This window comes from Pontiella sulfatireligans (assembly GCF_900890705.1).
GTDB classification, from domain to species: Bacteria; Verrucomicrobiota; Kiritimatiellia; order Kiritimatiellales; family Pontiellaceae; genus Pontiella; species Pontiella sulfatireligans.
The window spans coordinates 1,784,321-1,841,991 of sequence record NZ_CAAHFH010000002.1 but is presented as its reverse complement, the minus strand read 5'-3'; the positions used below and the strand labels follow the sequence as shown (position 1 = coordinate 1,841,991).

41 protein-coding genes and 1 pseudogene (2 of these 42 running past the window's edge) are annotated in these 57,671 nt (G+C 55.0%); 33 read left to right on the top strand and 9 right to left on the bottom strand.

Annotated features, from left to right (window positions below; genetic code table 11):
- The 15 genes and pseudogenes from SCARR_RS20600 to SCARR_RS20525 all read left to right on the top strand — a co-directional run.
- Positions 1-551 carry the final stretch of a glycoside hydrolase family 88 protein gene (locus SCARR_RS20600; RefSeq protein WP_136063530.1) on the top strand. The gene continues 2,053 nt to the left of window position 1, outside the view, so only the last 551 of its 2,604 coding nucleotides appear in the window; its start codon lies beyond the left edge, outside the window; the stop codon is at positions 549-551.
- Between the two features lie 139 nt (positions 552-690).
- On the top strand, positions 691-3,312 hold the full coding sequence (locus tag SCARR_RS20595; RefSeq protein ID WP_136064699.1) for a glycosyl hydrolase 115 family protein: 2,622 nt from the start codon (positions 691-693) through the stop codon (positions 3,310-3,312).
- 30 nt (positions 3,313-3,342) lie between these two features.
- Positions 3,343-4,929, top strand: coding sequence for an arylsulfatase (locus tag SCARR_RS20590; RefSeq protein ID WP_136063529.1), 1,587 nt, complete (start codon positions 3,343-3,345; stop codon positions 4,927-4,929).
- Positions 4,926-6,422, top strand: a complete 1,497-nt coding sequence (locus SCARR_RS20585) for an alkaline phosphatase D family protein (RefSeq protein WP_136063528.1) — start codon at positions 4,926-4,928, stop codon at positions 6,420-6,422. The genes SCARR_RS20590 and SCARR_RS20585 overlap by 4 nt, the downstream gene beginning before the upstream one ends.
- Positions 6,423-6,444: 22 nt before the next feature.
- Complete coding sequence (locus tag SCARR_RS20580; RefSeq protein WP_136063527.1) at positions 6,445-7,911, top strand: sulfatase family protein; 1,467 nt, start codon at positions 6,445-6,447, stop codon at positions 7,909-7,911.
- Between the two features lie 43 nt (positions 7,912-7,954).
- Positions 7,955-9,079, top strand: a complete 1,125-nt coding sequence (locus SCARR_RS20575; RefSeq protein ID WP_136063526.1) for a hypothetical protein — start codon at positions 7,955-7,957, stop codon at positions 9,077-9,079.
- Positions 9,080-9,132: 53 nt separating this feature from the next.
- Entirely contained in the window at positions 9,133-13,341 is a 4,209-nt protein-coding gene (locus SCARR_RS20570; RefSeq protein ID WP_168433490.1) for a sulfatase-like hydrolase/transferase, read from the top strand.
- A 154-nt stretch (positions 13,342-13,495) separates the two neighbouring features.
- Positions 13,496-14,281, top strand: coding sequence for a PEP-CTERM sorting domain-containing protein (locus tag SCARR_RS20565; protein WP_168433489.1), 786 nt, complete (start codon positions 13,496-13,498; stop codon positions 14,279-14,281).
- Between the two features lie 209 nt (positions 14,282-14,490).
- Entirely contained in the window at positions 14,491-14,820 is a 330-nt protein-coding gene (tnpA, locus tag SCARR_RS20560; protein WP_136059628.1) for an IS66 family insertion sequence element accessory protein TnpA, read from the top strand.
- On the top strand, positions 14,808-15,155 hold the full coding sequence (gene tnpB / locus SCARR_RS20555) for an IS66 family insertion sequence element accessory protein TnpB (protein WP_136059629.1): 348 nt from the start codon (positions 14,808-14,810) through the stop codon (positions 15,153-15,155). The genes tnpA and tnpB overlap by 13 nt, the downstream gene beginning before the upstream one ends.
- Positions 15,156-15,210: 55 nt before the next feature.
- Positions 15,211-16,743, top strand: a pseudogene (gene tnpC / locus SCARR_RS28955) (IS66 family transposase).
- 67 nt (positions 16,744-16,810) lie between these two features.
- Entirely contained in the window at positions 16,811-18,169 is a 1,359-nt protein-coding gene (locus SCARR_RS20540; protein ID WP_136063521.1) for a sulfatase family protein, read from the top strand.
- Positions 18,170-18,284: 115 nt separating this feature from the next.
- Complete coding sequence (locus SCARR_RS20535; RefSeq protein ID WP_222846375.1) at positions 18,285-19,985, top strand: sulfatase-like hydrolase/transferase; 1,701 nt, start codon at positions 18,285-18,287, stop codon at positions 19,983-19,985.
- Between the two features lie 25 nt (positions 19,986-20,010).
- Positions 20,011-22,689 (top strand): endo-1,4-beta-xylanase, encoded by a 2,679-nt coding sequence (locus SCARR_RS20530; RefSeq protein WP_136063520.1) that lies wholly within the window; start codon positions 20,011-20,013, stop codon positions 22,687-22,689.
- Between the two features lie 157 nt (positions 22,690-22,846).
- On the top strand, positions 22,847-24,190 hold the full coding sequence (locus SCARR_RS20525) for an SGNH/GDSL hydrolase family protein (protein WP_136063519.1): 1,344 nt from the start codon (positions 22,847-22,849) through the stop codon (positions 24,188-24,190).
- A gap of 63 nt (positions 24,191-24,253) precedes the next feature.
- On the opposite strand, the gene SCARR_RS20520 is transcribed toward SCARR_RS20525, so the two are convergent.
- Positions 24,254-25,846 carry a sulfatase family protein gene (locus SCARR_RS20520; protein WP_136063518.1) on the bottom strand — a complete coding sequence of 531 codons (1,593 nt, stop codon included), beginning with the start codon at positions 25,844-25,846 and terminating at the stop codon, positions 24,254-24,256.
- 86 nt (positions 25,847-25,932) lie between these two features.
- Here SCARR_RS20520 and SCARR_RS20515 point away from each other — a divergent pair, with 86 nt between their 5' ends.
- On the top strand, positions 25,933-27,231 hold the full coding sequence (locus tag SCARR_RS20515; RefSeq protein ID WP_168433487.1) for an outer membrane protein assembly factor BamB family protein: 1,299 nt from the start codon (positions 25,933-25,935) through the stop codon (positions 27,229-27,231).
- A gap of 74 nt (positions 27,232-27,305) precedes the next feature.
- Positions 27,306-28,301 carry an AEC family transporter gene (locus SCARR_RS20510; RefSeq protein WP_136063516.1) on the top strand — a complete coding sequence of 332 codons (996 nt, stop codon included), beginning with the start codon at positions 27,306-27,308 and terminating at the stop codon, positions 28,299-28,301.
- On the opposite strand, the gene SCARR_RS20505 is transcribed toward SCARR_RS20510, so the two are convergent.
- A complete protein-coding gene (locus SCARR_RS20505) occupies positions 28,298-28,762 on the bottom strand; it encodes a PAS domain-containing protein (protein ID WP_136063515.1) in 465 nt (154 codons plus the stop codon). The genes SCARR_RS20510 and SCARR_RS20505 overlap by 4 nt on opposite strands.
- A 184-nt stretch (positions 28,763-28,946) precedes the next feature.
- Between SCARR_RS20505 and SCARR_RS20500 the strand changes: the two genes are divergently transcribed.
- Positions 28,947-29,930 (top strand): Gfo/Idh/MocA family protein, encoded by a 984-nt coding sequence (locus SCARR_RS20500; RefSeq protein ID WP_136063514.1) that lies wholly within the window; start codon positions 28,947-28,949, stop codon positions 29,928-29,930.
- Between the two features lie 61 nt (positions 29,931-29,991).
- Here SCARR_RS20500 and SCARR_RS20495 read toward each other — a convergent pair whose 3' ends face one another.
- Positions 29,992-30,873 carry a 3-keto-disaccharide hydrolase gene (locus SCARR_RS20495; protein ID WP_136063513.1) on the bottom strand — a complete coding sequence of 294 codons (882 nt, stop codon included), beginning with the start codon at positions 30,871-30,873 and terminating at the stop codon, positions 29,992-29,994.
- A 111-nt stretch (positions 30,874-30,984) separates the two neighbouring features.
- Positions 30,985-31,161, bottom strand: a complete 177-nt coding sequence (locus SCARR_RS28355) for a hypothetical protein (protein ID WP_168433486.1) — start codon at positions 31,159-31,161, stop codon at positions 30,985-30,987.
- A gap of 755 nt (positions 31,162-31,916) precedes the next feature.
- Here SCARR_RS28355 and SCARR_RS20490 point away from each other — a divergent pair.
- The 15 genes from SCARR_RS20490 to SCARR_RS20425 all read left to right on the top strand — a co-directional run bounded on the left by SCARR_RS20490 (position 31,917) and on the right by SCARR_RS20425 (position 48,351).
- Positions 31,917-32,765 carry a TIGR01777 family oxidoreductase gene (locus SCARR_RS20490; RefSeq protein WP_136063512.1) on the top strand — a complete coding sequence of 283 codons (849 nt, stop codon included), beginning with the start codon at positions 31,917-31,919 and terminating at the stop codon, positions 32,763-32,765.
- The gene (locus SCARR_RS20485; RefSeq protein ID WP_136063511.1) at positions 32,762-33,124 is read left to right on the top strand and encodes a YajD family HNH nuclease; all 363 of its coding nucleotides are present in this window, start codon (positions 32,762-32,764) and stop codon (positions 33,122-33,124) included. Before SCARR_RS20490 ends, SCARR_RS20485 begins: the two co-directional genes overlap by 4 nt.
- Positions 33,108-34,085, top strand: coding sequence for an AmmeMemoRadiSam system radical SAM enzyme (gene amrS / locus SCARR_RS20480; protein ID WP_136063510.1), 978 nt, complete (start codon positions 33,108-33,110; stop codon positions 34,083-34,085). The genes SCARR_RS20485 and amrS overlap by 17 nt, the downstream gene beginning before the upstream one ends.
- 64 nt (positions 34,086-34,149) lie before the next feature.
- Complete coding sequence (locus SCARR_RS20475) at positions 34,150-34,944, top strand: TPM domain-containing protein (RefSeq protein WP_136063509.1); 795 nt, start codon at positions 34,150-34,152, stop codon at positions 34,942-34,944.
- 50 nt (positions 34,945-34,994) lie between these two features.
- Positions 34,995-35,753, top strand: a complete 759-nt coding sequence (locus tag SCARR_RS20470) for a TPM domain-containing protein (protein ID WP_168433485.1) — start codon at positions 34,995-34,997, stop codon at positions 35,751-35,753.
- A 93-nt stretch (positions 35,754-35,846) separates the two neighbouring features.
- Positions 35,847-36,560, top strand: a complete 714-nt coding sequence (locus SCARR_RS20465) for a nucleotidyltransferase domain-containing protein (protein ID WP_136063507.1) — start codon at positions 35,847-35,849, stop codon at positions 36,558-36,560.
- A gap of 3 nt (positions 36,561-36,563) precedes the next feature.
- Entirely contained in the window at positions 36,564-37,136 is a 573-nt protein-coding gene (locus tag SCARR_RS20460; protein ID WP_136063506.1) for a LemA family protein, read from the top strand.
- 136 nt (positions 37,137-37,272) lie between these two features.
- The gene (locus SCARR_RS20455; RefSeq protein WP_136063505.1) at positions 37,273-38,712 is read left to right on the top strand and encodes an NAD-dependent malic enzyme; all 1,440 of its coding nucleotides are present in this window, start codon (positions 37,273-37,275) and stop codon (positions 38,710-38,712) included.
- 9 nt (positions 38,713-38,721) lie between these two features.
- On the top strand, positions 38,722-39,261 hold the full coding sequence (locus SCARR_RS20450) for a hypothetical protein (RefSeq protein WP_136063504.1): 540 nt from the start codon (positions 38,722-38,724) through the stop codon (positions 39,259-39,261).
- Between the two features lie 69 nt (positions 39,262-39,330).
- The gene (locus SCARR_RS20445; protein WP_168433484.1) at positions 39,331-40,131 is read left to right on the top strand and encodes an HD domain-containing protein; all 801 of its coding nucleotides are present in this window, start codon (positions 39,331-39,333) and stop codon (positions 40,129-40,131) included.
- 916 nt (positions 40,132-41,047) lie between these two features.
- Complete coding sequence (locus tag SCARR_RS20440; RefSeq protein ID WP_136063502.1) at positions 41,048-42,541, top strand: hypothetical protein; 1,494 nt, start codon at positions 41,048-41,050, stop codon at positions 42,539-42,541.
- A 68-nt stretch (positions 42,542-42,609) separates the two neighbouring features.
- Positions 42,610-43,569, top strand: coding sequence for a transposase (locus SCARR_RS20435; protein WP_136063501.1), 960 nt, complete (start codon positions 42,610-42,612; stop codon positions 43,567-43,569).
- On the top strand, positions 43,566-45,812 hold the full coding sequence (locus tag SCARR_RS20430) for a DUF2357 domain-containing protein (protein ID WP_136063500.1): 2,247 nt from the start codon (positions 43,566-43,568) through the stop codon (positions 45,810-45,812). Before SCARR_RS20435 ends, SCARR_RS20430 begins: the two co-directional genes overlap by 4 nt.
- A 710-nt stretch (positions 45,813-46,522) precedes the next feature.
- Positions 46,523-46,690, top strand: a complete 168-nt coding sequence (locus tag SCARR_RS28350; RefSeq protein ID WP_168433483.1) for a hypothetical protein — start codon at positions 46,523-46,525, stop codon at positions 46,688-46,690.
- A gap of 680 nt (positions 46,691-47,370) precedes the next feature.
- A complete protein-coding gene (locus SCARR_RS20425; protein ID WP_136063499.1) occupies positions 47,371-48,351 on the top strand; it encodes a transposase in 981 nt (326 codons plus the stop codon).
- 298 nt (positions 48,352-48,649) lie between these two features.
- Here SCARR_RS20425 and SCARR_RS20420 read toward each other — a convergent pair whose 3' ends face one another.
- The 5 genes from SCARR_RS20420 to SCARR_RS20405 all read right to left on the bottom strand — a co-directional run.
- Complete coding sequence (locus SCARR_RS20420) at positions 48,650-49,345, bottom strand: hypothetical protein (protein WP_136063498.1); 696 nt, start codon at positions 49,343-49,345, stop codon at positions 48,650-48,652.
- Between the two features lie 247 nt (positions 49,346-49,592).
- The gene (locus tag SCARR_RS28345) at positions 49,593-49,745 is read right to left on the bottom strand and encodes a hypothetical protein (protein WP_168433482.1); all 153 of its coding nucleotides are present in this window, start codon (positions 49,743-49,745) and stop codon (positions 49,593-49,595) included.
- Positions 49,746-49,785: 40 nt separating this feature from the next.
- A complete protein-coding gene (locus SCARR_RS20415) occupies positions 49,786-53,361 on the bottom strand; it encodes a sulfatase-like hydrolase/transferase (protein ID WP_136063497.1) in 3,576 nt (1,191 codons plus the stop codon).
- Between the two features lie 242 nt (positions 53,362-53,603).
- Positions 53,604-56,396 (bottom strand): hypothetical protein, encoded by a 2,793-nt coding sequence (locus SCARR_RS20410; RefSeq protein WP_136063496.1) that lies wholly within the window; start codon positions 56,394-56,396, stop codon positions 53,604-53,606.
- A 25-nt stretch (positions 56,397-56,421) separates the two neighbouring features.
- Positions 56,422-57,671: the 3' portion of a sialidase family protein gene (locus SCARR_RS20405; protein ID WP_136063495.1), read on the bottom strand. The gene runs 340 nt beyond the window's last position; the window shows 1,250 of its 1,590 coding nt (coding positions 341-1,590); the start codon falls outside the window, past its right edge; it ends in the stop codon at positions 56,422-56,424.

Here is a 57,671-nt window from a genome sequence, read left to right as displayed (position 1 = left end):
AAGACAGTCCGTATGCAGAGAACACGCTGGTGATCTTTACGAGCGACCATGGGTATCATATGGGCGAAAAGGATTTTCTCTTTAAGTATTCCCCGTGGGAAGAGAGCGTCAGAATCCCGCTGGTTATTAGCGGGCCGGGCGTGGCGAAAAACCGTCAATGCACAACGCCGGTCTCACTGATTGACCTCTATCCGACCTGCGTCGATTATTCCGGCCTATCGGCTCCCGGGCACACGCTCGACGGGGTTTCATTGAGACCGTTGCTTGAAAACCCCGCGGACGGAAAATGGTCCGGTCCGTCGGTTTCCATTTCTGCTTGCGCTTCCAAGGTTCCCGCGGAGCGGAATGTGCCGGCCAAAGCAGACAATCAGCACTTCAGTGTGCGGTCGGAGCGCCATCGTTACATTCGTTGCCGAAATGGCGAGGAAGAACTGTATGACCACCGGAATGACCCTCATGAATGGACGAATCTAGTGTCCAGCCCGGAACACCAGGAGATCCTGAAGCAAATGCGAAAACAGCTCTATAAACAGGTTCCTCTCGCGGAGTAACTTTAATCAATTAACGTATCAGTGAACGAACCCACTCTCAGAGTTAGTATTCTGCGGGGATAAAACGGATAAGGACGGCCTCATGACAATTAAGAAATACACTACAGAACAGATCATCGGAATGCTGCGGGAGGCAGAGATGTTGTTGACTGCTCGGCAGGTCATCGCAACGGCTAGCCGAAAACTCACCCTGCGGGCAATCATACAAACTGCATTGTTTGTGTGTGTGATCTCATCATCTGGCGTATTTGCCAGTGAACCACCCGCGTCGGTTTGCTTTGAAGGTAAGAGCGGCATGCCTCTTATCAACAATGGCCAACCGCTGCCCATCGTCATTTCTGAGAGCGCTGATCCGGCTGTAAAACGGGGCGCAACAGCTTTCGCCGAAGATTTATATAAAATAGGCGGTTCTGCGACCCGCATTATTGAAGCCGGCGATACCCTTAAACACCCAGCCGTTTTAATGGGTGTTCTGGGCAACCACCCGCTCATTGACGATCTTGTTTCACAAGGAAAGGTAGACATCTCCACCATTAAAGGTGAATGGGAAGCTTTTCAAGTAGCCGTTGTTGAAAAGCCATGGCCAGATGTTGAGCATGTGTTGGTGATTGTGGGCGCTGATCGTCGCGGTGCAATTTATGGCGCCTTTGATCTTTCCGAACAAATGGGTGTGTCCCCTTGGTATTGGTTTGCTGATGTCCCTACTGTGCAGCATAAAAATGTATTTGTTACTGCAGGCAGCGTGACGGATCAACCCAAAGTGCGCTATCGCGGCATTTTCATTAATGACGAAGATCCGGCATTAAAGGGCTGGGCTGAGAAGAAGTTCGGTGGTGTTAATTCGGGGATGTATGAACGGGTGTTCGATTTGATACTGCGCTTGAAAGGGAACTACATTTGGCCTGCTATGTGGGGCAAGTCGTTTCATTTGGATGATCCAAAGAATACTGCGTTAGCCGATAACATGGGGATTGTTATGGGCACGTCCCATCACGAGCCAATGGCGCGAGCCCACGCAGAGTGGCGTCGAAAAACACGCAATCCATGCATTGGGGTTGGTGAGTGGGATTACGAAACGAATAGCGAAAATATTAAAACGTTTTGGCGTGCCGGCATCGAGCGCATGATGTCTAAAGGCAATGGATCGTCCTATGAATCACTCGTCACGGTTGGGATGAGAGGGGATGGCGACGAGCCGATGTCAGAAGGTACTGCGATCGATTTATTGGAAAAAATCGTCAGCGATCAAAGAGACATTATTGCGGATGTGACGGACGCTCCGGCTGATGCTACGCCCCAGGTATGGGCGCTGTACAAAGAAGTATTAGACTACTACGAAAAAGGCATGACGGTGCCTGATGACGTTACCTTGTTGTTCGCCGACGATAACTGGGGGCTGGTACGCCGATTGCCCACAAAAGAGTTGGATCGAGAAGGGGGCTTTGGCGTTTACTATCACTTTGATTACGTAGGAGTACCTCGAAATTACAAATGGAACAACACCATTCAAATTGGCAAGGTCTGGCAGCAAATGGACTTGTCCTATCAACGTGGCGCGAGAGATTTGTGGGTGGTTAACGTAGGTGATCTCAAGCCCATTGAGTACCCTATCGACTTCTTTCTTACCATGGCATGGGATCCTGAAGCGATGGATACTCAGGCGTTGGCACAATACGCGACCGGTTTTGCGGAACAAACGTTTGGCCGTGAACTGGCCCTTGAGATCGCCGGGTTAATTCAACGTTATGGTACCTACGCAGCAACGCGTAAACCTGAGCTGCTGAACCAGAATACCTTCGCCATCGGGAGCATCGGTCTACCAAGCCTTAAAGGGGGTCCGTTCTACCAACATGTAAAAAAATGGCGACAGCTACAACGTGACATGATACGCGTGAAAGCGAAGATAGGTGAAGAGCACTACGCTGCATTTTTCCAACTCGTCGAATGGCCGATTTCCGCGATGAGTAACCTGTACGAAATGTATTTCGCAGCGGCCTGGAATAAAGTACTGGCCGAAGAAGGGGACGCCCGCGCTAATCACTTTCAACAGATCGTAACGCGCAACTTTCAGCGCGATGCGGAGCTGACGGATCAGTATCATCAGATTAACGATGGCAAATGGGATGGCATGATTAATCAGATACATATGAGCTACGTCACGTGGAGGCATCCCGAACAGCAGATTATGCCCCCGGTATCTAAAGTAGATGGCGTAAAAAATGACATCGCAGTGAGCTTTGTGGAGATGCCCCAACCAGTCCATATTCAAATAATCAATGCAGGCGAGTTCAGCAACGCGCACAATAACAATGGATTAACTTGGACCCGAGTAGAGCATTTGGGGCAATCCAGCGCCGCCGTGGTGGCCCTGCCACAGGGCAAAGCAGCAACCCGTGTCAGCGACAACGTTGCTCTGACGTATAAAATAGAGCAACCCTTTTACGGTAGTGCAAACGTCACCCTAGAGCTGAGCCCGACACTGGACACAATAGGCCAGGGCGGTATGCGTTTGGCTGTGACGATAGACGATGAGCCCGTGCAAATCCTCAACTTTGATTTACATGCAACGGGGGCTGGTCAGCATACAGCAGAGGAAAAAGCCTGGGCTAAAGCAGTGGTTAACAACAAGCATACGATCGATGTCAGATTTGTAGGCATCAGCCCGGGAGAACACGTGCTGAAGATTTTCCGAATAGACGACAATGTTGTTTTGGAAAAAATGATTATTGAATCAATTCAAACAGAAACGCCTGCGTCTTAAAGGACAACCCTGATTAAAAGGTAGATTAACATGAAACAGTATAAGTTCATTTTGGTGGCGGGACTCCTCGCGTTATTTACGGTGCATGCGACGCGGGGCGACCCGCGCCCTAATATTATTTTCATTCTGGTCGACGATATGGGTTATTCCGATATCGGGTGTTACGGCGGAGAGATCAATACGCCGAACCTCGACCATTTGGCGGAGCGGGGGATGCGTTTTTCCCAGATGCACAATACCTCAAAATGTTATCCATCGCGTGCTTGTCTGCTGACCGGGGTGTATGCCCAGCAGTGCGGCATGCACACTAAATTCAGCGGCATCCGCGATGCGGTTACGCTGGGCGATGTCCTGCGTTCGGCGGGCTATCGAACATTGGCCGCAGGAAAACATCATAGCGAGCAGAGTCTCTATGAGAAGGGTTTCGAACGCTGGTTCGGTTTGCGGGACGGCGCCAGTAATCATTTTAATCCCGGCCATCCGCGCCCCGGTGAGCCACAGCCCGCGCAGAAAAATCCCGGCCAGCGTGCGTGGTGTATTGATGATCAAACCTTCACTCCGTACACCCCGCCGGAAAAGGATTTTTACTCGACCGACTACTTTACGAAATACGCGATCTCCTATCTCGAAGAATACAAGAGAGAGGAGAAACCCTTCTTCCTCTACCTTGCCTACACCGCACCGCACGATCCGCTGCAGGCCTGGCCGCGGGACATCGCGAAATACCGCGGAAAATACAGCGCCGGTTATGAGGCCATTCGAACCGCTCGCTATGAAAAGATGGTGGAACTGGGGCTGGCTGATCCGGCGATGAAACTCTCCGACCCGACCTTCAGTGGCTGGGATTCTCTTTCGAATGATGAGCGGAAAAAGGAAGAGGAACGTATGGAGGTCTATGCGGCGATGATTGATTGCGTGGATCAGAATATTGGCAAACTGCTCGTCCAGCTCGAAGCACTGGGAGAACTCGACAATACCTTGATTCTTTTCGCGTCCGACAATGGAAGTTCCCCGGTATTCGCCGAGAAAGGGGTCGGTGGAACCGGGCCAATCGGTTCCATGTCTTACTGGGCATCGCTGGGCAAAAACTGGGCAAACGTCAGCAATACGCCTTTCCGTTTCTATAAGAACGACAGCTATGAAGGCGGCATCTGCACTCCATTTATCGCCTATTGGCCGGGAAAAATTAAAAACCATGGCTCGATTGATCACCGTCCGCTCCATTTTATCGATGTCATGCCTACGCTGGCTGAATTAGCCGGTGCGACCTATCCCTCGGAATTCCGCGACCAGAAAATCACGCCCATGCAAGGCGAGAGCTTTCTGCCGGCCTTGCTGGGAGCGGAAGCTACGGATCGGGTGAAGCCCATTTTCTGGCAGTGGAAAGCGGGTAAGGCCGTTCGGCGCGGAAAATGGAAAGCGGTCGCTAAAGGTTCTGAATGGGCACTGTACAATATGGAAATCGATCGTAATGAAACCACCGACTTGAAAGCACAATTCCCCGAAACCTTTGCCGAGCTGCGCGGTCTTTATGATGCGTGGTCAACGTCTGTCGGCGTGAAACCTGCAAAGAATCAAAAAAAGAGCAAGTCGAAGAAAAAGGAAAAGAAATCATGAGACGACGTCACTTTATTCAATCAGCCGGATGGTTCGCACTGGCCGCTCCGGTCGGGTCGTTCGCTGCGAAAAAGAGTAAGAAAAAAGGACGGGCCGATCCGTACGGGCATATACGGATGAAAGCTGGCGGTCTGGCGACCAGTCTCGAGATTTTCAGCTTGTACCAAAAGCAGGCGCCTGTGCGTATTGAAATGTTGAAACAGGCCTACGCGGTGCTGGAAGCAGATCCGCAGGCTTCGTTTGCCGATTTGCTGTCCCATTCACCCTTCCAAGCATTATGTGCGGAGGCCGGACTGTCGCTGTTGGGCGGCCCGATGCTGGGCAATATTTCTGAAACAGGCGCGTCAGTTTGGGTGCGCACGTTGCGGCCCGCGCAGGTCAGCGTGCGGGTGGGCGGCCAAACATTGGGTCCGGTGGCCAGCTCGGCCACAACCGATTTGACGGCGGTGGTGGCGGTGAGCGGACTGAAGCCGGGAACGGAGAATCGGTATCAGATTCTGATCGATGGGAATCCGGTTGCATCGATTGGCGCGCAGTGCATTCGTACCGTGCCCGAACAGCACCCCAATTCGCGTATTGCATTCGGAAGCTGCTGGCATCGCTGGGGTCTCGGTCATGCGCATTTGGATACCATCCGCGCCCGCAAGCCGCTGGCGATGCTGATGATCGGCGATGTCGCGGTGCAGGATCGTCTGGGGCATGCCGGATTGCAGCGTCATGATGTTTTGCTGCGAGATCTCCGACCGCGTTGGCAAAACTTTGCCTCGGAAATGCCCGTGTATGTAACCTGGGATGATCACGATTATGCCGCCAACGATGTGTCGGGAGTGATGAAAAAGTTTTCGGCCGAAGATCGACAGCGGACGTTGCAGGTTTTCCGTGAATCTTGGGTGAACCCGGAATATGGCAACGGAAGCGAAGGACTGTTCCTGCACCGGCGGATTGGGCCAGCGGATGTGATTATGCTCGATAACCGCTATTTCCGTGATCATGCAAAAGGCCGGGATTCGTTTCTCGGGAAGGAACAGATGGCGTGGCTGAAGGAAAAGCTGCTGGCTTGTACGGCGCCCTTTATCATCCTTTCGTGTGGAACGATGTTCTCTGATTATGTCTCCGGGGGAAAAGATTCGTGGGGAAAATATGATCCCGAAGGTCGGGAAGAACTGTTCCGCTTTATCGAGGAACATAAGATCGCCGGCGTGCTGATGATTTCCGGCGATCGGCATGGCGCGCGCGGCTTCACCATTCCGCGCTCCGGCGGATTTAAGTTTTACGAGTTTGAAGGCGCCTGCTGCGGCGGGCGGGGCGGACTGGCGGCAACGGATCCAGCATGGGAAACCCAGCTCTACGGAATCTCCTATAAATACGCGTTCAGTGAGTTTGAGTTCAATACAACGGTTGCCGATCCGACGGTCACCTTCAGACTGCTGGATGAGAACGAGACGGAAATTTATACAACCAAACTCACCCGTTCGCAACTGACGCCGGGCTGAACGACTGAAGAGGAGCTGCCGAATGAACAAAAATATTTTCATCTCTAGTATGGGTTTGCTGTTAGCGTGGGGCGCGAGTGCCGCGGCTGAAGAACGGCCCAATATCGTATTTTTCATTGCTGACGATGTGTCGCAGGAGGATTTCGGTTGCTACGGCCATCCGACGCTTAAGACACCGAATGTGGATGCGTTGGCGGCGAGCGGTATGCGTTTTGACAACGCCTATCTGACAACCAGTAGCTGTAGTCCCAGCCGATGCAGCATTATCACGGGACGCTACCCCCATAACACCGGCGCGCCGGAACTCCATGTCAAGCTACCCGACGCGCAAATCCGATTTCCCGAGCTTCTGAGAGAGGCGGGCTACTACACGGTGCTGTCGGGCAAAAACCACATGTTTGGAAACACGGACCGCGCCTTTGATCAAATCACCAAGGGCGGAGGCCCGGGCAAGGAGGAGGATTGGGTGGGGCATCTGAAAAACCGTCCCAAGGACCAACCGTTTTTCTTCTGGTTTTCTTCCATCGACGCACACCGCGGTTGGCAGGAAAGTGAACAAGCCCCGGTATACAACCCGGAGGATGTGATCATCCCTCCCTATATGGTCGACACCCCGGTGACGCGCGAGGACCTGGCCAGCTACTACCACGAGGTAAGCCGCTACGATCACTATATCGGGCTGGTGACGGCTGAACTGGAACGGCAGGGAGTGCTGGACAATACGCTGATTGTGGTGGCGGCCGACAACGGCCGTCCTTTTCCGCGCTGCAAGTCGCGCCTGTATGACACCGGCATCAAAACGCCCTGGGTGGTTCATTACCCCCGCATTATAAAAACCCCGGCGATGACTGATAGCCTGATCAGTTCCATCGACCTGAGCGCCACCTGTCTGGAGTTGGCGGGTATTGAAAAGCCAGCCTGCATCCAGGGTCAGAGCTTTCTTCCCATTTTGAACAACCCGGCGACCGAAACGCGGCAGCTGGTGTTTTCGGAGCACAACTGGCATGTCTATAAAAACCATGAGCGCATGGTGCGCTTCGGCGACTTTGTCTATATCCGGAACAACTATCCGAACCAGCCCAACCTTACGTATGAATCCGACACCAAGTATCCTGCGGGAGAGGAGTTGTGGAAGGCGCATGCCGCGGGGAAGACAACGCCTGAGCAGCAGCAGATCTTCGCGAATCCCTGCCCAGAAGAGGAGTTGTTCAAACTAAGCAAGGATCCGAACCAGCTTACCAACTTGGCCGATAATCCGGAATACGCGGGAGCGTTGAAAAAGGCGCGCGGATTGATCGATCAGTGGACGGAGCAGACCGGCGACACGATTCCTAAAAATCCCACGCCCCATCGCCACAGCCCGCCGCGGATCGAGGATGGAAAAATCATCCCTGCGGGAAAATTCAAAAACAAAAACCCCCACGCCGAAATGCCCGGTGCCGCAGCAAACGCCACCGAGATCAACCATCCGGGGCCGGTAGAGTTATAGGAGAAGGAGATTTTCGATGTCGAAAATAATATGGAGTTGTATCATGTGTGCATGCCTAGCGTCTTCGATGGATGCACGCGGGGCCGGGCTGAAAGGGAACGCTGCAGGCCTATTCCATCTTGAAAAAAATAATGGCAGGGATTGCCTGATGGATCCGGCTGGCAAGCCGTTTCTTTCATTGGGCGTGAATCATGTTCAAAATATTTTCCCCCATTCCTTTTCCGGCGACCGGGAGAAGGAATGTGACGCGGTCTTCAAGAATCTTACATCATGGGGCTTCAATACAGCGGGCTACGGTTCTCCGGCACCGTTGACCCGGATGATGCCCTATCTGGCTCCGATGTACCTTACGAAGAATGCGAACTACATGCCCGACTCAGAATTTTACTACCCGGATATTTTCGATCCGGCGGTTCAGGAAGAGATAAGAAACGTGATTGGTTATGAAGTGGGCAAACAGCTGGGCAACCCCAACCTGATCGGCTACTACTGGACGGATACGCCGCAGTGGGATCTGGAGCGGGCGCGTAAAAAACGCGGAACCGACTGGGTGTCGACCCTGCGTGAAATGCCCGCCGATGCACCGGGAAAAATGCGGTACGAACAATTCCTGAAAGAGGGAGGAACCCTGGATGAAGACTTCCTGCGGCTGATCGCGCGTGAGCTCTACAAGGTGCTTGGCGAAGAGACGCGGCGGCGGCATCCCGATGCGCTCATCTTTGGCGAGCGTTATCTGATAAACGACCATCCCAATTGCGTGGTCGAGGAGGCGTTGCCCTATATCGATGTCCTGTCGATCCAGCCGGGCGGGGCGGAGTTCAACGGCGACTTTTTCGACCGATTGCATGCCAGGTTCAAAAAACCGATCCTGCTGTGCGACCATCAGTGCAGCTTCCCGACGCCGGAATATTCAAAGACCATGTGGCAGCAGATGGAAAACGAGGAGGCCGCTGGGCAGGCCTATGCCCGGTATTTAAGGGACGCATTCGATAAATCCTACATTATCGGTTATCAGCGGTGTCAATATATTGACCGCTTTGCGGAACATCGCGACGTGCTCAAACAAGGCATGCTGCGCGAGGACGGAACTCCGTACATGACGTTGGTTCGGCATATCAGCGAAGCCAATACGGAAGCGATTAATCGCTTTATGAAGCACCTAAAATGAAGCGAACCGCGAATTTGTTGAATACTGCAGTAACCCGCAAAAAGAGTGGTCTTATGAAACTGAAATCATGTTTTTACTTAATGAGCGTGTTTCTGGTTGGGGGAGCCTTTCCCGCTCAGGCTGTAAACCTGGTCGACTTTGATGCCGACACGATTTCAAGCGCCATCAATCAGACCAGCGACTTGCTCTTCAGCGAAAGCTCGACCACGTTGGATTCGATTTCCAGCCCCGGCTACACCGGTCAGTCTGTATATGGCGGGTTTGAAGAAGAAGGGGAGAGCATGTGGTCCGCGAACAACCGGGCGAATGCCGGCCTCAAAGTTCGGTGGAATGCAGGCGCTGGTATTGCGGGCGAGGCCTCGTCCGGCTTGTATCTTTTCGAGCAGGAGGATTTCCTGAACGGGCTGGATTCCGGCCTGATTCTGATGGATGCCGCCGGCGACACGGTGAGCGGCGAGGCGGGGTATATCAATCCCAACGGGGCGGTTTCATCCACCACGATACGGTTCGTGCTCAAGGACAGCTCGGGCTATCATATTTCCGCCCCGCAGCCTCTCGTTTCCTGCACTGTTTTTTCATTCGAAGCAACGACGTTGTCCTATTTCAGTTTCACCCCTACGGCCAACACCTCCACGGAGGCCGGCATCATTGGCGGTGTTTCAACTCCGACCTTCTCCGGCATCACATGGGTCGGCTTCCGCATCGACGCAGTCCGCGGAGCCACAGTCGCGAACGGCGTCAATATTGGAGTGGAACTCTTTTCGGTTCAGGGGGCTTCCGCTCCGACCGCCACGGTGGTGGACGGCGGATTGCGCCATCAGAAAATCGAGGGATTTGGTGCCTCCGGTGCGTTTTACATCAACCGGCTCATCAGCAACAACAATTCTACAGAACTCGCCAATCTGTTGTTCCGGGATCTGAGCCTCGATATTTTCCGAATCCAGAATGTGTATGACCATGATGGCTATGTGAACAAGGTGGACGATACGGTTGCTACGATCCAATTGGGTGAGGCGGCCTTGGGAAAGCCGTTGAAAATCCTGATGTCATCCTGGACACCGCCCGCATACCTGAAAAGCACGGGATCGCAGGCAGGATCAGATGATGCGACGCTAGACTCTGATGTCAATGGATACCGATATGGTGATTATGCAGCATGGTGGGCCGATAGTCTGGATTATTACAATTCTGAAGGCGTTGATGCCGATTATATCAGCATTCAGAACGAACCAAACTGGCATCCGGATTATAATAGCTGCGGATTTGAGCCGGTTGAGACGACCAACTTCGCTGGTTACAATAAGGTATTCGAAGCCGTCTGGCAGGAGCTGGCCCTTCGCAAAGGAACAGTGGCCATGCCGAAAATGCTCGGGCCGGAAACGATTTCATTCAACAAGCTGGATGCTTATATCGATAATCTGATCCATCCATTCCATGCGTATGGTTTTGCGCATCATTACTACCAAAATAACGTAGGCGAGAATCCCGATGTGCTTAATTCGAACATGGCCGAGTTTAATACCGACTATGGCTATAAGCCGCTGTTTCAGACGGAGTACTGTGTGCTCGATGCCAACACGAATTCTCCGCTCGTCAGAAAACTTAATCTGGCGAGGCTGATGCATAACGCGCTGACGATCGAGGAAGTGTCTTCTTACTTCTACTGGTCGCTCTATTGGAACGGCGAGCAGGGACTCATCGATATCCCGGATTCGTCGAGCTACATCATCACGCCGGAATATTATGCGTTTAAACATTTTTCCGCATTCATCAATGCCGATTGGCGACGTTTGGATGCCGTTTCTTCCGAGGATGCCATAGATATTTCAGCGTATATCAGTCCGGATGAAACGAAGGTAACGGTTGTCATCGTTAATGATGATACTAGCACCGCGCATCTGGATATCTCTTTTGTCGATATCTCAATTTCGGGAGGAGATATCTACCGATCTACCGATGCATTCAACTGCACGAACATCGGTGTGTTTAACCCGGCCGCCTCTGTTGCAATCCCTGCCGAATCCATCACCACGCTTGATCTTTCGGCTACACCTCCATCCGCGCCGGCCAACCCCAACATCCTAATGATCTGTGTCGACGACCTCCGTCCGGAAACCCGCGGCTATGGCGCGGCGCAAATGATCACGCCGAACATGGATCAGCTCGCATCAGACGGTTATCAGTTTAACCGCGCCTACGTGCAGCAGGCGGTTTGCTCGCCGTCGCGCACCAGCCTTATGACCGGCATGCGTCCGGACTCCACTCAGGTGTTCGACCTGACGACCAACTTCCGCGACACCATCCCATGGGTTGAAACCCTCCCGCAATACCTGCAGGATTATGGCTACTATTCCGTCGGGATCGGAAAAGTATACCACGGAAATCTGAACGATGATCTTTCATGGAGCGAGCCATGGTCCTCAGGTCCGGGAGTCTACGGTTCGCTGGGGCCGGGTAATCCTCCGACTGAATGCACCAACGTGACTGACAACGTCTATCGCGATGGCGCGGTGACCGACGAAGCCATTCTGAAGCTGGCCGATCTGAAAACAAAGCAGCCTTTCTTCTATGGCGTGGGTTATGTCCGCCCGCACCTTCCCTTTGTTGCTCCACAAACCTACTGGGATATGTACACCACCAACGACCTGGTGCTGCCGCATACGGACGATCATGCGGTTGATGCCTCCACCTTCGCCTACACCTCCTGGGGCGAGCTGCGCAACTATGACGGCATTCCTGCCACCGGCCCTGTTTCCGATGCGCAAGAGAAAGAACTCATTCACGGCTACTACGCGAGCGTCTCTTACATGGATGCGCAGCTTGGCCGGCTCATGGCAGGGCTCGAGGCCGAAGGATTGGCGGACAATACCATCGTTGTCGTCTGGGGCGACCACGGCTGGCATCTCGGCGATCACGGCCAATGGACGAAGCATACCAACTTTGAACGCGCCACGCGCATTCCCATGATCGTGAAAGTGCCGTGGATGCCCGGCGCCTCTCAGATCGACGCGCTCACCGAAGCCGTCGACCTCTATCCAACGCTGCTTGATCTATGCGGCATTCCGCACCCTGTGCAGCTGGAAGGCGACAGCCTGGTGCCGCTCCTGCAAAACCCGGATTCGACGGGCGACGATGATGCGCTCAGCCAATATCCGCGCAGCGGCAACATGGGCTACTCCATGCGCACCGACCGATACCGCTATACGGAGTGGCGCGTGCAGAATTCCAACATTTTCGTCGAGCGCGAACTCTACGACCACTTCCTGGATCCCCGCGAAGACACGAATGTGGTGGCTCACGCCGAATACGCCGACGACGTTGCTTCGCTCGAAGCGCAGCTTCAGGCGCGGCTGGATGAACTGAACCCTCCATCGAATGCTTCCGGCGATAACCTGGTTGTCAATGGAGAGTTTGAAGATGGTCTGAACAACTGGTCGGAAAATATCCATGCCGATGCAACAGTCTCTTTTGCCACCGTTGGAGCAGCGCCGGATTTGGAGTTGTATGTGGATATTACAGACGGGACTACTTCGCCTTATAAAATTGCGCTTGAGCAGATTGTGCCTGCACAGGCTGGCAAACTCTACACCTTCCGGTTCGAGGCCCGGGCCGCGGCGGATCGTGAGCTGCGTATTCTGTGGCGCAATAAGAATAACAACACCAATGCTTATCTCCAGCTGGACGTGCCGATTGATACGGTCAGTCGATCCTATGAATTTACCGGCATCCAGCTGGACTATCTTTCCGGCGTCGATCCCGACGCAGAAATCCGGTTGCAGTTTGGCGGCGACGATGCGGACGTCTGGATCGACTCCATTGAAATCTATGCAGAGACTTCCTTCGCGGCGACGTTGGTCGAGGCCGGGTTGTCCGGCGCGGATGCGCTGCTCGATGCGGATGCGGATAGCGACACCGTCATCAACCTGTTCGAGTATGCGTTTAATCTGGATATGACGACCAACGACTACCATGTGTTGCTTCCAGGCATTGGAACATCCGGACTGCCGACCTATCAAATTGCCGACACGAATAGTTTCCAGGCATTGGAACTCGAATACTTGCGCCGGTGCGGTGCTTACGATTTGGAATATATTCCAGAATTCACGAGCAACCTGGTTTCCAATGTCTGGATAAGTCCGGTCTTAACGGAGACGGTTGTGCCGATTGACTCCGACTGGGAGCGGGTGACTGTACGAGATCTCGAGACCACCGAAACCGCCACCAACCGATTCGGGCGCATCCGGATTCTCTTCAAGCCTTAGTGAAACGAAGGCGGGTTTTATTTTCCCGCATTCCGCATTCAGGACTGCCGATTGATATATTTAGTGTGCTCCATAAAATGGTCTTCCTAAATTGAGAAAGAATAGTGCGATCATGACATCGCATTTGGTTGTCAGGAAAGAAGGGGACATGAGAATGAAAAAACTATTAACGATGGTTGTTCTGTTTGCTGCAGGTGGTGTGTTTGCAGCACCGGTTGAATATTTCGGGTTCAATGAGGCTTCTGGTATCTCTATAGGTGCTTCCACCAATACGGGGACGATTGGAAGCGTTTGGAATTTCGGAGGGCCGGGTACGGTTGCGCAGGACGGTGGCGGTAACCTGGTTATCGACACGACTCATGCCGGCGCCATGTACCGAAAGCTCCCGGGCAAGGGCACTGCAAACGCAAATGCGACCTTGGATCAATATGCAACACCGATCACCACGGGTGCGTACCGTTTGGAAATTGATATCACCTCATGGGATCTCACCGCAAATGCGGTTGGCGCCGACATGACCTGGTTTGCCTCATCCCAGAGTTCCGGTGGTGTTAACCTTGCCGGAATTCGGCTTGAAAAAGATTCCGCCACAACGGCCCGCATTCGTCTGTTCACTGATTTAACCGGTACGGCAGGGGGATTCCGTAACTATGCCTACAGTCTTACAGAAGCGGGCGGAGCCAATGTGGCCATAGAATTCGATTTCGATAATAACACCGTCGAATACTTTATCGATGGTGATTCCAAACAGACCTTTTCGGATTTTGAAGCAACACAGCTCGGAACACTCGTGTTCAACACCGATGCCGCTTGGATTGCCGGGTCCACGGTCTCGATAAATGAAATGGGACTGGATGTGATCCCGGAACCGGCCACGTTGGGGCTGATTGTCGCATTTGGCGGGGGCATCCTGTTTATCCGCCGCCGCTTTATGATTTAGACTCAATAGGTTTACAGAACCGCCTGCATAAACGGGATACCGTTTGCTCGGCATCCCTTTTTCGTATACCGTGCTTTTCGTCCATACAGTATACGAAGCGGTAGTGGCGTGATCGTACACGCGAAGATATCATAGTTTGTTTTTTAAAAGTAAACGCCTCTTCTTTCACCCCGTAGTCAGCTCCGGCAAAGCCTGATAATTTGTCAGGCATGGATACGAATGAAAACAATGTGTCGGGGCGGGCTTCCTATACGGAGGAAGAACGCCGGGAACTGATCGAGGAGTTTAATTCAGCGGGGCTGACCCAGGCGGCGTTTTGCCGGGAATGGAGCATCAACCCGAAAACGCTGGCCCGTTGGCTGCGAATTGAACGTCAGGAATCTGAGGTTGCTTTTTGCGAGGTGGAAGTTCAGCCCGGACCTCCTGAGATAGATGAACTGAAGATCTTTCTGCCGAACGGGATTGAGGTTCAGCTTCCAATTCCGTCACTGAATGAACTCGGTATGGTTCTGCGGGAGGCTGCCGGATGTTTGGATTAAGTAATTCAATCCGGGTATTTCTGGCGGTTGAGCCGGTGGATCTGCGTAAGAGCTTCAACGGATTGCACTGTGTAGTGCAGGATAGGTTAAATGAAGATCCGTGTTCGGGCACATTGTTTGTGTTTACGAACCGACGGAAAAACCGGATCAAGACGCTGTACTGGGATGGTACCGGCATGTGGGTTGCTATCAAGCGGCTTGAAAAGGGCTGTTTCAGTTGGCCTCAAGGCGTTGGCGCAGATGAAAAGCTTAGTCTTGCTCCGGAAGCGCTGGCCCTGCTGCTCGATGGAGTTGATCTAAAACAAGGCTCGCTCAAACCTTGGTATCAGCGCTGATTTTTTTTGCATTTTCCATCAGGTTGGTGCCGCATTTTCAACGTGTTTTGGTATAATGTACGGCATGAATTTTAACCGGGAAAATTTTGATCTGATGGTAAAGGAGCGGACGTCTCTGAATGCCGAAAACACTCAGCTCAAAACCGAAGTTAAACTGCTTAATGAGAAAGTTCAGTATCTGCTGAAAAAACTGTTCGGGCGCAGTTCCGAAAAGTTAAGCCCGGATCAGATGGAACTACTGCTCGATGAACTGCAGGAAGCCCAAGAGGCTCTGGAAATAGCGGAAGAGGCCGAACAGGATGATTCAGAGCCGGTTGAGTCCCGTCGAGGAAAGCGCAAGCCGCTCAAGGAACGGGTCCCGGAAGACCTGCCGGTTGAGCAGGTGATCATCATTCCCGATGAGGTTCAGGGAAATCCTGGTCGCTATAAAAAAATCGGGGAGGAAAAAGTACGGGAGCTCGACGTTGTTCCGACCCGGTATTTTATCCGTGAAATCATTCGAGAAAAGTTTATTGAGATTGATAACCGTGAAGTGCCGCCGCTGATCGCACCAGCTCCGGCAAGACTGATTCCAAACAGCTATGCTTCTGCCGGTCTGCTCCTACAGATCATTCTGAGCAAATATTGCGACCATCTTCCGCTCTACCGTCAGGAACAGGTTTTAAAATACCGCCACGGCATCGAAATCAGCCGCAAAACCATGGGCAACTGGATGTATCTTATCGCCGACTGGTTAACGTTGATCTACGAAGCACTGAGAAATGAAATCCGGCAAAGTGAGTATATTCAGGCCGACGAAACTTTTATCAAATACCAAGACCCGAAAAAGGACCATTGTCCCAATGGATACCTATGGGCCTATCACAGTCCAGGCGTTGGAGTGCTCTTTGAATGGTTTCCGAGTCGTGCTGCATCATGTCTTGATTAGATGCTGACAGATTACGCCGGTCTTCTGCAAAGCGATGGATACGGTTCTTATCCGTCATGGCTGAACGACCCGGCTCATGAACAGGAAAAGGGAAATATTATTCATGCCTGCTGCTGGGCACATGCCCGGCGTAAATTTCATGAGGCCGGGGATTCAATCAGCCGGAAAATTATCAAACTCATTGCGAAGCTCTATCGCAACGAAACCACGTTGCGCAAACAACCGGAGCTCGACCGGGCAACCTATCGGCAGGAACACTCTGCTCCAGTGCTTAATGAAATAAAAACCATTCTGGATCGTGAACAGAAAAAACAACTGCCCAAAAGCAAGCTCGGAGAAGCTATCAGCTATACCCTCAAACGCTGGGACAGCCTGAACCTGTTTCTTGAGCACGGGAAGCTGGAAATCGACAATAACCTTGTCGAAAATGCCATCAGGCCCACGGCCATCGGCAAGAAAAACTTCCTCTTCTTCGGCAGCCCCCGATCCGGTCAGGATAGCGCCATCATATACAGTCTCATCGAAACCTGCCGAAAACTCGACATCAACCCCGCCGACTATTTGCGGGATGTGCTCGAAGCCCTTCCAACCATGGGACAGAACGAAGCTGCCAGCTGGACTCCGGCTCAATGGAACTCATCCCGCGCACAGTCAGCATAAATGCTGTCAAGTGGGTGAACGAACAGACGCATACTTTTAAAAGCCGATAACCGGTAAAGGAGCACCCATGGTAAGCAAATTCAGATTGTGGGCGGTTATGTTGCTTTGTGAAGCAGGCGTGTTTGCCGCGTCACAACCCAACGTGGTGATCATTTTTCTGGATGATTCCGGGTGGGCCGACTTTCATCCGTTTGGTAATCCGCTCTATGAAACGCCGCATGTGCAAAAGCTCGCGGCCGAAGGCTGTCGCTTCAATAACTTCTTTGTTCCCCAGGCCATCTGTTCCGCTTCGCGGTCGGCATTATTAAGTGGCTGCTATCCGGGGCGCACCAGGGTCTTCGGTGCACACGGCCCGAATGGCAGGGGGCTCGATCCGAAGTTTGCCACGATGGGCGAGGTGTTCCGGAAGCAGGGCTACAAAACGGCAATCTTCGGTAAGTGGCATATTGGAGATCGGCCGGAAACGCGGCCGCCTGCACGCGGATTCGACGAGTCGGCCGGGCTGATGTATTCGAACGATATGTGGGAATACCATCCGGTGGACCCCGAGCACTGGGGAAAGTTCCCGCTGCAGTATTGGAGCAACGGCGAAGTGATTTGCGAACGCGTTACGCCGGAGTTTCAGAAATCGCTCACCACACGCTACACGGAGCGCGCGGTCGACTTTATCGGCCGCCACAACGATCACCCCTTCTTCCTTTATGTGCCTCACTCCATGCCGCACGTGCCGCTGTTTGTCAGCGATAAGTTCGAAGGCAAATCCGGAGCCGGGCTCTATGGCGACGTGATCCAAGAGCTGGATTGGTCGGTCGGACAAATCATCCAGGCATTGGAAAATAACGGTCTGGCGGGAAATACAATTGTGATCATGACCTCCGACAATGGTCCCTGGGCGGGCTACGGCAACCATGCCGGCAAGACCCCGTTCCGGGAATTCAAGGCGACGGGCTTCAATGGCGGTACGCAATCAGCGTGCATCATAAAATATCCCGGTAAACTCAAGGCCGGTTCATCTTCCGGCTCCATGTTCTGTTCTGTTGACCTGCTGCCGACGCTATGCCGCCTGACGGGAGCTGCGCTGCCGGAAAATGAAATCGACGGAAGGAATGTCTGGCCGCTCATCTCCGGTCAGCCGGATGCGCAGAACCCGCACGTCTACTATCCGGTTTCGACCGGCAAAAAGTTTAACGGCGTGATGGGCGGCGACGGACGATGGAAGCTGCACCTGCCGCACGGCTATCGCCATATTGTTGCGTATGGGAAAGACGGGCAGGACGGTAAATATGAAAATCGCCAGATTGAACTGTCGCTGTTCGACCTGAAAGCCGACCCCTATGAAAAGAACAACGTTATTAACGAGTATCCTGAAGTGGCTGAAAAGCTCCGGCGGCTGGCCGCGGAGCATAAGAAGAAATTTTATAAATAGAAGCACGCATGCCGTGGTTTCATATTTCCCCATTTAAGGCTCAATTGTCGCGGTTTACATCGATAGACTGCAGTCATATCATGTGTACATAAATCAAATTCTACAGAAGGCTATTATGATGAAACTTTCACTACGCTTTTTAATTCCGATGGCCGGCATAATTGTGGCCGGGAGCTGCATGGCCGAACCGGCGGCGCCGAATATTCTCTTCATTATGATCGACGACCTGCGGCCGCAGCTGGGTTGCTATGGTCATGACGAAACGGTTTCTCCGAATATTGATCGGTTGGCGGAGCAGGGCGTTGTGTTCGATCGGGCCTACGTGCAGGTTCCGGTGTGCGGCGCATCGCGCGCCAGCCTGCTGACCGGCCTCTATCCGACGGCCGACCGCTTCGTGACCTACTATACCAGGGCGCAGGAGGATGCGGCGGGCATTCCGGACATCCCCACGCACTTTAAGTCGAATGGATACACCACCATCTCCAGCGGGAAGATCTATCATCACGCGGATGACAACACGAATTCGTGGCACGAGATCCATCGACCGAATGATTTTCGGGTCTATTTGAAACCGGAAAACCAAGATAAGGAATGGGCTGAGATGACGGCCTACGAAGATGCGGATGTGCCGGACAACGCCTATCCCGGAGGCGCCTTGGCCGAAAAGGTTATTGGCGACATCCGCCGCGCAAAGGAGGAGGGGACCCCCTTCTTCATTACCGCGGGCTTCACCAAGCCGCACCTGCCCTTCAACGCGCCGAAAAAATATTGGGACATGTATGACCCTGAAAAACTGGAGCTGGCCGATAATCCGTTTGTCCCGAAGGGGGCCCCGTCGAATGCGATCCATCAGTGGAATGAATTGCGCGACGGCTATGGCGGCATGCCGACCAATGGGCCGGTCTCTGACGCGACGGCCCGCAAATTGATTCATGGCTACTATGCCTGTGTGTCCTACACCGACGCCATGGTCGGAAAGCTGCTCGATGAGCTGGAGCGTTTGGAACTACGCGATGATACCATTGTGATTCTGATGGGCGATCACGGATGGCAGCTGGGCGAGCATGGACTTTGGTGCAAGCATGCCCTGTTCAACACCTCCACCTATACGCCCTTGATGATCAGTGCGCCCGGATTCAACAAAGGGAAGCGAACCGATGCGCTCGTGGAGTTTGTCGACATCTACCCCTCGCTTTGCGAACTGGCCGGTCTTCCAATGCCTGAACATCTTCAGGGAAAGAGCTTTGTTCCGCTGTTGGGCCAGCCCTCGATGGATTGGAAGACTGCGGCTTTCAGCCGCTACCACGGTGGTGAGAATGTGGTGACCGAACGCTATTCCTATTCGGAGTGGACCGACGGCAGTCGCATGCTTTACGACCATAAAAAGGATCCGGATGAAAATATTAATGTTTCCGAGAATCCGGAATATGCACCGATCGTTGAAAAACTGGCGCGACGGCTTGAGCGCCACAACGAAGCAGTCACGGCGAGGGATATAACTTCCGGTCTCGGGACAATCAATAACGAGCCACCGGTTTGGAAATCGCAGACGTTTCAGCAGAAAGAGGCAACCGCTGGCCAGCCCTACATGACTTACATCAATTGGCGCGTGTCGGATGTTGATGCCGACGAACTCGTTTTCGCCAAGATTAGCGGCCCCGCATGGCTCTCCATTGCCAATGCAAACTATGGCCGGATTGAGGGAACGCCGTCCGCCGGCGACATTGGCATGAATGTTTTTGCGGTCAGTGTTTCGGATGGAACAAACGAGCCGGTTAAAGCCACCATGGAACTGAACGTATTGCCTGCGCCCTGATTCAGGTCGTTATGAGAGGGAAACAATGAAACCAATTTTCAAGATCATGTTGTGCATTCTCGGAGCATCGGCATCCAGCAGTCTCAGCGCCCCGCTGAAAGACGTCTATGCCGAAGATTTTCTGATGGGCACCGCTCTGGGCAGCCGCGGTGTGAACCATCAGTATGTCTATCCCATGCGTCAGAATAAAAAGGAACGCGATGTGGTGGCGCGGGAGTTTAATTGCATCACCGCCGAGAACCTGATGAAGATGGAATACCTTCAGCCGAAGGAGGGTTTCTTCAATTTTGACCAAGCCGATGAATTCATGGCGTTTTGCGAGGAGAGCGGGTTGGCCGTCGTCGGCCATGCGTTGGTCTGGCATTCGCAGACCCCCGACTGGCTGTTCAAAGATGATGCCGGAAACCCGGTGACCCGCGAGGTGCTCATTGAGCGGATGCGCAACCACATTCACACCGTGGTCGGTCGCTACAAGGGCCGCATCAAATATTGGGATGTGGTCAACGAAGCAATCGATACGAAAATGGTGGTGGATGAAAGCCTGCCGTTGGATGAAGAGGGTAATCCGCAAAAGAAGCGGGTGGCTTTTTATCGGGACTCCCCGTGGCTTCAAATTATTGGCGAGGATTATATCGAACTGGCCTTTCGGTTCGCTCACGAAGCCGATCCGGAAGCTCGGCTGCTCTACAATGACTACAGCATGGCGAACCGGGCCAAGGTTGAATTTGCCGCCGGCATGGTGCGGGGCCTGAAAGCCAAAGGCGTCCCGATCCATGGCGTCGGCATGCAGGCGCACTGGCAGTTGGACTATCCCGAGATTGAGCAGCTGCAGGACTCCATCGATATCCTTGCTGCGACGGGCTTGAAGGTCAGCATCACCGAGTTGGACATCGGGGTGCTGCCGAGGGCCAGCGAATATCACGGTGCTGATGTCAATCGGCGCGAGGAGCTTCGTGCGGAACTCAATCCCTACTCAAACTCCATTCCCATGGAGGTGCTCAACGAGCAGGCGGAAAAATACCGCGCCGTGTTTGAGGTGTTTCGCAAGAACAGCGAGCATATTGAGCGGGTGACCGTCTGGGGCGTCTCCGACCGGTATACCTGGAAGGCCAACTGGCCCGTACCGGGGCGAACGGCGTATCCGTTGTTGTTTGACCGGAACTTCCAGCCCAAGCCGGCGTACTATGCGCTTCAGAAACCAAACATTGTGGTGATCATCTGTGACGATCTAAATGATTCGATTGCCGGGATGGGCGGCCACCCGCAGGCTAGTACACCCAATATCGACCGGCTGGCGAAGCGCGGCGTGCGCTTCACGAATGCCGCTTCAAACTGTCCGCTGTGCGGCCCGTCGCGCGCCAGTCTATGGAGCGGGCTGCATCCAACCACGACCGGCTACTATGGCTACAAGCAGCAGATCAACCACTGGAAAAAGAATCCGAAGCTTGGAACCGCCGCCACATTGTTCGAACATTTCACGGCCAACGGCTACCGCAACTTTGCAACCGGCAAAATCCATCACAACGGCCACGAAGATTTTTCCATCTTCGAGAATTCCGACGGATTTCCAGGCTTCGGAACCAAAGGCAACTTCGGGCCGCTTCCGAACGACGGAAAACCCGAAAACCTGCAGCAAGGCGTACTGCCTCCCTGGATGCCCGCGAAGCTGCGCAAGGAAGGCGGGTGGGGCGACGGCTTTGGCCCGATCCAGGATCTAAAACCCTATGGCGATGAATATGGCTGGACGATGTTTTACGACGGCAAGCCTTGGCAGTTCCGCAATGGCCACGACCGCGATCCCATGCCGGATGAAGTTTGTGCCGCCGAGGCCGTGGCTTTTCTGGAGAAAAAACACGAAGCCCCGTTTCTGCTGACCATCGGCTTCACGCGTCCGCATTCGCCGTGGTATGCGCCGCAGGAATATTTCGATCTCTTCCCGCTCGAATCCGTCGAACTCGCGCCCATTCTCGAAAACGATGCGGCCGACTGCGCGAAAATCCTTACCGAGCAGGAGGACATTGCGCAGCCGTGGGGCTGGGAAAAATACCGAACCATCATGAATAACGGCGGCGACGAGCAGTTGCGGAAATGGACGCAGGCGTATCTCGCGTGCGTAGCGTTTGTCGACGACCAGACCGGCAAAGTGCTCGATGCACTGGAGCAGAGTCCATATGCAGCCAACACAATCATTGTTTTCACCAGCGACCACGGCTACCACATGGGCGAAAAAGAATACCTGTTTAAATATTCCCCGTGGGAGGAGAGCGTCCGCATCCCGTTGGTGGTTTCCGGCCCAGGCGTGGCGACAAACCAGGCATGCACAACGCCGGTGTCGTTGATCGACCTCTACCCAACCTTTATCGACTATGCCCGCTTGCCCGAACCGCACAAACTCGACGGCTTCTCGCTGCGCCCGCTGCTTGAACATCCAGAGGTTGGAAAATGGGATGGACCGGCCTTCTCCCTGGCGGCCTCAGCCTCCACCGTGCCGGTGGAGCAGAACGTTCCCGCAAACGCCGCCGACCAGCATTTCAGCCTCCGTACCGAGCGTTACCGCTACATCCACTGCCGCAACGGCGAGGAAGAATTGTACGACCACCGGAACGATCCCCACGAGTGGAAAAACCTCGCCGGCAATCCGGAGTCGGAGCAGGTGCTTCGAGCGTTCCGCTGTGAACTGAAAAAAGTTATTCTGGTGGACTGAGAACTTCTGGATAATAAACGGCGCAGAGCACCATTCTACGTAGCACGGTGCTCCGCGCCGTGTTTAAAATCGGCTCTTTATGAGAAGCGCCTTGATGCATTGCTGCGTATGGATCAATATCCGGCTTTTATATATCCAGAACAATTAAGGAGCAGGAATGAATGTAAACTGGCGTGGACTGAAAAAACTAATGATGGTCCTTTTCGTGGGCTCAGCGATGCTGGCGGGCGCGACGGAGTTTAAAACGCCGGTTACATCGATCGACCTGCAGGATGGTGATACGTTTGTTTTTCTGGGCGACAGCATTACGCACCAGTGCCTCTACACCCAGTATGTGGAGGATTATTTCTATACCCGTTATCCAGACCGACGGATCCGTTTCCATAATGCCGGCGTCAGCGGTGACAAGGCAGCCGATGCGCTGGATCGTTTCGAGGAGGATGTCGCTCCATTTAAACCGAAATACATTACGGTGCTGCTCGGGATGAACGACGGCAGTTATCAGCATTTCAACCACGAGATTTTCAACGCCTATGAAAATGGGATGACGGAGCTGGCTGATCGGATGGAGGCGTTGGGTGCGATCGGAATCTTTATGGGGCCGACGATGTATGATTCTCGCGTGGCCTCCGTCAAACCGCCTCGCTGGCTGAAGGAACAGGAAAAAATTATAGAGGCCACGCACTATTACAATGCCGTCCTCGCGTTTTACGGAACCTGGGTCCGCGACAGCGCGTTGGAACGCGGAGCGGGATATGTGGATATGCTCGGCCCCCTGAATTACTACACCACGCAGCAGCGGCTCGAAGATCCTGCGTTTACCCTGATTCCGGATGCGGTTCATCCCGGCCCTGACGGCCATGCCGTAATGGCTTTCAAGCTGCTTGAACAGATGAATGCGGATCGTTCTGTAAGCGGGGTAAATGCCACCCGTAAGCCGAATGGCAGTTGGCGCGTCGCATCCCCGGACGGCGAGGTGTCGGAGGTGGCGGGCGAAGGCGAAACGCTTCGCTTTACCTTTACGGCGGAGGCGCTTCCATGGGTGCTACCGCCGGATGCGAATCTGGGTTATCAAATCACCAAGTCTGGACATAAAATGAGTAACGAGCATCTTTCCGTGCGTGGCCTTAAGCCTGGAAAATACAGGCTGAAGATCGACGGCATCGAGGTGGGGCAATATATGCATACTCAGCTTGGATCCAAGGTGGAGCTACAGGGCAACGAAAAGACGCCGCAGTATCAGCAGGCGCTTGCGGTCGCCATGCTCAATAAAGAGCGCAACGAAACCGCGGTTCGTTCTCTGCGCCAGCAATGGCAGGCCCGCAAAGGCAGGCGCCGGAAAAAACTGCAGGAAAAAGATCCCGAAGCCTATGCGCAGTTTTATTCGGAATTCGAAACCGAAGTTGCCCGCCTTCTTGAGCTGAAGGCCGACTACGAGGAGCGCATTTACGAGCTCGCACAGCCCGGAGCGCGCATCTACGAAATCAGCCCGGTCAAATAATCCGCCCTCGGACAGCGAGGTTGGCGCCCCTCAGTGTGGCCGACATCATGAAGTGGATTTAAGCTATTTTCCGTCAAACTTTGAGACGTTTTCAAAAAATGCGCCGTCGTTGATCAGGCGCGGATCGCCGGTGGTTTTCATTTCGGTGAGCAGCTGTTTCTCCAACTTCGCGACTACTTCTTTGTATTCGGGGTTGGCGGCGAGGTTGTTCATTTGGAACGGATCGTTCTTTATGTCGTAGAGTTCCAGACGCGGGCGCTTGCCGTAGGCGCGTTCAAAATAGGCCTGCCACTTTGGATCGGTTCGGTGGTCAACGATCCATGCCTTGGTCGGTCCGGCGTCTTCATCGGGCAGGGTGGCGCCGGTGCTGTTTTCCAGCTTGTCGATTGACGGGGCTTGCCCGCCGTCCAAATTGAAGGGGTCGCCGAGTGGGTAGCGGTCGGGCTTAAAGTTGATGACCAGCAGATGGTCTTTGGTGCGGATCGCCCGTTGCGGATAGGGCAGGTTGCCGGCGCGCGCCTTCCGGACGTGCCGCTCGCGTCCGATGTAAACCTCCGTGCGCGAGGCATCAACCCAGCCGTTGCGGTCCGATTTTAGAACTGGCCAGAGCGTTTTTGCGGTCATCACTTTGGGAACAGCAACTTGTCCCGCCTCTAAAAAGGTTGGGGCGAGGTCCGGCAGCGAAACAAAATCGTTTACCACGCGCCCGCCTTTGATGCCGGGGCCTGAGACCGCCAGCGAAACCTGTGTTCCAAAGTCATACAAGTTGCACTTTCCGTGCGGGAATCCCGGCGCGCCGTGGTCGCCCGAAACCGCAATGATGGTGTTTTCAAATTCACCGGTCCGCTTCAGTTCGTCCATCAAAACACCGATCGCGCTGTCGAACGCCTGCGCCTCGCCCAGATAGTCGGCAAAGTCCTCGCGCACTTCCGGCACATCCGGCAGGAAAGGGGGCATCTTCCCTTTCAGGCTATCCGGATCGATGTTCCACAGTTTTTTGCCGGATCCCTTGATCCACTTGCGGTGGGTGTTGGTCGGGCCGAACCAAAATGCGAAGGGTTTTCCTTCGCCGCGCGTCTTCAGGAAATTGCGGAAGTTGCCGCGTACTTCATCGAGCAGCACCGCTTTGGCCTGCTCAATGGATTTCCCTTTTTCGATCCTCGTGTTGGCCGTTTGCGAAAACGAATTGAAGCTTCTGCCGGCCTGCTCGAACTGGGTTCGTTTTTCGCCGATCGGCGCGTTGCGCGGGGTGCCTGGCGACCAGACTTTGTAGGTGTAGCCAATGTCGTAGCCGTTCGCTTCCAGCAGCAGCGGCCAGCTCGGAATATTCAGATCCCACGTGGCGCCTTGCAGGATCGCCCCGTTGCCCGTCCGCCAGAAATACTGGCCCGAAAGCAGCGAGCTTCGGCACGGCGTGCACGACGGGGAATTCACATAGCTGTTTAGAAACAGCACGCCCGAGTCGGCGAGCCGGTCAAAATTTGGCGTCGATACAGCATCGTTCACCGATCCCGGTCCCTCCGCCTTTGCATAGGCGCTCGCGTGCCGCCCCCAGTCGTCCGCAAATAAAAACAGAATGTTGGGCCGCTCCGCGGCGTGCACTCCGGCAGCGGTGGCGATAAGCAGGCAGGCGATGGCTGAGTATTGTCGTTTCATGCAACCAATATAGATGGAATTTCAATGGTCTGCAAATGCGCGGTTGGATCTTTCCGTGCATTGGAAAATACGGCATGGTTGTTTCCATGAAACTATATCCATATTTTTTTGCATCACGGGGCGCGCTGGTTTTGGCCGGGATTGTATTCTGCGGGTTGAATGCGGGAGCGCAGGGTTGGCCGGAATTTCGCGGGCCAGAGGGTCGCGGTCTTGCCGAAAAGGGCGCAAAGCTTCCATTAAATTGGAGCGAGACTTCCAACGTGAGTTGGAAAACAGCAATCCCGCACGTGGGCTGGTCGACGCCGGTGGCCTTGGATGGCCAGTTGTGGCTGAGCAGCGCCACGGAGGACGGACACGATTTCTATGCCTATTGCGTGGATGCCGAAACCGGGAAGATGCTTTTTGAAAAGCATCTGTTTCATTGCGATGAGCCGGAGGTGCTTGGCAACAGCGTCAACTGTTATGCCTCGCCGTCGGCGGCGCTTGAGCCGGGGCGCGTCTACATGCATTTCGGCAGCTATGGAACTGCTTGCCTGGATACGGCGACGGCCAAGGTGCTTTGGAAGCGTGACGATATGCCCTGCCGGCACTACCGCGGGCCGGGCTCTTCGGCAATACTCCACGAAGACCTGCTGATCCTGACCTTCGACGGCGTGGATCAGCAATACATAACCGCGCTCGATAAGAAAACCGGCAAAACCGTGTGGCGAACCGAACGGACTACGGAATGGACGGATTGGGATGAAAATGGAAAGCCGAAGCGTGACGGCGATTTCCGCAAAGCGTTTGCCACTCCGATTATTGTAAAAGCCGCCGGCAAAGAGCAGCTGCTCTGCCCGGCTTCATCATGCGTTTTTGCCTACGATCCGCGTACGGGAAAAGAGTTGTGGAAGGTTCCGCACAGCGGACACTCCGCTTCAGTCAGTCCGGTATACGGCAAAGGACTCGTTCTCGCAGCAACCGGAGCGGGTACGTCTGAAATCCTCGGCATCCGCCCCGATGGCAATGGCGATGTTTCGGGCTCGCATGTGGCTTGGCGCTTTGCAGGAAAGGATGTTCCCACCACCCCGTCGCCCCTCGTGGTCGATGATCTCTTCTTTATGGTCAGCAACCGGGGCACACTGACTTGTCTTGAGGCTGAAACCGGAAAATCCGTGTGGCGCGAGCGGGCTGGCGGCAACTATATCGCCTCTCCAATCCATTGCGGCGACCGGATCTATTTCTTCAGTAACAATGGGAAAACCACCGTGGTCCGCGCGGGCCGCGTATTCGAACAGCTGGCCGAAAACCAGTTGGACGACGGCTTCATGGCATCGCCTGTCGCTTTGGGCGACTCGCTGATCCTGCGGACCAAAACGCACCTCTACCGCATTGAAGAGCGGTAGAACGGGGGTTGTTCTGCTTGATTTGATTCGTTCGGTGCTTGTTCCTTTGCAAGCCTTTCCCCGATAGTCCGCGCATGGATTTTTTAAGGGCAATGGATGTGTTGGTGATCTGCGTTCCGGTTTTCGCCGTGCTGGGGCTCGGCAAGCTGTTGGGGCTCAAGGGCCGGATCAAAGAGGAGCACTGCCAGTTTATCAACTGGCTGGTCTACACCTTTTCCCTGCCGTCGCTGATTTTCAATGAAGTGGCCCGGCAGCGCTTCGATACTTTTTTTGACCCGGCGGTAATTGTGATGCCGCTCATCGGGCTGGTTCTGGTGGCGTTGATCACGATGGTGATTGCAAAATTCAACGGCTACAAGGGGGGCTTCGCCGCCGCTTTTGTTTTCGGCACGTTTTGGCCCAATGCCACCTACATCGGCTTGCCGCTCTGCCAGAACGCGTTTGGTTCCGAAGGGCTGGCCAAGGCCGCCATCTACAACGGCTTTGTGTTGCCGTTTGTAATTCTGTTTGGCTACCTGCTGATCGGCTTCTACGGCGCCGGCGACGGCAATGTGAAAATCGGGGCGCGCATCAAGAAGGCGTTTCTCAACCCGATCCTGATTTCCGCCGTTGCGGGGGTTGTGGTGGCGGTGATTGCGGAGCAGTTCCGCGCGGCCGACGGTTCGCTGGGGCTTCCCGTGCCCGTCGTTTCATCCGCAGTGCTGATTGGGTCGTTCCTCAAAATGATCGGGGTGATGGGGCTTCCGCTGGCGCTGCTTTCCATTGGGGCGTCGCTCAAGTGGGAGCAAACCAAAACGCATTTGGGCGCGCTGAGCTGGTCGGTGGGCTGCAAGCTGCTGCTGCATCCCTTGTTCACGATGCTGCTGATTGGAATGATGTGCCCCGAGGCCTCGCCGACGGCGCTAGGGGTTGCGGTGATTCTGTCCGGAACGCCCAGCGCGGTGGCGATGTATGTGATCAGCTGCCAGCTCGGGGTGGAGCGGGGCTTTGTTTCTTCAATGTTGGTGCTGAGCACGGCGCTGAGCGTCGTGACCATTCCGGTCTGGGTCTACGTGCTTAAAGGCTTTTAAGCGATCGTGGCCAGCTCGTCTTCTTGGGTTTCCAGCGCGAGGTCGATGCAGTAGAACTCCGGCATGGTGCCTTTGTCCCATTGGAAAACGAGGTGTCCGGAAAACACGGTAACGAATTGCTCGTCCGAGCGCAGCAGGTCGTAGGCGCCAGCTTCGGGCATCTTGTTGGTTTTGCGCGCGTTTGCAATCATATCGCGCGCGAACTGGCGCATCTCCGGCGGGATAATCAACTCCACGATATCCCGGTTAACCGCTTCGTCTTCGCGATAGCCGTAAAGATGGTACGAGGCATCGTTCCAGAAAAACACTTTGCCGAACGCATTGTAGCCCTGTGATGCAATGTGCGGGTTGCGTTGAAGCATATCCATGAATTTTTCGCGCGTATTGTATTCGTTGGCTTCGGCCGCCTTGCAGATGGTATGGATGATGGCTTTCGCATCCTGATATGAATATTTGGTCATGTTGCCCGCCCCTTTGATAATACGTGGAAATTTATATCTGCAATCCGTCCGGCAAGTCAAAAACTTTTACAAATATGCATGGGGCTTGAAACATGTTCTTGCCGTGTTTGCTTCTGTTTCGGGGCGGGCTTGCCTCGAACAACAAACTCCGGCATCGTTGATCCGTTTATAACTAGGAGCATGCATGAAGGAGATTAAATGGGGCATCATCGGTTGTGGGGGTATTGCGAATTTGTTTGCGACCAGCCTGCAGGCATTGGAAACAGGAACCTTGCTCGCCGGCGCATCACGCACGCCGGGGCGCGCGGCGGAATTTGCACAAAAGCATGGTATGGAGCGGGTCTACACCGACTATGAGGCGCTCGTTTCCGAACCCGATGTGGATGCCGTATATATTGCGACTACGCACAACTTCCACTACGAAAACATCAAGCTCTGCCTCGAAAACGGCAAGCATGTGCTCTGCGAAAAGCCCTTCACCGTCAATGCGGTGCAAACCTTGGAGCTCATTGAGCTCGCGCGCGAAAAGAACCTCTTCATGATGGAGGCCGTTTGGACGCGCTTTTTGCCGGCCATTCTAAAGCTGCAGGAGCTGTTGGCGGACGGGGTCGTCGGCGAGGTCCGCACCGTCAAGGCCGACTTTTCCATTACCGGCGAGTTTGCTTCCGAGCACCGGCTCAATAACAAGGCGCTGGCCGGCGGGGCGCTGCTTGATCTCGGCATCTATCCCATCACCTTTGCATCGATCGTGTTTGGCGAGCAACCGTCGCGCATCCAAAGCTCCGCCGTTATCGGCGACACCGGCGTGGACGACCGCGGGTTCTATCTTTTCGACTACGAAGGCGGGCGCCGCGCCATGCTCTCTTCGTCCTTCACGCACAACGCGCCGACCGAAGGCATAATTTGTGGAAGCAAGGGCTATATCCGTGTGCCCCATTTCCTCGGGGCCACGCAGCTGCAGCTTCACCGCGAAGGCGAAGAGGTCGAGTTTTTTGACCTCCCCTACGACGAAGGGGAAAACTTTAAGTTCGAGATCGCCCATGCCATGGAATGCATTGAAGCCAAAAAATTAGAGAGCGACATTCTGCCGCTCTCCACAACCCACGCTGTCATGCAAACCATGGACACCCTCCGCGCGCAGTGGGGGCTGGAATACGAAGGGGAATAAGAAATTGGCTCATAGAGCCAACACTACAACTTGAATGATGGAGTCGGCTCTGCGAGCCGAGTTATTCCGGCTTGTCGGTGTTCTTCATCAGATCCAGCTCGCGGATCCAGATGTTGCGGAAGCGCGTGTCGTTGCTGTGATCCTGCAGGACAATCGCGTCATCGCCGTGCGGTTTATAGACGGGCAGCTTCTTGTGGGCGGTTGGCCCGAGGATCTGGGTTTTGTGCTGCACTAAAACGCCGTTCAAGAACACCGTCACGTAGGCCGGCGACACCAGCTTTTCGCCCTCGAAGCGCGGCGCCTGGAAAATAATGTCGTACGACTGCCACTCGCCCGGCTTCTTGCAGGCGTTAACCATCGGCGGGGTTTGCCCGTACACGCAGCCGGCCATGCCGTCGGCATAGGTGCGGTTTTCATAGTTGTCGAGCACCTGCGTCTCGTAGCGGCCCATCATGAAAACACCGCTGTTGCCTGCGCCTTGGGAATCGCCTTTGCGCGGATTTGCAGTTTGCCACTCAATATGAAACTGGCAGTCGCCGAATTTTTGTTTCGTCTTGATCGAACCGGTCGGAGTGCATTCCAGATAGCCGTTTTCCACCTTCCAGCGCATCTCGCCTTCCGGATTGTATTTTTTCTTCTTGGGATCGTTCTGTACGGAACCCGCCCAGGCCGAGGCATCGGTGCCGTCGAACAAAATAATGGCATCCGACGGCGCGGCGCCCGGTTGCGCCGCGGGAGTCACCACGGTGGGCTGCGGCCGGGCGATATCGTGGACGCACCAGCCGGATGGCAGTTTGGGCGTGTTGTCGTATCCCCAATTAGGTTTTTTCTTTGCCTCAGCGGGTTTTTTCGCCGGTTCGACAGGCGCTTCCTGTTGTTTTGCGGTGTGGGCGCAACCGGACAGCAGCGCGACAAAAACAAGTGCAGATACAATATTCTTCATGGGGAACCCTTTCTTAAGTTGAAGCGGGAAACGTTACCGTTGTCCGCTGCGCTCCGTCTAGCATCGATTCCGCTGGAATTTGTATAAAAACCGCACCTGCTGCTTTTAGATTCAATCGTTCAGGAGCAGCCTGGGTTGGAGGCTAAGACCTTCGCCTCCACCGGGAGCGGCTGTCACATCCCGGTTCTTGCTGGCATCCGACAGCTCTGCGCCGAGCAGGCCCAGCAAAAGGCCGAAGGCCAATAGGGCCATGGTCCCGAGTATGACTTTGAATTGTCTGTCGCTCATGATTAATTTTTTAAAGGGTTTGAATAAGCTGACGCCTTGCGAGGCGGCGTATTGGACAGCGCTCTAGAGCATTCCGCGAATGAGGTGCCGGAGGCGCAATCGGCTCATAGAGCCGATACTACGCCGGTTCGTGTTGTAGAGTTGGCTCTATGAGCCGCGCAAAGCGAAGCGGCAATCCACGCAAAGCGCAGTATGGCATCTCATTTGTTTTGTGCTCCAGCCCTATGAGCAAGGAAAAAGAAACGAGGACTATTTTTTCACAGAAAGCGGATTTCCGGAGTCGCCGGAGCTTAGGTTGCGGAAACCGGTTCCGCCATCGCGGGTTACCATGATTCCAAAGACAATTGATCCAATTAATATGAGTACAGACAGCCCAACGAAAATTTGGGCCAGCCATGTTAGTGCGCTTTTCTTCTCTCCTGGATACATCGACTGCCTTCCGTTGCCGCTTTCGGCGTTGTTTGAATTGTAAGTCGCTTTATTCGCAAATTTAATGCCGTGTTGTTTTATCACGCTTCAATCGTCATGCATCACGTCACGGCATCGGTAGGCCGTCCATGGAGTGGAGCGACTTTTCGAGCAGCTCGTCTTCGTTCAGTGTTACTTTAATCTGTTCACTCATCATGCCCCCCTTCCGATTAATCAATTTCGACAGAAAACATGTAGAAAGAGTAGGTGTTTGAGGATGGTTTCGTCAAGAAACACCGCTTGCCTTTACGCTTTTTGATTGTAGGCTTCAACCAACGGAGGTTCACATGAAAGTTTTAGTATCTGGATCATCGGGGCTCGTCGGTTCCGCATTAATGGAAAATCTGCAGGCCGATGGCCACGAAGTCGGACGGCTGCCTAGAACCTTTGAGCAGGCCATCGATTTTTCCGGCGTGGGTGCCGTGGTGCATCTGGCCGGCGAAAGCATTGCCGAAGGGCGCTGGACAGATGCCAAGAAAAAGCGGATCGAGGAGAGCCGGGTCAGCGGCACCCGCCAGCTTGCGGAACAGTTGGCTTCCAGCAGCTCCAAGCCCGCCGTATTCATCTGCGCTTCCGCCATTGGCTTTTATGGCGACCGTGCCGACGAAACGCTCGATGAAGCGAGCAGCGCCGGTTCCGGATTTCTGCCTGACGTCTGCAAAAACTGGGAAGCCGCGGCGAAACCGGCCGCCGATGCGGGCATCCGCACCGTCTGGATCCGCACCGGCATTGTGCTCAGCAAAAAAGGCGGGGCGCTCAACAAAATGCTCCCGCCGTTCAAGATGGGCGCGGGCGGGATTCTTGGCAATGGCCGCCAATACATGAGCTGGATCAGCCTTGAAGACGAAATCGGCGCCATCTGTTTTTCCATAGAAAACGCCGTTGTTTCCGGCCCCGTCAACCTCGTTGCGCCGAACCCGGCCACCAACCTCGAATTCACCAAGGCCCTTGGAAAAGCGCTCCATCGCCCAACCATTCTGCCGATGCCCGCTTTTGCCGTCCGCCTCCTGTTTGGCGAAATGGGCGATGCGCTGCTCCTCGGAAGCACACGCGTATTGCCGAAAAAACTGATCGAAGCCGGCTACGAATTTTGCCACCCTGACCTGCAATCAGCTTTGGAGGATGTTTTACGATGAGCCATTCAGACGCATTTAAGAAAATACAGCAGGACCTGGCCGACCGGGAAAAGGGCTACCGCGCCAAGGCGCTCAAAATGTTTCCCCACGTGTGCGGCAGCTGCGCGCGCGAGTTTGAGGGCAAAAACCTCAAGGAACTGACCGTTCACCACAAAGACCACAACCACGACAACAATCCGCCCGACGGCTCCAACTGGGAGCTGCTCTGCGTCTATTGCCACGACAACGAGCACGAAAAGCATAAGATGAAGGGCTACGGCGGCCCCGTCGATGATTCCTTCAAGTCGGAAGGTTTCTCCGCTTTCGACGGCCTCGACTCGTTTTTTCCAGTTGCAGGAAAGGATGAAAACAAAAGCTAAATGTTCAATCTGCCCGAAAGGGTGCGAGCTGGCGCCGGGAGAAACCGGCGATTGCCGTGTGCGCAAAAATATGGCCGGCGAGATCCGATGCACCACCTATGGCGAGCCTTGCTCGCTGAACATCGACCCCGTCGAAAAAAAGCCCCTGTTTCACTTTCTTCCGGGCACCCCAATCCTTTCCGTGGCCACCGCCGGCTGCAACCTGCACTGCAAACAGTGTCAAAACTGGCAAATTTCCCAGACGAGGCTCCATGCCTCCCGCGGTTCCGGCGCCCGGCCCGCAGACATTGCGAAGATGGCGCTCAAGCGCGGCTGTCCCGCCGTTGCCTACACCTACACCGAGCCACTTGTTTCCTTCGAATACACCTTCGACTGCTGCAAAGCCGCCTCCGAGGCCGGGCTCATGAACGTGCTCGTCACCGCCGCCTACATCAACCCGGATCCGCTGCGCCAAATCTGCAAATATGTCGATGCCGCCAACGTTGATCTCAAATCCTTCTCCGACGACTTTTACCGCGACATCTGCGGCGGCGCGCTCGCCCCGGTGCTCAAAGCGCTGACGGTTATGAAAAAGTGCGGCGTCATGCTTGAAGTCACCAACCTCATCATTCCAACGCTCAACGATTCCGAAGAAGAAACCAAGCAGCTCTGCGGGTGGGTCGCCGAAAATCTCGGTGTCGAAACGCCGCTCCACTTTTCGCGCTTCTTTCCGCAAAACAAATTGCAGCACCTGCCGCCTACGCCGGCCGACACCATTCTGCGCGCCCGCGAAATTGCCGTTGAAGCCGGCCTGCAATTCGTCTATGTGGGCAACATGCACAGCACCGAAGGCGAAAACACGCATTGCCCAAGCTGCGGGGAGCTTCTCATTGAGCGCAACGGATACTCTATCCTCCAAAACCGCATCAAAAACGGCCAATGCCCCGCCTGCCATGCGCCGGTTTATGGTGTCTGGGAATAGGCCGTTTACAATCGTGCCGGCACATTATAATTGAGTGAGGCCGTCGCTCCGCTACTCTCCCTGCATGCGATCCATACCAAAAACCTTCGCCGTTGCGGCCTTGCTGCTCTGCATCCCGTCTGTCCAGGCATCGGACCGGCTGCTCAATAGTTTGCAGCCTCGCGGCGTTGTGAACGATTTTGCGAGTGTCATTTCCGAAGAGAACGAGCAGCGCATTGGATCGGTCGTTGAAGAGCTCAAGCAAAAGACCGGGGCCGAGATTGCGGTCGTGACCCTCCAGTCCTTGGAAGGCAGCGGCATCGACGGCTTTTCGACCCGTCTGTTCAACAAATGGGGAATCGGGCGGGCAGGCATCAACGACGGCCTGATGGTTCTTGCTTCGATGAAGGATCGGATGATGCGCATCGAGGTGGGCTATGGCTTGGAGCAGGTGGTTTCCAATTTGGACGCGGAGCGTATCCGTGTTGAGGACATCACGCCCCGCTTCAAAGAGGGCGACTATGGCGAAGGGCTGCTGGCCGGCGTTGTGTCGCTTTCGTTGACTGTTGGAAAGAGCCAGGGTGTCCGTCTCAAGGTTGCGCGCTCGGAAAAATCAAGGTTGCGGGAAATACCGGACTTTGTCTATCAGGTGGCCGGGTTTGCCATCCTGCTGACAATCCTTGGAATCATATGCTTCATCGGCTATCCGAGAAAATTGAAGCGCAAGTCCGGCTCCGGCGGCAACTATTTGTGGGTCGAGCACCATGGCGGGCAGTCCGGCGGCTATGGAACGGGCGGAGGCGGTTTTGGCGGCGGAGGCTGTGGCGGCGGTTTTGGGGGCGGGTGCTCCGGCGGCGGCGGATCGAGCGGCGGCTGGTAGTTCCGGTGCAATTGGGTTGAATGGATAACAGCAAACAGTACTGTCCACGGATGCGAAAAATTAAAACCATACTTCCAATCATTGGAATCCTTGCCGCGGCGCTCACGGCAACGGCTTCGGAGCAGTTGCTGAACCGCCTGCAGCCGCGCGGATTCGTCAGCGATTTTGCCAATGTCATCTCTGCGGCAGACGAACGGCAGCTTGAATCGATGATCACTGAAGTGCGGCAAAAAACCGGTGCAGAAATGGCCGTCGTAACGATCCAGTCGATGGAGGGCGGGCAGATTGACGATTTTGCCACGCGCCTATACGAAAAGTGGGGCATTGGCCAAAAAGGCAAGGACAACGGTTTGATGCTTCTGGCGGCGGTGAAGGATAAGAAGATGCGCATCGAAGTGGGCTACGGCCTTGAAGGCGCAATCCCCGATTCAGCCGCGGGGGCCATTCGGCGGGATGTCATAACGCCCCTCTTCAAGGCCAACCAGCTGGGCAAAGGACTTGTGGTCGGGATCGCGGCGCTTTCGCAGGAGATTGCCCAAGAATACGGCGTGCAGCTCACGGGGGCGGCCTCCCAATACCGCCATCGCAGCAGCAGGGGGAGCAAAAAACAAAATCCCCTTGTGACGATTATCATGCTGGTTTTGTTCGTCGCCTTTGCCATTCGCCATCCGCATCTCGCAATGTTGCTGCTGCTCAGCGGCGGACGGGGAGGGGGCTATAGCTCCGGCGGAGGCGGCGGCGGTTTTGGCGGCGGCGGAGGCTTCGGCGGAGGCATGTCCGGCGGCGGCGGGTCTAGTGGCGGCTGGTAGAAACTTGAAACCTGAAACCTGAAACCTGAAACTTGAAACTTGAAACTGGAAATTTGAACCTGGAAATTACGAATTACGCATCACGAGGTAAATATGAAACCTGAAAAACTGGTAGAAGAACTCAAGCAGGCTTGCCCTGCAGGCTTGAAGTCGGTCGTGCTTTACGGCTCCGCCGCGGCGGGCGATCATGTCGACAAAAAATCCGACTACAACATTCTGGTTGTGGCTAAAGATCTGGGTTTGTCCACATTGGACGCTCTCTCGAAGCCGGCGTCCAAATGGGCGCAGGCCGGCAATCCGGCGCCGCTAATGTTTACCGAGGACCGGCTGGCGCAGGCGACGGATGTCTTCCCGATCGAACTGCTCGACATCAAGGAGTGCCACAAGGTGCTGTACGGCGAAGATCTTGTCGAAGGGCTGGAGATCGACACGAAAAACCTGCGGCTGGAGATTGAGCATGAGCTGCGCGGCAAGCTGATCCGGCTGCGGCAGAGCTATCTGCTCACCGGCAGAAAGCCCAAAGCCGTGGCCGACCTGATGACCCAGTCGCTTTCGACCTTCCTCGTCCTTTTCCGCGCCTCGCTCCGGCTGTTCGGGGAAGACGTGCCGCAGAAAAAGTTCCAGGCCTTGGAAGCGCTGGCCGGCCATCTGGAGTTCGACGTTGCCGTGTTTAAAACGGTGCAGGAGCTCAAGGAAGCAACCAAAAAGCCGAAGGATGTTCCCGTGGGCGAACTCTTCAGCACCTATCTAAAAACCATTGAATGCGTCATCGATGCAGTTGACGCCTACATTCACAAGGGAGAATAAATTATGAAAGCAGCACTTATTGGAATTGGCGGCGTGCTCGCCGTGGTCGTTGTTGGATTCATGATATTCATCAGCATCAACAACAAAATTATTGATCGGGACGAAACCACCATCCAGGCCTGGGCGAATGTCGAAACCGTGCTGCAGCGCCGCTACGACCTGATTCCGAACCTGGTCAACACCGTCAAGGGCTATGCCTCCCACGAAAAGGAGCTGCTCGAGGAAGTCACGCGCCTGCGCAGCCAGTGGGGCGCCGCCAAGGCCTCCGGAAACGCGGCGCAGAGCGTCAAGTCCGCCGGCATGCTCGAAAGCGCGCTCGGCCGCCTGATGGTCGTCGTCGAAAAATATCCCGATCTGAAGGCCAACCAAAACTTTCTCGCGTTGCAGGACGAGCTGGCCGGAACCGAAAACCGGATTTCTGTCGAGCGCCGCCGCTACAACGAGTCGGTTGCGGCCTACAACAAGATGATCCGCAAATATCCCGGCTCCATGGTGGCCGGCATGAAAGGCTACGAAAAGAAAACCCCGTTCGAGGCCGCCCCTCAGGCCTCCGCCGCGCCCGTGGTCGAGTTTTAGGCAGCGGTTCCCCGGGGTTGGAACGGGTGGCCGCACAGGCCGCCCGTTCTGTTCAAACGCTTAATCCGTGCTTGAACTGGTCTCGCGCGGCCTGCACTATTCGCCGTTTGTTTAATTTCAGGAATTGAGTGCCCATATGAGAATCAACCCCTCCCCAAGCTATAGCATTCTGGTTCGCCTGCAGATCCCGCGCGAACCCGGAATTATTGGACGCATCAGCGCCGCGATCGGCGAGGCGGGCGGCATTATCGACACCATCGATCTGGTTTCCCGTACGGAGCAGGCTTCGGTCCGCGACATTTTAATCGAAGCCAGCAGCTGCGCGCACCAGCGCGAAATTATCCAGGCATTGGAAAAAGTCGACAACGTCTATTTGCTCAGCGCCGAGGACTTAACGTTCAAATACCATATCGGCGGCAAGCTCGAAACCGGCTGCAAGCTGTCGTTCGCCAAGCCCGAGGTGCTGGCCATCGCCTACACGCCCGGCGTGGCGCGCGTCTGCACGGCCATCCACAAAAACAAGGCGCTGGCCAACAATCTGACCATCAAGCGCAACACCGTCGCCGTGGTTTCCGACGGCACGGCGGTGCTCGGCCTCGGCGACATCGGCCCCGAGGCGGCCATGCCGGTGATGGAAGGCAAGTGCCAGCTGTTCAAGGAGTTTGGCGGGATCGACGCCTTCCCGATCTGCCTCGACACCCAGGATCCCGAAGAGATCATCCGAACCGTAAAGCTGCTGGCGCCGACTTTCGGCGGCATCAACTTGGAGGACATTTCCTCGCCGCGCTGCTTCGAAATCGAGGAGCGTCTGAAAGCGGAAATGGATATTCCCGTTTTCCACGACGACCAGCATGGCACCGCTGTTGTCCTGCTCGCCGCGCTGTTCAATGCGCTCAAGATCGTCGATAAAAAGATCGAAGACCTCAAAATCGTCATCTGCGGCATTGGCGCCGCCGGAACCGCGTGCGCGAATATCATGCTGGAGGCCGGCGCAAAAAACATTGTTGGCTACGATCTCGGCGGCGCGGTCTATAAAGGCCGCTCCGGCGACCACGAGCACCTGCAGGCCTTTGCGGAAAAGACCAATCCGGAAATGGAACAGGGGCCGCTCAGCGAAGGCATCAAAGGCGCCGACCTGTTCATCGGCCTCTCCGCGCCGGGCGTGCTCAAGCAGGACGACGTCAAAAACATGGCCGCGGATCCCATCATTTTCGCCATGGCCAACCCCGTGCCGGAAATCATGCCCGAGACCGCGCAGCCTTATGCGCGCATCATGGCCACCGGCCGCTCCGACTACCCGAACCAGATCAACAACGTGCTCTGTTTCCCCGGCATCTTTAAAGGCGCGCTGCGCTGCAACGCCTCGGCCATCAACGAGGAAATGAAGATCGTCGCCGCGCACGCCATTGCCGACTTGATTCCCGCCGACGAGCTGAACGAACAAAATATCATCCCTTCCGTATTCAACGAAAACGTGGTCGAAGCGGTCGCACAAGAGGTGGAGCGCGTTGCCCGTGAAAGCGGACTCGCCCGCGAGAGGGCCGATGATGCATCCCTTTACAAAATGGAAATTTAGGAGAATAACATGACGCTGCAAGCCATAGCCATAATTCTGGGAGCACTCGCCGCGGCAGGCGGGCTGATGGGAGTTTTCCGGCCTGATCTCATTAAAAAATTTGCCGAGCTGTTTCCGCGCAGCGTTGCGCCGGCATGGATCTTTACGGCGCTGTGCTGCGTGCTCGGCGCCAAGGAAGCGCTGGGCATGAACATGGGCTTTCTGGATGCCTACAAAAAATACATCTACGTGATTTCGCCGGCCGTCTTCATTGCCAGCGTGGTCTACATGAAGGAGTTGCTCGCGCCGCGCGCGCTCGGCGGCTTTCTGTGCCTGATCGCCGTTCCGATCCTGCACATCGCCCGTTGGCACGAATCGCCGCTGCGCCTTGTGGTGGTCGTTGCGGTCTACCTCTGGATCATCTACGGCATTGTGCTGCTCATGTCGCCGTGGTATTTCCGCAAGATCAACAAGCCGTTCATGGAGAACGAAGCGCTCTTTAAAGCAACCGCCTTCGGCAAAACCGCCTTCGGCATCGCGCTCCTCCTCCTCGGCCTCTTCGTCTACTAACGCGCCCTTGCGACAGAATGATTAGGCAAAATTATTCTGCCACTTAATTATTCTGCCTGAATGAATTTCATGAACAGCACCCAGCTCCAGGCCGTTCGGCGGCACTTCATTGAATATGCCAACGGCTACATCGCCGAGGCCGGCGATATGAAGCATATGATGGAGATGAAGCGCGAGCACTGTGCCTTTGTGGCGCGCAATTGCCGCGAACTCGCTGAAACCAGCGGTTGGAGCGACGAAGAGGCCAATACCGCCGAGGCGCTCGGTATCCTGCACGACGTCGGCCGCTTTCCCCAGCTCGAAGAATACGGCACTTTCGTGGACGCCAAGTCGATCAACCACGGCGAGCGCGGCTGGCAGGCCATCCGCGAAAGCGGCTTGCTCGATGAGGTCGATCCCGCGCTGCGCAATGCGATTCTCGACGGCGTCCGGCACCACAACGCGCGCATCATTCCCGAAAGCCTGCCTCCAGCGCATCTCCGCTGGGTCAGGCTCATCCGCGACGCCGACCGGCTCGACATCTACCGCATCGTCCTTGATGCCATCGAGAACGACCAGCTCGACGAGCATCCGGAGATTGGCCTAAGCCTCGCCCGCGAAGGCGATCCCTGCCCGGAGCTGATCGAAAAGATTCTCCAGCGCGGCGCGCCGTCCTACTCCGATCTCAAATGCTTCAACGACTTTGTCCTGCTGATCCTCTCGTGGGCCAACCACATGGGCTATCCCGCCACGCTGCGGCTCATGCGCGACCGCAACATCATCGACCGTTTCGCTGCGCATCTTCCAACCGAGGTTCCAGCAGTGGGAAACGTGCTTTCCAGCCTGCGGGCTTGTGTCATGGATGCCGGTTCTGAGCAGCCAGACGCGTAGTTACGCAGGGCATGCCTTTTCGGTTGTAGGCGGGGGCGGCGACCCCGTAACTCGCAGAGAGGGGCTTTTCGCGCGGAAAGCGGAGTCAGCGCCACCGCCTACAACAGGATCCGCCGCTTGACTGATAACTTGACGAATACTTGACTTACGGTGGGTTTGGGCCGGTTTTTCCTGTAATAGTCGGTGTGGAAGCATCTTCAGGGCATTTTAAAAGGGGGTGAAATCGTGCTGCTTGTAGCGCAAGAGTACGCTGTCAGCATCTAAATGCCGGGGTGATGACCGCAAAGACACTAAGGCGCTAAGAATAGGAACCTTCTTTTCTTTGCGTCTTCGCGGTCAATTAATGCAGTTGAATGGTTTTAGGTAAAAAATGGAGGGGGATAAATATCTCTGCGCATGGTCGGATGTTTCTGCCACCTAATTTTGCTGCCCATATTTCCTGTAGTAGAGTGATGGCCGCTCGCGTAGCGATAATTCCTGAAAGGAATAACGACGGAGGAGTGGTTCAAGAGGCACACGCGAAGCGAGACGAAGTCAACAAGCACGAAAACTCAGTAGAACAGGTCCGCGCGCAATTGCTTCTCAATGGTGCGGCTAAAAAGCCCACCTTGACTTCATTGCAAGAGCAGTGGAACTGTTGAAAAGAGAACAGAAACACTCATGTTGTTTAAGGGTTCTTTTCAAGGGATATGCTTGCTGAATGGTGCGGGTTTTGGTTACAACTCAAACCATTGCACTCGGGGGCATGCAGGCGGACGGGCATTCAACAGGGGTGGCGGCGTGAAGAATAATTACGTATTGATCGACTACGAAAACGTGCAGCCGAAGAACCTCGAAATTTTAAAGGGGCATGAATTTATCGTTAAGGTGTTTGTCGGGAATATTTGAATAAAAAATCACATAACGAGGAATAATCGTGAATGTTTCAAACGGAGAGTTAGTGCTGTCAGCCGCGTTGGATGACGTGGTAGAAGTGGGCTACTTCAGCCGGAGCCAATACCACTGTTTGCAGGCTGGTTTACTATCGAAGCAATTCCTGATTTTAACTGGGCTTTCAGGTTCTGGGAAAACCCAGCTAGCTCGACTGTTGTCTAAGTGGCTGTGCTCCAGAGTTAACTCATCATTGTATGAACTGCTTGAAAAAGCAGCTACTTCAGACGGGTTTTTGGAAAATTATGATTTGCTTTGCGTCAATAACCTCGTCGTTGAAGTGATTAATAAGAGGGGGTCTGCTAAAACAATTATCCCATTGCCAACTAATGTGATCTTCGAGTGGTACCATGCTCTAAAAAATGGAGAGATAGAAGAGGGGAAAGATCCCAAAGAAAGCCGTCATATCATCGGAGCTTTGTCAGCGTATCAGAAGTACATTCATGGATTTTATACTGAATTTTTCAAACTTGCCGTCCTCATGGTTCGGGAATCAGAAAAAGACGAAGGTCGCGACAACGAGAAGACGGTTTCAGGCACGTATCAATTGGTTTCTGTCGGGGCGGACTGGACGAGCAATGAAAACCTGTTGGGCTATCCGGATGCGCTAAGAGAAAGTTGTTACCGCAAACCGGATAACGGGGTGCTGGATTTGATCTTGCAGGCTCAATCAAACCCCGACCTGCCGCACTTCCTGATTCTCGATGAAATGAATCTCTCTCATGTGGAACGCTATTTTGCGGATTTTCTGTCGGCTATGGAGTCGGGCGAGGCAATCAGCTTGCACGATGACACCGGCGAGGATTGGGGTGCCGAGGGCTCGCTCAAAGTTCCTGCTAAACTGAAGATTCCGAAAAACCTGTTTGTGATCGGCACGGTCAACGTGGACGAAACCACCTACATGTTTAGCCCGAAGGTGCTCGACCGAGCTAACGTGATTGAGTTCCGGGTGTCGGAAGACGAAATGCAATCGTTTCTCACCAATCCGGTCAAACCGGACCTCGATGCGATTGCCGGGCAGGGGGCGCAATACGCCAAGGCATTTGTTACCGCAGCTAAGCTGAAGGATGTTCCGCTGGACGCTGCCACCCGCGAGGCGGTGTCGAAGGTGTTGATGGAGTTTTTCCCGCAGCTGAAGGAGGCGGGCGCGGAATTCGGCTATCGCACGGCCCATGAAATCTGCCGCTTTATCTATTTCCACAAGGAACTTTCCACGGACTGGAAATTTGAAGCGGCGATGGATGCGGCGATTATGCAGAAGCTTTTGCCCAAGCTTCATGGGTCGAAGAAAAAACTGGGGCCCGTTCTGGCCGCGCTTATCCGCCTTTGTCTCAAAGAAGGGGACTGGCTGAAGAATGATCCGATCAAGGCCGAGGATCTGGTTGCAGAAAATGCGGTTTACCCGCAGTCGCTCGAAAAGCTGGCGCGCATGCGCAAGCGGCTTCAGGAACATGGTTTCACCAGTTTTGCGGAGGCGTAGGGTGCCCGCTGACAAGGGAGCTCCCGCTGTAGCGGGAAAGAACTGGGACTGAGTTGGAGAGGGTACACATGGCGCGCGAGATCAAACGGAGCATGTCGCAGAAGCTGCGGATGGATGGGCGCGACTATTCCCGGCCCGGCTGGTATTTTCTTACGCTGGGTGCCGATTATCATCGTCCCCTTTTTGGGCGGGTCGAGGGGGGCGAGATGCTGCCCAATGAGCTGGGTCGACTGGTTGATCGGTGTTGGAGCGAGATTCCACAACATTACCATCATATTGAGCTGGGTGCGTGGCAGGTTATGCCGAACCATTTTCACGGGTTGATTCGGATTGTGAGGCCGGGAGAGAAGGGCTTGGGCGAAGTGGTGAATATGTTCAAGGGTTCAGTGACGCGGGAGTGGCGGCGGTCGAAGGGGGCTTATGATGTCTCCCGCCATGGCGGGAAAGAACATGGGCATGGCGAGAAAGAACATGAGCATGGCGAGAAAGAACCGGCGCGGGTCTGGGCCCCTAATTATTATGATGTGATTTGTTTTGATGCAGAGGAGCTGGCGGTTCGGGAAAACTATGTGCGGGCTAATCCGCGGCGCTGGGCGATGAGGGATGTTCCGCAAGGGAGCTTTAAGGGCCGTTTTTACAAAGGGAATCTGGCGTTGCTTGAGATGCATGTTCCGCGGATGGCTTTGCGGGTTTCGCGCCGTTCTTCGGAGGAGGACGTTGCCCAATTGCAACGCGGTTTGGCCGCGTTTGAGGGCGTGGTCTGCAGCACGTTCTTTTCGCCCGGGGAGCGGTCTTGTCTTAATGTGCTGCGGGCCGGCACTGCACATATTGTCTGGATGTTACCGATGGGCGTGCCTGAATCAATTCCGGCTGATTGGACGAGGAGTTTTCTGGAAGAACGTGCACTGTGGATTTCAACTTTTCCAAATGAAATGACGGATGCCTCCCGCGCCAGCTGTGAACAGGCCAATTTTCTGGTGGAGCAGTTTTGTTCGGATGGAAATAATAAAGCAGGTCAGGAATCGTGAATAACCCATCCATAGTTTTTCCTGGCACGCCGGCTGGCCTCAAAATTATTTCGGCCCATACGGGAGAGCGGGTTTCTGAACTCGAAGAGAATGGGCGCTATGAATATGAGGTGCTTTCCTGTGATTTTGAGCTTAAAGAAAAGAATGGGATTATCCGGCGCAGCCGTATTGCCGATGCGAGTGACCGCGGATCCATTGAGCCGGGCAACTATGTCGGACTGCTGAAGCTGGAGCTTCTCGACAAGCAGACGGGGGCAGCGGTTTCAACGACGCATATCGATGTCCGTTCGACGAAGCTGGGCTATGAAGATGAATATCGTTCTATGCTCGAGGATATTGCCGACCGGTGTGCCGATTTTCTGCTGCAGCTGGAATCCCCTGTTGAACAGCCGCTCATTCCCGATGGGCTCACGGAGGCCACGCTGGCGCAGCGGCTCTATTTTTTGAAAAGCCTGCTGGGCGGAGAGGATTTTCAGCAGGCCGTGCAGCGGATCATAACGATGCCGAATACGCAGTGGCGTGAAGAGTTCCGGACGATCGATGTGCTGCAGAGCCGGCGTCTTGGGCGGTATGAAGTCCGCCAGTTTGCTTCGGCGGGCCGGCGCATGGAGGTGCCGGATACGCATGCACTTCATTCTGTAATGACGACCATTCCCGAGCGAATCGAAATACGCGATAAGCGCGATACGGTGGACACGCCGGAAAACCGGTTTGTTAAACATGCGTTGAACATGTTTCTCCAGATCCTGGAAGATTTGCTCGAAAAGTTTCCGGTCATTGGAAACGGAAAGTATCCCGGCTTGCGGACGGAGATTGACGGGCTGATTAACGATTTGGAAGTAACTATTTCACATGATGTGTTCAAGCAGGTTGCGCTGCCGGAGCTGCTTCCGCTAAACAGTCCGGTTCTCCAACGCAAGGAGGGCTACCGTCAGGTGTTGCGCGCATGGATGCTGTTTGAACTGGCAGCAAGGCTGAGCTGGGACGGCGGCGATGATGTGTATGAAGGCGGCAAGCGCGATGTGGCGGCTCTTTACGAATACTGGGTCTTTTTCAAGTTGCTGGATCTGGTTGCGGGTCTTTTCGAGCTGAAAAATCCACCCGTTGAAGATCTGATTAACGATAAGGATTTGGTGCTCAAGCTGAAGGCCGGCAAGCAGCTTCCGATCCGCGGGGTCTATACCGGAGCCGGGCGCCGGCTGCATGTGGAGTTTAGCTACAACCGGACCTTTGGCGTTGCCGGCGAGTATCCCGCGCAAGGCTCATGGAGCCGGCAGATGCGTCCCGATTATACGTTGTCGCTCTGGCCGGACGGATTTACTCAAGCCGAGGCCGAAGAGCAGGAATTGATCACGCATGTTCATTTTGATGCAAAGTACAAGGTGGACAGTCTCACCAAGTTGTTCGGTAAAGAAGATGAGGATTTAGACGAAGAAAAGTCGGCGCAACGCTCTGGGAATTATAAGCGGGCGGACCTGTTGAAGATGCACGCTTATCGGGATGCGATCCGCCGATCCGCGGGGGCCTATGTGCTTTATCCCGGAAGCGAAAAGGAACAGATGCCGTTTCGCGGGTTCCATGAACTGCTGCCCGGCCTCGGGGCATTTCCGCTTCGGCCCAATGATTCGGACGATGGGTCCTTCGCTGTTGAACGGTTTTTCAAGGAGGTGGTTGCGCACGTTTGCAACCGCACAACCCAGCGCGAGCAGCAAACCTATCACACCTATCGCATCCATAAAGACGAGCCACCGGATGCGGTGCGCGAAGCGCTGCCGGAATGGGGAGCGGTCACTCGATCAAGACCGTCTGCCGAAACCTATGTGCTGCACGGATGGCTTAAAGGCCCGGAATATCGGGATTGGGTGGAGTCATCGAGTCTTTACAATTTCCGAACGGAAAGCCGGGGCTCGTTGCGGTTGCATGAATCTGTGGCGGGGGCGTCCTATCTTTTGCTTCATGGTAGCGGTGACTATCGAGGAGGTGGCCGACTGTACCGGATAACATCCGCAGGGCCACGCGTGTTTTCCTCAGAAACGTTATTGGAAAAGGGATATCCTAAAAATGGATCCCAGCCCTACTATCTCGTCTACGATGTTGCTCCATTAGATCCTGATGATCCTCTTTTCGCATATGATTGGGATCTCTCCAAAATCGAAGCAATCGGAGAGGGTCATAATTCCGCAATCCCCGAACAAGGAATTCCATTGAGTGATTTGATGGTTGGGGCAAGGCGAAAGCGATAGCTGGTCTTGAGGTCGGAGCGATCTAAGCCTGCGAAGCGGGCAAGGGGTCGGTCCGAAAGCGCCGATTAAAGTCGGCGGAGAGTAGAGAATGAAAGAGTCTTACATTGAAATCTTAGCGAGAAACAATGGCCCCGAGTCATGCGTCGACGATCCGCGAGGACGTGGCGAAGCGTTGACAGGGGAAAGCATAAGCCGAATTATTGAGCTCCGAAATCACCAGTTACCAGATGGCATACCCAGTGGACTGCAGGGGACGCGAAATGGAATGCCGCGTAATCGCGAGTGGCATACCACTCTGGCGGAGTCAAAGAACCTTGGCCTGTGTGGACACTCTCCGCGCGGAAATCGGGAGATCTCGGGAAGGAGGCTCGCCAAGCTTGAAGCACCTGGTAGAGGCATCGCTGGAAAAGGCTAATCGCCGAATACCAGCGATGAGTTCCCCCGAGAAGTCGGATGACTTCATAGTACCTGAGAAGTTTGCGAACAAGGAGGCTTCGGTTTCTGCGGAGCAGATGGAGGAAAGGAAGTCAACCAAGAGGAAATCAGTGAATGAAGCTGCGGCAAGGACTCAGAGCCGAATAGTCGCATCGAATGAATTTACAGGTTGCGTAGTGGGCATCAAAAGGAAATGGCTTCGATACAGGTTTTCCGCTCAAAACGCCATTACTTGAGGTAGGAGCCGTATGCGTTAATGTCGCACGTACGGATCTGTGCGGGGGGCGGTCGGTGACGACCGTCCCTACCGCGACTATAAAATGATGATCATGGCCGAGGATCTGGTTGCAGAGAATGCGGTTTATCCGCAGGCGCTCGAAAAGCTGGCGCGCATGCGCAAGCGGCTTCAGGAACATGGTTTCACCAGTTTTGCGGAGGCTTAGGGAGCCCGCTGGCAGGGGAGCTCCCGCTGTAGCGGGAAAGAACCGAGACTGAGTTGGAGAAGGTACACATGGCGCGCATGCGCAAGCGGCTTCAGGAACATGGCTTCACCAGTTTTGCGGAGGCGTAGGGTGCCCGCTGGCAGGGGAGCTCCCGCTGTAGCGGGAAAGAATTGAGACTGAGTTGGAGAAGGTACACATGGCGCGCGAGATCAAACAGAGCATGGCTTCACCAGTTTTGCGGAGGCGTAGGGTGCCCGCTGACAAGGGAGCTCCCGCTGTAGCGGGAAAGAACTGAGACTGAGTTGGAGAAGGTATACATGGCGCGCGAGATCAAACAGAGCATGGCTTTACCAGTTTTGCGGAGGCTTAGGGTGCCCGCTGACAAGGGAGCTCCCGCTGTAGCGGGAAAGAACTGGGACTGAGTTGGAGAGGGTACACATGGCGCGCGAGATCAAACGGAGCATGGCTTTACCAGTTTTGCGGAGGCGTAGGGTGCCCGCTGACAAGGGAGCTCCCGCTGTAGCGGGAAAGAACTGGGACTGAGTTGGAGAGGGTACACATGGCGCGCGAGATCAAACAGAGCATGGCTTCACCAGTTTTGCGGAGGCGTAGGGTGCCCGCTGGCAGGGGAGCTCCCGCTGTAGCGGGAAAGAATTGAGACTGAGTTGGAGAAGGTACACATGGCGCGCGAGATCAAACAGAGCATGTCGCAGAAGCTGCGGATGGATGGGCGCGACTATTCCCGGCCCGGCTGGTATTTTCTTACGCTGGGTGCCGATTATCATCGTCCCCTTTTTGGGCGGGTCGAGGGGGGCGAGATGCTGCCCAATGAGCTGGGTCGACTGGTTGATCGGTGTTGGAGCGAGATTCCACAACATTATACTCATATTGAGCTGGGAGCGTGGCAGGTTATGCCGAACCATTTTCACGGGTTGATTCGGATTGTGAGGCCGGGAGAGAAGGGCTTGGGCGAAGTGGTGAATATGTTCAAGGGTTCAGTGACGCGGGAGTGGCGGCGGTCGGAGGGAGCTTATGGGGTCTCCCGCCATGGCGGGAAAGAACAGGGGCATGGCGGGAAAGAACAGGGGCATGGCGGGAAAGAACATGAGCATGGCGAGAAAGAACCGGCGCGGGTCTGGGCCCCTAATTATTATGATGTGATTTGTTTTGATGCAGAGGAGCTGGCGGTTCGGGAAAACTATGTGCGGGCTAATCCGCGGCGCTGGGCGATGAGGGATGTTCCGCAAGGGAGCTTTAAGGGCCGTTTTTACAAGGGGAACCTGGCGTTGCTTGAGATGAATGTTCCGCGGATGGCTTTGCGGGTTTCGCGCCGTTCTTCGGAGGAGGACGTTGCCCAATTGCAACGCGATTTGGCCGCATTTGAGGGCGTGGTCTGCAGCACGTTCTTTTCGCCCGGGGAGCGGTCTTGTCTGAATGTGCTGCGGGCCGGCACTGCACATATTGTCTGGATGTTACCGATGGGCGTGCCTGAATCAATTCCGGCTGATTGGACGAGGAGTTTTCTGGAAGAACGTGCCCTGTGGATTTCAACTTTTCCAAATGAAATGACGGATGCCACCCGCGCCAGTTGTGAGCAAGCCAATTTACTGGTGGAGCAGTTTTGTTCGGATGGAAATAATAAAGCAGGTCAGGAATCGTGAATAACCCATCCATAGTTTTTCATGGCACGTCGGTCGGCCTCAAAATTATTTCGGCCCATACGGGAGAGCTGGTTTCTGAACTCGAAGAGAATGGGCGACCCTTTTCCCGGCGGTTCTTGCGGAAGAGCAGAGCAACGGTCTCGGCATTCCAGAGCGCTTCGTGCCATTTTCCCAATGCTTTATCCGGGCTGTCCCGGAAGGCGGAAACATCCACCGAACCGTCCTTTACACACACGCTGCCTGCGGCATTTGGGCCACAGGCAGCACACCTAAGACGATGGGGACAGCCTGAGGAAGGCTACAGGATGAATATACGCCGCAAACCAAACAATCCCGAAGCCATCACGGTCAGAAGACTGAGCGTTTGCGGTTCCGGAACCACGGTTCCCGTAAAACCAAGATTGTCGAAAGCACCGCTGATACTACCAGCGTTTGCATCGGATCCAACCAGGTTGAACGTCGCCTTCTCACCATCCGCCAGCACAAAATCCGCCAACCCGGCTAAGGAGACTTCATAATCAGTGTAGTCGCCCTTTAAGCCGCCATTGGTTCCAATGTCTGAAAATGTCTTGATGACCGTACCATTGGCAATCCCCGTCAATGCACCATATGCATAGCTGATCGTAAGAGTCGATGGCGCCCCGCCCCAGTAATTTGCATAGTCAAACACCAATTTATCCAGGGTCAGATCTTGACCGGTACCGTTGATAATCTGAATACCCAGCGTATCAGTACTCCCCGGAACAACCGTCCGGATTTCATAGGCTGTAAGGTCTGTGGAAGCACCGGTTTCTGTCGGCCCGAAAGTCCCATCCTCTGACCCCGCAGAGGTATTAACAGTGTACAGAGAGCCACCCCATAGATTTCCAGTAATCCCCTCTACATTTTTGGCCGAAGAACCTGTTAATCCACCATCCCAGCCAATCAAAAGCTCCGCCTGAGCGCCGCCACACAGCGCTAAAACCGCTAACGCCATACTTATATTCCGTTTCATGGTTTTCTCCTTTTATTTCCACCCCAGATGAAACTCAATCTTCAGACCGGCACCCGCCGAAGCCACCCACATGCTTCTCTCTACAGAGTTGATCGATAAAAGGTAACGCATCCCCTGCCAAACCGCCACCTAGAGATATCTCTAGGTAATGTTTCCCCGGCGTCAGGTAATTCAAGCATGGGCTGGTTGCGGTCGTGAAGGACCCCGGTTCGGTTGTTTCGCCAACCCACTCAATCCCACCGGCATCCTAGGAAGGATCGTGCGGCAGGTTCCCTTTGGTACCCGCACTGTAGGTCAGGCTCTTGTCATCCTGACGTTGCAGATGTGCATGGTAAAACCAAGTGGTTCCGCAGATTCCCGCCAGCAGATACACAAGAATTATTGAACCTCTTTTCTTCACGACATTTCCTCTTCGTACAATTTGTTTAAGTTCATACCGTTTATTTCCAGGCAGACGGCATCTCAAAAACGGTCAGTTCAGAAATCGTGCCGCCACCCGACAGCTCAATCCGGCAGCGGTTGTCCTCAAAGCCATCCTCTTCCCGGCGGAACGAGAGGGCCTGTTCTCCTCCATTGACAAACGCCTCCGTGATGGTGCGGTCCGCGAGAACCCGCAACGATCCGCTGCCGGAGGAGGAAACCGGCTGCCCGTTGACCGTCAGAGTCAAAACGGCATCCGGCTCCAGCTCATAGCGAATCATCACATCCAGTATTTTCCCGGCATGCTTTTGCACGGTCAGACCGGCGGTTTCCGGGGTCGGATTTTTCAACGATGCCATCTGTTTCCCGCGGGAGGCATCGAACTCTTTGACGGGATAGAAAAACAACCGAAGCCCGTCCGGAGTCTCGCGCAGGGTCACCTCTTTCGGAACCAGAAAACCCTGAGAGAAACACTGCCCGGGCCAGCGGTTCGGGTAAATTCCCTCATGAGCCCAGATCATCTGGATTTTGCGGTCGTTCGGAGCATCGCTGACCAACTGCGCAGCCCGGCCGATTCCGGCTTCGCCGGGAAACGGGCCCGATTCCGGAACAAACCGGTGTCCGTCAAAGGCGCCGATAAAATAGCGGTTTTGAACCCCATAAACGATCCAGCGGGTTTCATCCGGCCGCCCTTCAACCGCAATTTCAAACAGTTCCGGACACTCGTGAATCGCGTTGCGGTCCGCATGAACGAAGCGGCTTTCAAAGGTCCATTCCCTCAGGTTTTTTGACGAATAAAAGGCAATACTGTTATGCCGTTTGTTATCGGGAACGCCTGCCATCGGCGGCGGATCCAACATTTTTTCTGTCACATCAAACACAGCCATGACCCATTTTTGATCTGGTTCATACCAGATAATTTTCGGATCGCGCCCCCGATGTTTTACCACCGGATTTTCAGGCAGCTCGATGAACGTACTCCCACCGTCCAGACTGTACGCGAGGCATTCACCCCGGTCCGTACTGGTAAATGCGGCAAACTGAGCGGGCTCCCCGTTCGTTGAAAGTCCGGACGTATTTCCGACATCGATAAATCCGCCGCCGGAAAACATCATGTCGCGCAGGCCGTTCTGAAACAGAACAATGCCGTGTTCGGTCCAGTGAACCAGATCCGTGCTGGTGGCATAGCCCCAATGCATATTGTCCCAGTAGATGCCGAACGGGTTATACTGGTAATACAGGTGATAGGTTCCATTGTTATAAACCAGCCCGTTGACATCGTTGTTCCATCCGCGCCGGGGTGAAAAATGAAACTGATCCCGGTACGGCTGGCGGTAGCCATCACGGTCGGCCGCAATTTCATCGGCTACAACCATTTGATTCGCCGCCGCCAGGTATTTCCGCGGCAAAGGGTTCCGGCTTTTCAGAACCAGCGTTTTCCCCTCGAAAGCATCGATCGGATACGATGCGGTCCAATCCGTTTTTTCGGTGTCTTCCGGCAGGAGCACACGAAACTCCTGAACCATTCTGCCTTTTTCCATCAGCTGAAAAACGGGTGCCCCTTTTTTGGTCGGCCCGTTTTTAACGGGTACCCGCAGATAGCGTCCATCCACCGTCAGTTTCTTTTCAAAAACGGCGCTGGCGACCGGCTCACAGAGCGTCTGTGGACGCCGGTTGCTTTGAACAATATGATCGATGTTGATATGACCCCACCTGCGGGCATGACGATCCACGATCTGGAGCACAGCCTTTTTGCCCAGCAAATCGGCGACATTCCAGGACTCCCACTCGAGAACTTCGCGCATCTGCTCGTTTTTTCGACTGCGGCCTGTTGCGGTTCGAACCGTTTTCCCGTCAACCTGAAGATTGATGCAGGTCTCTCCGGGGTGATGGCCGCCGCCGATTAAAAAGCTGATGTGACTGCGTTCAATCGTAAACGCCGGAGATGTCAATGTTCCGGTTGGGCCGTCTCCGCCGAGATATGTATTCACCAGGCCGCGGCCCCGCTGGCCGACAACCTTGTTGGGCGGGGACACATCGGCAACGGCCGGCCGCTGGCCGAAAGCGCGGCCCTCCGCCTGCCAGTCGCCATACGTTTCTTCTTCGAAGTCGGCAATCACCAAGGCATCGGAATCATCCACGCCCCGGACGTTCTTCACAGCGGGCTTTCCGCCCGCAACGGCGTTTTGCGGAATCCATGGTTTAAGCTGCGCGATCACCCCCGCAGACTCCGCCCGCCCGGCCAGGTTGGTGATGTTCCACGGATCGTTGTCCGCATACAGTTCCTCCGTTTCGTCCGCATAGCAGATATACCGGTGGGTCTTCGACCGGACCGCATGATTCCCTTTCAACCAGGTCATCAGCGCCGGACGCTCCCATTCCATCCCCGGATCTTTCAACAGCGGAACAAGACTCGTTCCGTCCAGCTCAGCAGGACAGTCAATGCCCGCCAATTCGACCAGGGTCGGATAGATATCGACCAGACTGACGGGTTGCCCGCAGCGCGAACCGGGCTCGGTGACGCCGGGAGCAACGATAATAAACGGCACATGGTTCGCCTTTTCCCAAAGCGTAAATTTGACGCAATGGTTTTTGTCGCCGAGATGGTACCCGTGGTCGGACCACAGTACGATAATGGTGTCGTCCGCACGTCCGGTGGCATCGAGCTGATCCAGCAGCCGCCCGATCATTTGATCCGCATAATCAGCGCCCGCCTGATAACACTGAACCATTCTCTTGAGGCTCCCCGGATCACCCGGTTTTTTCCGGGAAGTGTTTTCCCATATAAACGATTCAGTCTTGGTGAAATCCTGTCCTGCCTGTGGAACATCATCCATATCGTCCGGCGGCATCAGCGGCATGGACAGGGTTTCCATCGGATAGCGCGCAAAGCATTCAGAGGGCGCCCAGAAGGGAAGATGCGGCCGGAAAATACCCGCCGCCAGAAACAGCGGCTTTTTTCCGGCATGCTCCGCCATCACCCGGTTCACATGCTCAACGGTATACTCATCGGTTTGTTTCGGCGCATTGTGCTCACCCCAGTCCCATCCGGTTTTCCAAAGACTGCCGACTTTTTTTCCCATGGCCTGGGTGTAGCCATTGTAATTCCGGTCCGGCTTAAATTGATGGAGATTCAGTTTTTGGAATGCATCAAACGACGGCGCGTCTTTGCGGTCGACCCCGGCCGGCCCATGATGGAAGATTTTTCCCGCACCCAGCGCGTCGTATCCATTTTGACTGAAACATCGCGGCAGGGTCAGCGCATTCGGCACCAAACGGGCCCAGGGGTCGTTATTGCCATAGACCTTGCTCGTCTCCGGGCGCAATCCCGTAATAATCGAGGCACGGGACGGATTACAGGCGGCGGCTGTACAGTAGGCCCGCGTGAAGAAACAACCGCGCGCGGCCAGCCGCTCCAGGTTCGGGGTCTGGATCGGATTGTTCTTGTCGAACAGCGTGATCCAGTCGTTCATATCGTCGATGGCAATAAACAGTACATCCGGTTTCGGCGAGGAGGTCTCCGCCGCTAAAACAGGCAGTAACCCGCTCAGTAACATTCCTGCGAGCAGGCGGTATGTGTATCTTCCGATCTTCATATTCACATTTTCTCAGTTAGCTTTAAGTTTCCCGACCCGCTGCTCACAGCGCCCTTTCGCACAATTACGTTAAGAAGATACCGCTACTCAACCCGGCTGTCACCTAGAGGAATCTATAGGGAGCTTAGCCTTGTGGCGCATGGCGTATCGGATAACAGGACTGTTTTTTAACCGTTGTGCGGGAATGGTCCTGTCAACAATTCTCCCTCTCAGGCCCTCTCCACAGAATATGAAGCAGCCAGCTATTGGATATCCAGGCGATAAAAGCGGGGGGAGTCCAGTTCTACCGGAACGGACACCGTGCCGGGAGACGCGACATCCATCTCAACCGCCGCGTTCCAATCATTGGAAACCAGGTTCCCGGTTTCCATCACGGTATATTTCCGGCCGGTCTCCGCGCGCCATTCGACCAAAACCAAATCGGTGACCGTCGAAGCCGTGCCGCCCGATACAGCGATGTTGTCAAACGCTCCGGCGGCCCATGCCGTCAAGGCATTGGAGGCACTCAGCCGGAACCAAACCTCTTCATTGTGGGCCAGCACCTGATCGGGGAGGCCGGAAAGCGACCAGTCAAAATCATCGAAATCTCCGGTTTTCCCAAAGTTTGGAAGATCCGCGGCAGACTGAACCGGTGTTCCGTTGGTGACGCCGTCCAGATCTCCGGAGTCAACCACCAGCGCGATATCTTTCGGGGAGTCGGCCCACCAGCGTGCATAATCAAAATGGATCGCATCGAGCCGCACCGGCGCGCCCGACCGGTTGACCACCGAAAACACGACCGCATCCGATCCGTTGGTTCCCCGGACCGCATACGCCGTCCACTCTGTGGATGCGCCATCCAGCGACGTGCCGAAGGAACCGTCGGTTGAACCGGCGCTGCTGTCTACATCGAAGAGGCTGCCGGTCAGCAGCTCCCCGGAAATGCCGGCGGCGGCCACATCCGGATCTCCGGAGGCCGTGTGCCATCCGGCAAGCAGGCCGTCGGAAATCGGCATAACCACACTCGATGAAATCTCCGGGCGGGCGGGTTCATCGGGATTCGGATCATTGAAAAGAATCATATTCAGCGTGTCGGCTTTCAGCGTGGTCCGGTTGTTGCCGCCCATCTCCCACAGACTGATCTGCTGGAGCTCGCCCTCGCCGTCGCCCCCGTCGAGAAAGCGCCACGCCTCGCTGATGTCGTTCACGTCAACCCCGTCCAGGTCGAGCTCCACCGTCAGGTCGCTATCGGTTTTATTGAGCAGATAGACCGCCAGTGCGCCATCGCCGCCCTGCAGCGCCAAGCCATAAATTCCATCCGCCGAGACAGAGGACGAAACCACGGTTTTGCCGGCGGCTTTAGAAAACAGCCACATCCAAAGTGCGGTCGCATTTGGCTCGCCGTTGCGGATGACGTTCTTGTCTTCGGCAGGATCAAGACCGTTGCCCTCCAAGGCATACAACAGGCCGACTTCCACGCCGGCGGCCAGCAACTGCATGTGCATTTCGGTCTGCATCAGAGCCGTTTTAAAATTGTTGTGATCCGCATCGGTCGTCCAGGGTCCCGGGCCGATGTTCCATTCCAGCACGACGGGATGAATGTCCGGATACCCCTCGGAAGAAAATATGGCATCGGCATGTTCCACCGAATCCTGATAGGTCTGCGAGGAGCCGGTCCGTTTCATCGGCAGCTGGGTTTTCCAAAGATCCCACGATGCGTTGTCCCACTGCCAGTAGTAATGAAGGTCGACCAGATCAATATTGGTTCCGGCAATCGAGAGCATGGCCTGCATTTCCGAAAGGAATGCCGGGCCGGTAACATTGTTGCGGGCATTGGCAATCAGCTTTGCGTCCGGGAAGGTTGCTTTGACCGCCGCGGCATAGAGGTTGAACTGCTGGGCGTACAGCGTGGCGTTCCAGGCCTCGCCATCGTTGTCGTCGTCGCGGTTGTAATTGTTGCCGGGCTGAAAGTTTTCATTGTCGAAATAGACATGCTTTACGTCGTACCCCTTCGACTGGCAGGACACCATCAGGTTGCTGGCCTCGGCGATGGCCTCGGTTTCGCGGTCCCACTCGATTCCCGAGCTCATGTTGACGCCCAGCATGATGTCCGCGCCGGTTTCATCGATCACGGCGAGATACTCGTCGAGATCCATATAGTTTTCCGGCGCCTGATCGTTCGCCGTGTCATAAGCAGGGTTCCAGGAATCCGTCCATCCCTGACCGTTGAGGTCGTCCCAATGATAAAAGGTAACCACCGTGCCGCCCGGCCAGCGCAGCGCGCCGAGACCAATATCCTGAATGATGTGAGACACCTCTCCGTCGGCAAACATCGAATCCGCATACCAGGAATAGACCAGCCCGGTGCCCATCGCGGTTTTTAAAATTGGATGCAGCGCCGCGGACACATCAACGGACAGCGTCGCGTCGGCGGGAACAATCAACGCGCCGGAAACAGCGATATTGTCAAACGCGCCGGAACTGGTCGCCCCGTCGGCATTCAATGCGGTCAGCATGAAGGTTGCGCTCTGGCCATCCTCCAAAACCGAGTCCGCCAGCCCGGCCAGGGCGACGTCGAAATCTTCGTAGTCCCCGGTGTTGCCATTCAAGGCACTGCTTGAAGATACGGTTTCAACCGGGGTCGCGTCGGTTATGTCCAGATTCCCATAGGCATAGGAGACGTGCACATCCAGCGGGCTGCTGCTCCACCATGCGGCATAATCGAAATGAAGTTGATCGAGCTGAAGGCTGGAGCCGGTATTGTTCATCACCTGAACCGACACCCGATCCGTAGAGCCCGGAACCGACAGCCTCACTTCATAGGCGCTTGCGGTCGCCGATGCGCCGTTATACACACTTCCGAACGAACCATCGGTAGAACCGACATTTCCATCCACCTCAAACAGGTTGCCTGCCCACAGGTTTCCGGAAATGCCGGTGCGGTTGGTTGCGCTCTCCGAGACAACGCCGCCATCCCACCCGACCAGCAGTTCAGCCGAAGCTCCGGTCGCCAGCCAATACACAAAATAGACGGTAACTTTCTTTAACCAGTTCAAGCGGTCCCCCTGCTTTCTCTTTATTTTATTCCGCATCGGAGAAAAACAGCGGAACCGCCCACTTTCCGAATCGAATCACTTCGTTCGCCGCACATTCTTTTTGGTACAGGCTGCAGAAGTTTCCCCGGACATCGGGGTTGAAAAGCGGGATTTCCGGCACGGCGACTTTTTTAAAGCCTTTATCTTCCAGCAGGCGGGCCTGACTGGCCTTGTTCCGATCCGGTTGCGGCGTCAGGAAATACAGCATGCCGGGGGCGGAACAAGTCGCCTCTTTGATCCCTTCCATCGGCACGTGCAGAACAGACACATTTTCAAGAGCGGCGGGAAGGTTGGCCACCGCATAGCCGCGGTCCGCGAACAGGCGTTTGCGAACGGACAGCACCTCCTGCTCGCATCCGTCTGAAACAAAGGATCCGGCCGGTGTTTTTTTCAGCTTCGCACCATCGCTGTTGCTCCTCGCTTGCTGCGGAACAGGCGGCGGCTCTGTCTGTCCGCCAGTCGCCTGGCTGACCACCCGTCTAAGCTGCATGCTGCCGCTGACATTTTTCCCGGCCGCAACATCTTCTTCGCGGAACTCCGCCATCAGAATTTGACGGGCATCCGTGCGCTGATAATCATAAATTACACGGATCACTCCGTCTTCACCCTGCTGTCCGTCCGGATAGGAAACCATCTTGCGCTCATCCAGCATCAATCCGTCGGACCATGTTTTTCCGTCATCTGTAGAGAGAAACGCCATCAAGAGGGAGCGGCCCGCCTTTTCATGCATGGCCGCGTGCTTAACCAGCAGGATATTTCCAGATTTAAGCTGCGTGATATAAAAGCGGGAGGACGCGTGGGCCATGGGGGCCGGCTTCAGATCGGGCCAGGTTTTCCCGCGATCCGTGGAAACACTCTCTCCCATGCCGTAGGTGGTGCGCGCCAGCATCCAAAGCGATTCGTCCGACCGCTCGACAATCATATGTTCATCAAACTTGCGTGTTTTCAGGGGGACATTGCAGGCCCCGCGGATCGACCAGGTCTGCCCCTGATCGGAAGAAACCACCATGCGGGCGCTGTCGTCTGTGTTGCGCCAGGTGGACGCAGGCAGCACCCATTTCCCGCTTGAAAGAACGATCGGCTTGCACATCATCACTCCGTCGGTCAGACGGCGCGGAGGCTCGTAAACCGCAGCGCCATCGTCCGGATCGGGAAAGGCCAGTTCCCAGACCCCGGCCACCGAACCATCATGTCCGACGGTCTGCGCCCAGAACCATCTCAGTTTTCCGTCCGGGG

Bases quoted from the DNA above. Each gene is read 5' to 3' on its own strand.
- SCARR_RS20595 (WP_136064699.1), top strand. From the start codon at position 691: ATGTTGTTGACTGCTCGGCAGGTCATCGCAACGGCTAGCCGAAAACTC.
- SCARR_RS20590 (WP_136063529.1), top strand. From the start codon at position 3,343: ATGAAACAGTATAAGTTCATTTTGGTGGCGGGACTCCTCGCGTTATTT.
- SCARR_RS20585 (WP_136063528.1), top strand. From the start codon at position 4,926: ATGAGACGACGTCACTTTATTCAATCAGCCGGATGGTTCGCACTGGCC.
- SCARR_RS20580 (WP_136063527.1), top strand. From the start codon at position 6,445: ATGAACAAAAATATTTTCATCTCTAGTATGGGTTTGCTGTTAGCGTGG.
- SCARR_RS20575 (WP_136063526.1), top strand. From the start codon at position 7,955: ATGTGTGCATGCCTAGCGTCTTCGATGGATGCACGCGGGGCCGGGCTG.
- SCARR_RS20570 (WP_168433490.1), top strand. From the start codon at position 9,133: ATGAAACTGAAATCATGTTTTTACTTAATGAGCGTGTTTCTGGTTGGG.
- SCARR_RS20565 (WP_168433489.1), top strand. From the start codon at position 13,496: ATGAAAAAACTATTAACGATGGTTGTTCTGTTTGCTGCAGGTGGTGTG.
- tnpA (WP_136059628.1), top strand. From the start codon at position 14,491: ATGGATACGAATGAAAACAATGTGTCGGGGCGGGCTTCCTATACGGAG.
- tnpB (WP_136059629.1), top strand. From the start codon at position 14,808: ATGTTTGGATTAAGTAATTCAATCCGGGTATTTCTGGCGGTTGAGCCG.
- SCARR_RS20540 (WP_136063521.1), top strand. From the start codon at position 16,811: ATGGTAAGCAAATTCAGATTGTGGGCGGTTATGTTGCTTTGTGAAGCA.
- SCARR_RS20535 (WP_222846375.1), top strand. From the start codon at position 18,285: ATGATGAAACTTTCACTACGCTTTTTAATTCCGATGGCCGGCATAATT.
- SCARR_RS20530 (WP_136063520.1), top strand. From the start codon at position 20,011: ATGAAACCAATTTTCAAGATCATGTTGTGCATTCTCGGAGCATCGGCA.
- SCARR_RS20525 (WP_136063519.1), top strand. From the start codon at position 22,847: ATGAATGTAAACTGGCGTGGACTGAAAAAACTAATGATGGTCCTTTTC.
- SCARR_RS20520 (WP_136063518.1), bottom strand. From the start codon at position 25,846: ATGAAACGACAATACTCAGCCATCGCCTGCCTGCTTATCGCCACCGCT.
- SCARR_RS20515 (WP_168433487.1), top strand. From the start codon at position 25,933: ATGAAACTATATCCATATTTTTTTGCATCACGGGGCGCGCTGGTTTTG.
- SCARR_RS20510 (WP_136063516.1), top strand. From the start codon at position 27,306: ATGGATTTTTTAAGGGCAATGGATGTGTTGGTGATCTGCGTTCCGGTT.
- SCARR_RS20505 (WP_136063515.1), bottom strand. From the start codon at position 28,762: ATGACCAAATATTCATATCAGGATGCGAAAGCCATCATCCATACCATC.
- SCARR_RS20500 (WP_136063514.1), top strand. From the start codon at position 28,947: ATGAAGGAGATTAAATGGGGCATCATCGGTTGTGGGGGTATTGCGAAT.
- SCARR_RS20495 (WP_136063513.1), bottom strand. From the start codon at position 30,873: ATGAAGAATATTGTATCTGCACTTGTTTTTGTCGCGCTGCTGTCCGGT.
- SCARR_RS28355 (WP_168433486.1), bottom strand. From the start codon at position 31,161: ATGAGCGACAGACAATTCAAAGTCATACTCGGGACCATGGCCCTATTG.
- SCARR_RS20490 (WP_136063512.1), top strand. From the start codon at position 31,917: ATGAAAGTTTTAGTATCTGGATCATCGGGGCTCGTCGGTTCCGCATTA.
- SCARR_RS20485 (WP_136063511.1), top strand. From the start codon at position 32,762: ATGAGCCATTCAGACGCATTTAAGAAAATACAGCAGGACCTGGCCGAC.
- amrS (WP_136063510.1), top strand. From the start codon at position 33,108: ATGAAAACAAAAGCTAAATGTTCAATCTGCCCGAAAGGGTGCGAGCTG.
- SCARR_RS20475 (WP_136063509.1), top strand. From the start codon at position 34,150: ATGCGATCCATACCAAAAACCTTCGCCGTTGCGGCCTTGCTGCTCTGC.
- SCARR_RS20470 (WP_168433485.1), top strand. From the start codon at position 34,995: ATGCGAAAAATTAAAACCATACTTCCAATCATTGGAATCCTTGCCGCG.
- SCARR_RS20465 (WP_136063507.1), top strand. From the start codon at position 35,847: ATGAAACCTGAAAAACTGGTAGAAGAACTCAAGCAGGCTTGCCCTGCA.
- SCARR_RS20460 (WP_136063506.1), top strand. From the start codon at position 36,564: ATGAAAGCAGCACTTATTGGAATTGGCGGCGTGCTCGCCGTGGTCGTT.
- SCARR_RS20455 (WP_136063505.1), top strand. From the start codon at position 37,273: ATGAGAATCAACCCCTCCCCAAGCTATAGCATTCTGGTTCGCCTGCAG.
- SCARR_RS20450 (WP_136063504.1), top strand. From the start codon at position 38,722: ATGACGCTGCAAGCCATAGCCATAATTCTGGGAGCACTCGCCGCGGCA.
- SCARR_RS20445 (WP_168433484.1), top strand. From the start codon at position 39,331: ATGAACAGCACCCAGCTCCAGGCCGTTCGGCGGCACTTCATTGAATAT.
- SCARR_RS20435 (WP_136063501.1), top strand. From the start codon at position 42,610: ATGGCGCGCGAGATCAAACGGAGCATGTCGCAGAAGCTGCGGATGGAT.
- SCARR_RS20425 (WP_136063499.1), top strand. From the start codon at position 47,371: ATGGCGCGCGAGATCAAACAGAGCATGTCGCAGAAGCTGCGGATGGAT.
- SCARR_RS20420 (WP_136063498.1), bottom strand. From the start codon at position 49,345: ATGAAACGGAATATAAGTATGGCGTTAGCGGTTTTAGCGCTGTGTGGC.
- SCARR_RS20415 (WP_136063497.1), bottom strand. From the start codon at position 53,361: ATGAAGATCGGAAGATACACATACCGCCTGCTCGCAGGAATGTTACTG.